Genomic DNA, 55805 nt, shown 5'->3' with positions numbered 1-55805 from the left:
ACCCGACGGCAGACGGGCCCAAGGCCAAGTTCACCGGAAACCCGCTGTGGGGCAAGCTCAAGGGCGTCAAGCACGAGGTCAGCGACCTGACGTGGATGAGCGCCGTGGGGCTCCAGGGCGCCCACAGCATGCTCGACGACCTGGCCGGCCTCTTCAAGGTGGACCCGGCCAAGGCGTGACGGCCTAGCTGGGCAGGAACGCGCGCAGGTCGGCCAGGTGGGGCTCGATGTCGAGGCCCTGGCCGGCCAGCCACGCGGGGTCGCCGTACGTGCCCCGGTAGCGGTCGCCGCTGTCGCAGATCAGCGTGACGACGCTGCCCCGCTCGCCGGCCTCGCGCATCTCCCTGATGAGCTCCACGCAGGCGGCCACGTTGGTCCCGGTGGAGCCGCCCACGTCGCGGCCGGTGACCTCGCGCACCCAGTGCATGGCCGCGATCGAGCGAGCGTCGGGCACGGCGACCATCCGGTCGATGACCGTCGGCTGGAACGACGGCTCGACGCGCGGCCGCCCGATGCCCTCGATGCGCGAGCCGGGCGCGGTGGCCGCGCCGTCGCCCGACACCCAGCTCGGGTAGAAGGCCGAGCCCTCCGGGTCGACGACGGCCAGCCGGGTGGCGTGACATCGGTAGCGGATGTAGCGGCCGATCGTCGAGGAGGTGCCGCCGGTGCCCGCGCCGACCACGATCCAGGCGGGCTCCGGGTACGGCTCCATCGCCATCTGGTTGTAGATCGACTCGGCGATGTTGTTGTTGCCGCGCCAGTCGGTGGCCCGCTCGGCGTAGGTGAACTGGTCCATGAAGTGGCCGCCGGTCTCGGCCGCCAGCCGCCGGGACTCCGCGTAGATCGTGCCGGGGTCGCTGACCAGGTGGCACTTGCCGCCGTGGAACTCGATCAGGTGGATCTTCTCCGGCGACGTGGACGCGGGCATGACCGCGATGAACGGCAGGCCGAGCAGCCGGGCGAAGTACGCCTCGCTCACGGCGGTGGAGCCGCTGGACGCCTCGACGATCGTGGTGCGGGGGCCGATCCAGCCGTTCGCCAGCCCGTACAGGAAAAGTGAGCGAGCCAGCCGGTGTTTCAGTGAACCGGTGGGGTGCACCGACTCGTCTTTCAGATAGAGGTTTACCCCCCAGTGCGAGGGCAGCGGAAAGACGTGCAGGTGAGTATCGCAACTACGGTTGGCGTCGGCCTCCACCTTGCGGATGGCCTCCGCCACCCACGACCGAGTCCCCGAGTCATGCCGGTCCAGGTATTCCATGGCCCATACGCTATCCCATGTGAAGCTGGCCACACTTTGCGGAAAATTGAGGGGATAGTGTTATGATTATGAAATCTGTCCGGCCGTGGACGTGATGACGCACGCCGCGAGCAGATGGACTGTTCACCCCGCTGACCAGTGCGGAAGCCCTAACGCGGCCCTTACGAGGGGCCTGGGAGCATGGAATCGCTGTCAGCCGGCTGGATGCCGACGGGGGATAGCGCAAGGGGGAATGAATTGATCACCATGACCGATGAGCAGCGTCAGGACTGGTTCGAGCGCGACGTCGTGCCCGTCACGTCGCAGCTGTTCGCCTCCGCCATGCGTCTGACCCGCAACACCGCCGACGCCGAGGACCTCGTGCAGGAGACCGTGGCCAAGGCCTACACCTCCTACCACCAGTTCCGTGAGGGCACCAACCTCAAGGCCTGGCTGCACCGGATCCTCACCAACAACTTCATCAACGACTATCGCAAGAAGCAGCGTTCACCGAAGTTGTCGGCGGCCGAGGACATCGAGGACTGGCAGTTGCACGCCGCCGAGTCCCACACCTCGACGGGTCTGCGCTCGGCCGAGAACGAGGCGCTCGACCGGCTGCCCGACAACGTGGTGATGAACGCGCTGCGCTCGCTGCCCGAGGACTTCCGGGTCGCCGTCTACCTCGCCGACGTCGAAGGCTTCCCGTACAAGGAGATCGCCGACCGGATGGGCACGCCCATCGGCACCGTCATGTCCCGGCTGCACCGGGGCCGCCGCCAGCTCCGCGGCATGCTGGAGGACTACGTGCGAGAGGAAGGCGCCGTGCGGCTGCCCGCCCAGCGCGCGGCCTGACCCTCAGGGGCGCAGCCGCATGTGCAGGCGGACGCGGAGCATCCCGTCGTCCGCCCGCAGCTCGACGAGGTCGCAGAGCTGACGACTGATCCAGAGCCCGTATCCCCGCAGGGATCCGGGCTCTGGTGGTATATAGCCGGGCAAGGGGTCCTCCAGCGGGCCGCCGGGGTCGCTGATCTCGCAGACGACGCCCCTGCCGCCCCTCCACATCCTGATCAGGCCGTGACCCGGCCCGTGCTCGACGCTGTTGGCGGCGATCTCCGACACGCTCAGCACCAGCGAGGCGACCAGGTCGCGGTCCATGCCGGCGGCCCCGGCGTAGCCCGCCACCTCGTGCCTGAGCTCCTTGAGCCGGTCGGCGGTGAACCGCACCGAGCGCACCCGGCCGGTCGGCTCCGGGAGGGGGCCGCGGTCGCCGTTGAGCACCAGCTCGTCCGGCCTGACGTAGCGCGGGCTGGGCCGCTCGCCGCCGGGGCCGAGGATCACCGGGTGGGTCGTCTCCGCGTGACGCAGCACGTCCGCGGGCGCCGTACGCACGTCGTAGAAGCACAGCGCGCGCGTGGGGACGCCGGCCAGCGCGGTGTTGAGCACCGACTCGTAGCGGATCCATTCGCGGGTCTCGATCTCGCTCAGGCCCGTCCAGACCGGCTCGCCGACCAGCAGCGTGGGCCTGCCGTGCGCGTAGTCGTAGCAGCTCGCCAGCGTGCGCTGCGGATGGTCGTACCAGGAGCCCGAGTCGCGGCGGTCGACCTCGCGCCAGTCGTCGCCCAGGGCCTCGGCCAGCAGCGACAGCCGCGCCGGGCGGGTGACGACCAGCACCCGCCTGCCGCCGGCCAGCGCCTGCCGGACGCGCGGGACGGCCAGGTCGAGAAAACCCTCATCGGAGCCGTACGGCACGGCCACGTGCTGCGACGGCTCGCCGGAGGAGGGGGCCCGGTCGTGGGGCACGGGCGAAACGTAACAAGGGCGTGGCGGCTACGCAACGGCTATGAGCGCGACCGCACCCAGCGCGCATGCCACGCCGGTGAGCTGGATCGCCCGCAGCCGCTCCCCGAGCACCTGCCTGGCCAGCAGGAGCGTGCTGGCCGGGTAGAGCGAGACGAGCACCGCCACCAGGCTGAGCAGGCCGTGCTGCTTGGCCAGCAGGTAGAGCACGTTGGCGGCCATGTCGAGCACCCCGGCGGCGACGATCACGCCGAGCGAGCCCGAGCTGGGCCGCAGCGTCCGCCGCAGCGCCAGCGCGAGCAGGACCACCACCGCGATCGACGAGGCCCGCGCGCCCACCAGCGGCCACAGCCCGGCCTCGTGCGGGGCCATCGCGAGCAGGATGTAGAAGCCGCCGAACCCGGCGCCGGCCGCCAGCGACGTCAGCACCGCGGCGGAGGAGCCCTTCCCGCCCGCCGTCCGCTCCTGGCTGATGAGCACCACCGAGCCGAGCGCCAGCGCGATGCCCGCCAGCGCCAGGACCTCCGGGCGCTCGCCGGTCGCCAGCCCGAACGTCACGGGCAGGGCCGCCGACGTGACCGCGGTCGTGGGCGCCACCACGGACATCACGCCGGTCGCCAGCGAGCGGTAGAAGAGCACCAGGCCCGCCGCCCCCGACAGCCCCGCCGCCAGCCCCCAGGCGAGCGCGCCGCCGCTGAGCAGGCCGGGCAGCGCCGGGAGCAGCACCAGCACGAGCGCCAGGCCCGCCACCTGGGAGAGCACGACGACGGACAGCACGCGCGAGCGTCGCGTGGCCAGCCCGCCGAAGAAGTCGGCCGTGCCGTACACCACCGCGCAGGCGGTCGCCAGGATCACCGCGGTCACGTCTTGCCTCCCTGCGGAAGTTCAATGGAGTGGACGCCTAGTACAACACACAGAGTGCACCATAGTGCAAATTCTTTCCACTACACTGCACTCGTGCAGGATCCTGAGATGATCAACCAGGCGATCGCCACCAACGTGCGCGCCCAGCGCACCCATCGGGGGCTCACGCTCGACGCGCTGGCCGCCAGGTCAGGCGTCAGCCGCGGCATGCTGGTCCAGGTCGAGCAGGGCCGCACCAACCCGAGCGTGTCCACGCTGACCCGGATCGCCTCCGCGCTCGGCGTGACCGTGGCCAGGCTCGTCGAGGTGGGCGACGTGCCGATGGTGCGGATCGTCGAGCCGGCCGACGCCGTGACCTTCCACCAGGGCGACGTGCGGGCCAAGCTGCTCGTGGGCGCCGACTCGCCGATGATCCTGGAGCTGTGGGACTGGCGGCTGGCCCCCGGCGAGCACCACGACGGCGACGCGCACCCGGCGGGCACTCGCGAGATGCTGACCGTCCTGGAGGGCGAGCTGACGCTGACCGTGCACAGCCGCGACCACGTCATCGTGGCCGACGGCGCGGTGCTCTTCACCGCCGACCGCCCCCACCGCTACTCCAACCAGGGCGATCGGGAGCTCAGGTTCGTCATGGTCGTGGCCGAGCCGCGCGACGTGGGCGACCAGTGACGCCGAAACGTCGCCATCTGGGCACCGATCCGGCTGGATGTGGCATAAGGGTGGCGCGTCGCTACCAGGAACTACGGGCTGATATCCCATCCTGGTGGGACGACCTGGCTGAGGACGTGCGGGGGGATCTGGGCCGGGTGTTTTGGTAACCCTCCGTTCCGGTGGTTTCGGGGGGATATATGCGGGCTTGCGTGGTTTTGCTGGCCTTGGCGGTTCTTCCGGCAGGGGCCGGATGTGACGCCGCCCCCGCCCCCAAACCCCCCGAAGCCGTCCCCGCGCCGCAGCCGCTCGCCGTCGCCCCCGAGTCGCTCGTCAAGCGGCTGGAGGCCATGCAGCCCGCCTGGCCCAGACAGCCCGACTGCGCCCACGACAAGTGCGTCGCCCTCACGTTCGACGACGGGCCTGGCGAACACACCGGCAGGCTCCTCGACATCCTGCGGGAGAAAGGCGCCAAAGCCACGTTCTTCGTCGTCGGCCAGATGGTCGCCGCCGCACACGGAGCCGCCACCGTACGCCGGATCGTCGCCGAAGGCCACGAACTGGGCAACCACTCCTGGAGCCACCCCATGCTCACCGGCCTGTCCGGGCAGCGGCTCGCCCACGAGATCGGCCACACCGGCGACCTCGTCCGGCGCATCACCGGCGTGCGCATGCGCGTCATGCGACCGCCGTACGGGGCGACCGACCGCGCCGTCGCCGAACAGACCCGCCGCCGCGGGCTCGCCCAGATCCTCTGGAACGTCGACACCTTCGACTGGCGCGACCGGGTGCCCGCCCTCGTCGCCAAACGCGGCGCCCACGTACGGCCCGGGTCCATCGTGCTCATGCACGACATCCACCCCACGACCGTCAAGGCCGTGCCCCGGCTGCTCGACACCCTCGACCACCGCGGCTACTCGTTCGTGACCGTGACCGAACTGTACGGCGACCGGCTGCGCCCCGGCCGCAGGTACGAGCAGCTACGCCGCCGCTGAAACCGTCGGGGCCGCATGGGAGGCTGGGCGCATGGGTTTCACCGGCTTCCCCGACGAGGCTTTCCTCTTCTACGAGGGGCTGGAGGCGGACAATTCGAAGACCTACTTCACCCGGCACAAGACGCTCTACGAAGAGGCCGTGCGGGCGCCCATGCTGGCGCTCGTGGAGGAGCTCGGGCCCGAGTTCGGCGAGGCGCACCTGTTCCGGCCCTACCGTGACGTGCGCTTCTCCAAGGACAAGACGCCCTACAAGGTCCACCAGGGCGCCTTCGTCGACCTCCTGCCCGCCATCGGCCTCTACGTCGAGATCAGCGCCGCCGGGCTGTTCGTCGCCGGCGGCCTCTACTCCCAGGCCGCCGACCAGCTCGCCCGCTACCGCGCCGCCGTCGCCGAGCCCCTGACCGGCAAGCCCCTCGACGGCATCGTCGAAACCCTGCGCGCCGGCGGCTACGAGATCGGCGGCGACCGGCTCAAGACCCGGCCGCGCGACTACCCGGCCGACCACCCCCGCATCGACCTCCTGCGCCACCGGACCCTCTACGCCGGCCGGCGCCACGGCCCGGAGCCCTGGGTGCACACGGCCGACGTCCTGGGGCACGTCCAGCGCTCCTGGCGCGCCTTCGGCCCCCTGGTCGACTGGCTCTGCGCCCACGTCCACACCACCACCCTCCCCCGCCGCTGACCGCCGCCGCACGGACACCTCCCGATGCGGCAGCGCCCCCAGCGGTCAGCCCCACCGAGGGCGGCCTCCCGCGCGCCTGGCCTGCGGGGCACGCGGGTCAGGGGAGGCAAGCGCGCCGCACGCCGTCGGGGTCGCCAGGGCACCCTCTGGGGAAGCGCCGCCTCCCACGCGCGCCTGGCCCACGCCTCCGGGGAGGGGGCGGGTCTGGGGAGGCCCGCGCCCTGTACGCCGTCGGGGTCGTAAGGGCCCCGGCCTTCGGGAAGCCGCTGGGGGGCCGTGTGCCCGGCGGGGCCCGTCGCGGCCTCCCGCGCGCCTGGCCCGCGCTTCCGTGGAAGGTCAGGGGCGTTGGGAGGTTTCCTGGTCGCCGCGGAGGATGCGGTCGACGGTCTGGCCGGCTGCCTGGGTGGCGGCCGTGGTGACGGCGGCGATGACGATGGCCAGCAGCGGCGTCGCCAGGCTGCGGAGGCTGCGGATGTTGCGGACGCGCCCCCACGGCTCCCCGGCGAGGTGCATGAGCCGCCACTCCCAGTAGAGCCCGAGCCCGATGCACACCAGCGCGACCTCGCCCACGACGATGGCCACGACCTGGAGTTTGGCGTCGGGCCCGATGTCGGGTTCGACCAGGGCCGACAGGTAGCCGGACAGTTCGGTGACGAGGGCGGCGGCCATGAGGTGGAGGGCCTTGGTCATGGGCTGGGTGCCGCGCACCCGCGAGTAGAAGTAGCCGAACACGAATCCGTAGGCGGGCAGCGCGATCAGCGACCGGGCCTCGAAGACGAAGCTGCTCAGGTCGAGCCCGGTCGGCAGCCCGTACACGAACAGGAACGGCAGGCTGAGCAGGAGGCTGACGACGAAGGCGTGGACGCCGTTGTGCCAGGGGGTGCATCCGGCGGAGGTGGCGAAGGCGGTCTCGGGGTGGCCGCCGTGGCGGTGAAGGGCGGTTTCGAGGGCGCGGCGCTGCTGGTCGAAGTCGTCCATGGACAGGTCGCCGTTGCCGAGTTTGCCGCGGCCGATGCGGTAGAGCTCCTGTTCGGCGACGAGCAGGAGGCGCCGGTGGAGCGCGGTGCGGATGAGGTGGCGGTGCGCGGCCTGGTCGGCGGGTTCGACGATGGAGGGGTGGGGCCGGTCGAGCAGCCAGAGGGCGGTCACCCAGGCGATGAGGGAGGTGATGGCGAGCATGGGCAGCGGCACGTTGATGTCGGCGATGGTGGCGCTGCCGCGGGGCGTCAGGTAGACGACCATGAGGCAGATGATGACGGTGGCCTGCGCGGTGTGGGAGGCGGCGCCCTCGACCGTGGCGCCGAGCCGTTTGAGGCGGAGCACGAGCAGCAGGAAGCCGAGCAGGAGCAGCCCCATGACGCCGCGGACGAGCGGGGTGAGCTGGAGGTCGCCGATGCTGGGGACCCGCTGTCCGGGCACGGCGCGGCTCCATGATCCGGCGTCGAGCCATTCGGTGGGCCAGCCCTGGACGAGGAGGCTGACGACGACGGCGACGACGACGGCGCCGCGGGTCCAGCGTTTGGTGGCGACGGCGACGGCGGCGACGGGGATGAGCGCCCAGCCGAAGGCGAGGACGAGCCTGACGCTGTCGGGCGGGTAGGCGCCGGTGATCATGGCCTTGACCCATAGGGCCAGTGCCAGCAGTCCGATGGCGGCGCCGGCGGCGAGCGCGGCGAGGCGGATGATGACGATGCGTACGCCGAGGTCGACGCTGAACGCCACGGCCGAGCCGGCGGCCGTGACCGCCGCGATGCCGCCGCCGGCCAGGAGGGTGTGGCCGGGGAGCTGGCCGTACAGGTAGGACCAGGAGAGCATGCCGATCGCGACGAGCACGCCGACGCCGGTGGCGCCGAGGACGTCGTGCGACGTCCAGCGGGGGCTGGTGGGCAGGATGCGGCTGGCGTGGCGGACGGCGAGCGCCGGCACGACGCCGAAGAGGATCACGTACGCGGGCACCGTCCAGCCTCCGGCGAGGACGGGCACGATCAGCAGGGGGGCGCAGAGCGCGAGCCCGGCGACGAGCTCGCGGTTGGGCGGGCGCAGCCACCAGCCGGTGCCGAGCGCCCGCAGCAGCATGCCGGCGAGCACGACGGCGGTGAGCAGGCCGAGCGCGGTCTCCCAGGAGAAGTCGTCCTCTTCGGGCACGTCGGGGAAGCCGTAGGAGTCCTGGGCGAGGGTGAGGCTGACGGGGTAGAGGCCGACGGTGAACTCCAGCCGCTTGGCCTCCTCGCGGTCGGGCCTGATCGACACGGCGCGGGCCACGGTCCAGTCGCCGGGCAGCACGGTGACCTTGCGGTAGACGATGAGCAGGGGCCGGGCGGTGGGCGCGTTGAAGTCGACCTGCACCAGTTCGCCGGGTTCGACCTGTCGGAGCAGGGTGACGGTGAAGCGGACGGTGGTGCGGCCGCCGGCGGTGGTGAGGACGGGGGCCAGGCGGCGGGCGGGCGTCAGCGTGGTGCCGCTGACCTTGATCGCGCCGAATCCGTCGTCGGTGAAGCGCTGCATGTCCTGGGGGAAGCCGTCGCCGCGGCGCAGCGTCTCGGCGAGCGTGTCGGACTCGTCCATCTGGAGCCGGTGCGTGATCGTGACCTTGAGCTGCCGGCGGCGTTCGTCGAGCCGGCCTTCGGGGACGGGGCCGAGGTCGTCGGGGCCGGCTCTGGCGAGGATCACCTCGGTGGTGGCCTGCCGGCCGCGTTCGACGGCGGGCGCGGCGGCGGACAGGTCCCACGGGTCGGCGGCCGCCGCGGAGGGCGGCGGGTCAAGCCCGGGTACGGGCCCGGCCACCACCGTGCACCAGGCAACGGCCCCGACCGAAATCGCAGCCAGCCCGAACGCGATGACCGCCCGGATCCTCTCCACAGTTTGGATGATTCACGCGGTTGGCCGGATGTTCCATCTCATACGGTAACGGTGTGATTACAGCTGCTTCGGTCTTGACAAAGGTCCGTATTTGTCCCGCCCAAATGAGAAATCTCTCTAGTCAACCGACGTGGTTAGCTAGAGAGATTTCATGGGGAAATCAATGTTTCCCCATGTCCCGGGCCGGTCAAGCCCGAAGTCAATGCGACTGTCAAGCGCGCTTGGCGCGGGCCGCGGCACGGCCACGGGTCGCGGCGTCGAGCACCACCTTGCGGATTCGGACTGCGTCAGGGGTGATTTCCACGCACTCGTCCTCGCGGATGAACTCCAGCGCCTGCTCCAGCGACAGGACGCGCGGCGGGATCACCTTCTCCGTCTCCTCGCTCGTGGAGGAGCGCATGTTGGTGAGCTTCTTCTCCTTGGTGATGTTCACGTCCATGTCGTCGGAGCGAGAGTTCTCGCCGACGATCATGCCCTCGTAGACCTCGGTGGTCGGCGACACGAACAGCGTGCCCCGCTCCTGGAGGTTGAGCATCGCGAACGCGGTGACGGGGCCGGACCGGTCGGCCACCAGCGAGCCGTTGTTGCGCGTGCGCAGCTCGCCGAACCACGGCTCGTAGGAGTCGAACACGTGGTGCACCAGGCCGGTGCCGCGCGTCTCGGTGAGGAACTCGGTGCGGAACCCGATCAGGCCGCGCGCCGGCACCACGAACTCCATCCGGATCCAGCCGGTGCCGTGGTTGGTCATGTGCTCCATGCGGCCCTTGCGGACGGCCAGGAGCTGGGTGACCGCGCCGAGATAGTCCTCGGGGCAGTCGACGGTCAGGCGCTCGACCGGCTCGTGCACCTTGCCGTCGATGACCTTGGTGACGACCTGCGGCTTGCCGACGGTCAGCTCGTAGCCCTCGCGGCGCATCTGCTCGACCAGGATGGCCAGCGCCAGCTCGCCACGGCCCTGCACCTCCCAGGCGTCGGGCCGCTCGGTGGGCAGCACGCGCAGCGAGACGTTGCCGACGAGCTCCTTCTCCAGGCGGTCCTTGACCATGCGGGCGGTGACCTTCGAGCCCTTGACCTTGCCGACGAGCGGCGAGGTGTTGGTGCCGATGGTCATCGAGATGGCCGGCTCGTCGACGGTGATGAGCGGCAGCGGGCGCGGGTCGTCGGGGTCGGCCAGCGTCTCACCGATCATGATCTCCGGGATGCCCGCGATGGCGATGATGTCGCCGGGCCCGGCCTCCTCGGCGGGCTTGCGCTCCAGCGCCTCGGTCATCAGCAGCTCGGTGATCTTGACCTTCTGGATCGAGCCGTCGGTGCGGCACCAGGCCACCTGCTGACCCTTGCGCATCACGCCCTGGTGGATCCGGCACAGCGCGATGCGGCCCAGGTAGGAGGACGCGTCGAGGTTGGTGACGTGCGCCTGGAGCGGCGCGGCCGGGTCGTAGGTGGGCGCCGGGATCGTCGACTTGATGATGTCGAACAGCGGCTCGAGGTCGGTGGAGTCGGGCATGCCGCCGTCCTCGGGACGCGCCAGCGACGCCCGCCCCGCCTTCGCGGAGGCGTACACGATCGGGAAGTCGATCTGGTCCTCGGTCGCGTCGAGGTCCATGAAGAGCTCGTAGACCTCGTCCACGACCTCCTTGATGCGCGCGTCGGGCCGGTCGACCTTGTTGATGCACAGGATGACCGGCATCTTGGCCGACAGCGCCTTGCGCAGCACGAACCGGGTCTGCGGCAGCGGCCCCTCGGAGGCGTCGACCAGCAGCACCACGCCGTCGACCATCGACAGGCCGCGCTCGACCTCGCCGCCGAAGTCGGCGTGGCCCGGCGTGTCGATGATGTTGATGGTCATCCCGCCGTGCTGGACGGCGGTGTTCTTCGCGAGGATGGTGATGCCCTTCTCGCGTTCGAGGTCGTTGGAGTCCATGACGCGGTCATCGACATCCTGGTTCGCGCGGAATGCCCCGGACTGCCAGAGCATGGCGTCGACGAGCGTGGTCTTGCCATGGTCGACGTGCGCGATGATCGCGATGTTCCGCAGGTCGTCGCGGCTGTTCAAAGGCATGATGAGGTCTCGCTCTGTGTTCGTGGAGGCGGCCGCGCGATGTCGCGACCTTATAAGTCTAGTTGATCCCCTCGAATGGCAAGAGCAGGACCACCTGACGGGCGGGCGTACACATGGTGATGCCGCGACATACATATGGTGTTGCACATTTGTGCGCATGGCGAAGCCCGCCGGGGTCCCTACATTGACCGCATGACCTGGTCTGAACTGGTGATGGGGGCGGCGCCGAGGCGAGGTGACCGGCCGGCCGTGAGCGACGTCCGCAGCGGTGAGGTGCTGTCTTACGCGGTCTTCGCGAGCCGGGTCAAGCAGGTGGCGGCCGGTCTGCATCGCCACGGACTGCGGCGCGGCGAGCGCGTGCTGGTGCGCCTGCCCGTCGGGGCGTCGCTCCCCGTCGCCGTCCACGGCGTCGCCTGGGCGGGCGGCATCGCCTCGCTCGACGCCTCAGCCGACGCCCGCCTCATGATCGGCCAGGGTCCGGCCGGCGCCGCCGCCGCGGCGGGAGTGCAGCGGGTCTTCGCGGTGCGGGCCGAGCCAGGGGCTCCGCCGTTCGGCGAGCTGCGCGGGCACGGCGAGCTGGAGTTCGGGCCGCTGGCGGGGCCGGCGCTGGCGCTGGGCGGGCGGGTGTTCGACCACACCGAGCTGGGCCGCGACCTGCGCGTGCTGCCCGCCCGGCTGAGCGTGAGAAGCAGCGACGTGGTGCTGGCGGCGGTCAGCGACGTGTTCACCGGGCTGCGGCTGCTCGACCTGGCGCTGATGGTGGGCGCGCACGTCGTGGTCGCCCACGAGCCGACGCTGATCGGCTGCCGGGTGCTGGCCCAGGAACGCCGCGCCACGCTCGCCGTCGCCCCCCACGACCTGGCCAAGCGCCTCCTGGGTGACTCGTCGCTGCGAGTGCTGGACGAACGGGCCCTGGTCGACTCCCTCATCCCCTAGCGGACTCCCTCAGCCCCTAGAAGGCTCGGCCATCCCCTGGAAAGCTGGCTCGTCGCGTGGAAAGTGTCACACTGTGGGAGAGTGTGATCCTTCCGCGACGCAGGGTGACCACATGCGAGAAGCCCCCCGGCACAACCTCCCGGCGGAGCCCAACAGCTTCGTCGGCCGTGAGCGCGACATCGGCGAGCTGTGCCGGCTCGTCGGAGACGCCCGCCTGGTGACGCTGTGCGGCATCGGCGGCATCGGCAAGACCCGGCTGGCGCTGCGGGTGGCCGCGCAGTGCGCGCCCGCCTACCCGGAGGGCGTGTGGCTGGCCGAGCTGGCCAGGATCAGCCGGCCCGAGCTGGTCGTGCGCGAGATCGCCCGCGCGCTGGGCGTGCGGGAGGAGCGCGGCAGGCCGCTGCTGGGCACCGTCGCCGCCCGGCTGCGCGACGGGCGCTGCCTGCTCGTGCTCGACAACTGCGAGCACCTGATCGACGAGTGCGCCGAGGTGGCCGCCGCGCTGCTGGCCTCCTGGGACGAGCTGGCGATCCTGGCCACCAGCCGCGAGCCGCTGCGCATCGCGGGCGAGCTCGTCTGGCGGGTGCCGCCGCTCGACCTGCCCGAGGGCGCGGAGGCGCGGGCCGAGTCGGTGCGGCTCTTCCTGGACCGGGCCGCCGCCGCGGGCACCCGGCTGGACGACGGCAGCCTGCCCGACGTCGTACGGCTGTGCCGGGAGCTCGACGGGCTGCCGCTGGCGCTGGAGCTGGCGGCGGCCCGCACCAGCCTGCTCAGCCCCGGCCAGATCGCCGACCGCGTCCACGACCGGTTCTCGCTGCTCACGACCGGCGAGCGCACCGCCCCGGCCCGGCAGCGCACGCTGCTGGCGGCCGTCGAGTGGAGCTACGACCTGCTGTCGGATCGCGAGCAGGTGCTGCTGCGCAGGCTGTCGGTGTTCGCCGGGCCGTTCGACCTGGACCTGGCCGAACAGGTGTGCGGCGGCCCGCCGATCGCCGGGTCCGAGCTGGTCGACCTGCTGGGCGCGCTGGTGGACAAGTCGCTGGTGCTCTGCGACGAGTCCCGCAGCCACTACCGCCTGCTGGCCACCATCCGCCACTACGCGGCCGGGCTGCTGCGGGAGGCCGGCGAGCACGACGCGCTGCGCGAGCGCCACCTGGCCGTGCTGTGCGAGCTGCAGGAGCGCTACTTCGCCACCGAGCTGGTCGAGCCCGGCGTGCCGTGGCCGCGCCGGCTGGAGGCGCTGACGCGCAGCCGCGGCCTGCTCGACGACCAGCGGGCCGCGCTCGACTGGGCCGCCGAGTCCGGCGACGTCGACCGGGCGCTGCGGCTCTGCTCGACCAGCACCGGGCTGCTGCCGGTCAGCGGCAACCCGCTGGAGATCGTCGGCTGGATCGAGCGGCTGCTGGCGCTCGACCTGAGCGGCGTGACGCCCGGCCGCGTCGCCCAGGCCGACGGGTTCCTCGCCTACGGATTGGAGGCCAGGGACGAGCTGGGCCGCTCGCTGGAGTACGCGCTGCGCAGCCTGGAAGACCTGGACGAGGGCTTCCAGCGGTGCGTCATGCACAGCCTGCTCGTCATGGTGCTGCTGCGCATGGGCCGGGCGGGCGAGGCCGCTCACCACGCCGAACTCGGCCTGGCGCTGGCCACGGCGGCCGGCGACACGTGGAACCAGGCGGCCGGGCTGGCGGGCCTGTCGGCGGTCGCGCTGGTCCGCGGCCGGTTGCGCGAGGCGCAGCGGCACGGTGACGAGGCGCTCGCCAGGGCGTGCGAGCACGGCCACCGGTGGATCATGGCCAGGGCCGCCACCCAGCTCGGCGCGGTGGCCGAGGCGCGTGGCGACCTGGCGACCGCCAAGGCCCGCTACGAGCTGGCCGTGCCCTGGCTGGACGAGCTGGGCGGCGGCGTCGACCTGGCGCGCGTGCTGGCCAGGATCGGGCGGGTGGCGGCGCTGCTGGGGGAGTTCGCGACGGCGCGCGAGCGGCTGGCGGCGAGCCTGGAGCTGAGCAGGCGCACCGGCCAGCGCCAGGGGGTGGCCCGCTGCCTGGTGGGGCTGTCGGTGCTGGCCGAGGCCGAGGGCGACCTGGAGAGCGCGGTGCCTGCCGCGGCGGCGGCCGCCGCGCTGCGCGCGTCGATCGGGCAGCGGTCGGGCACGGCCCGGATCGAGGAGCTGCTGGCCCGCGCCCGCGCCAAGCTCGGCGAGGGCCGCACGACCGCGCTGTGGGCGCGGGGCGGGCGGATGAGCCCCGACGACGCCGCGCGGCTCGTCCTGGAGGGCGTCCGGCCCCCCGAGGCGGACCCGGGCCCGCCCACCCCGCCGGGCGCCATGCCGCTGGCCATCACCCCGTCGGCCGGCGGCCCGCTGGTCGGGGCGCTGCCGGTCGGTCACTCGCCGCTGACCGCCCGCGAGCGGGAGATCGCCGGGCTGCTCACCGGCGGCCTGTCCAACCGGGCGATCGCCGAGGAGCTGGTGATCAGCCCGGCGACGGTGGCGCGGCACATCGCCAACATCATGGAGAAACTCGGCTACACCTCCCGCGCGCAGATCGCCGTTTGGGCGGCCGAGCAGCCTTCTGCATAGGGATCTGCATATTCCGCCCCATGTATCCGGGGGAGCGGCCTGCCTAACGTTGGCCCGTATGGAGCGCATCGTCATGGTCGATCCCGGCACCGGCCGGACCATCACCGAACGGCAGCTCGACGAGAGGTCGGCGGCGGCGGCCGTCGTGCTGCGGCGGCGCGGGGTGCGCGCGGGCGACACGGTCCTCGTCTGCCTGCCGGTGGGGCCCGACCTGCTGGTGGCGGCCGACGCGGTGATCGCCGCGGGCGGGATCGCCTGGCCGGTGTCGCCGGACCTGGAGCCCGGCCTGCTGCGTGACCGGATCCGGGCCAGCCGCGCCCGCGTCCTGATCACGGATCTGGTCGCGGTCAGGGAGGCGGCCGACGAGTCGCGCGTACGGGTGGTGCTGGGCGTCGCCGACCTGCGTGACGGCCCGTTCTAAGCTCGGGTGCATGCCTTTCGCGCCCCACTTTCCCGTCATGCTCAGGACCGAGGACGGCGTCCGGATCGACGCCGCGCACACGGCGCCCAGGGGGGCGGCCGATAAGGAGATCGGCATCGTGGTGGCCCACGGGTTCACCGGGTCGTGGCGGGAGCGTACGGCGCGCCGCATCGTGCACGTGCTGAGCGAGACCGGCGGGGTGGTGGCGTTCGACTTCCGCGGCCACGGGCGCTCCGGCGGCCGGAGCACGGTGGGGGACCTGGAGATCCTCGACGTGGACGCCGCCGTGCGGCACGCCCGGGTGATCGGTTACCGGCGGATCGCCGTGATGGGGTTCTCCATGGGCGCGGCGGTGGCCGTGCGGCACGCGGCGCTGCGCGGCGGCGTGGACGCGGTGGTGGCGGTGAGCGGCCCGGCGCGCTGGTACTACCGGGGCACCCGGCCGATGCGGCAGGTGCACTGGGCCATCGAGCGGCCGGTGGGCCGGTGGGCGGCGCGGATGGCGAAGCGGACCAGGATCTCCAGCGGCCGGTGGGACCCGCTGCCGATGCCGCCGCACGAGGCCGCGGCGCTGATCTCGCCGGTGCCGCTGCTGGTCGTGCACGGCGACGCCGACGCGTTCTTCCCGCTGGACCACGCGCACCAGCTCCACGAGGGCGCGCGGGAGCCGAAGGAGCTCTGGATCGAGCCCGGCTTCGGCCACGCGGAGTCCGCGGCGACCCCCGAACTCATCCGTCGCATCGGAAAGTGGATCTCTTCCAACTTTTCCTGAGTAATAAGCGTCTACCTAGGGCGGAAGGTAAGAATCCGCCAGGAGAAAGTCCCTGGGGAAGGAAACCGCCGCCGGTGGTGGACTGGGACATACTTCTTGTAGTCGGTCGGTGGCCCAGCGTTGCGGGGGCTCGCTGGGCCACCACCGGCGTCGTCAGCCGAGCCGCGCGATCGTCTTGTGCTCCAGATAGCCGGCCAGCCCCTCGGGGCCGAGCTCGCGGCCGACGCCGCTCGCCTTGTAGCCGCCGAAGGGCACGTTCGGCTCGATCATGTAGCAGTTGACGCCGTACGTCCCGGTGCGGACCTGGCGGGCCACCTCCATGCCGTGGTCGGCGTCGGCGGTCCAGACCGTCCCGGCCAGGCCGTAGTCGCTGTCGTTGGCGATCCTGATGGCGTCGGCCTCGTCCTCGTACGGGATCACCGCCAGGACCGGGCCGAAGATCTCCTCGCGGGCGATGCGCATGTCGTTGGAGACGCCGGCGAAGACGGTCGGCGCCACGTACCAGCCGCGGTCGTAGGGCCGGTCCAGGCCGCCGACGACGACCTTGGCGCCTTCCTCCATGCCCGCCCTGATGTAGCCCTCGACGCGCTCCTGCTGCCGCCGGGCGACCAGCGGGCCGATGCCGGTGGCCGGGTCGGCGGGGTCGCCGACGGCCTGGGAGGTGACCATGCCGGCCACCGCCTCCACGACCTCGTCGTAGCGGTTGCGCGAGGCCAGGATGCGGGTCTGCGCCACGCACGCCTGGCCGTTGTTCATCAGCGAGGCGATCGCCAGCATGCCCATCGACGAGGGCAGGTCGGCGTCGTCCAGCACGATGGCCGCCGACTTGCCGCCCAGCTCCAGGCTGACGCGCTTGAGCTGCTCGCCGCAGATCGAGGCGATGCGGCGGCCCGCCGCGGTGGACCCGGTGAACGCCACCTTGTCCACGCCCGGGTGGGACACCAGGTGCTCGCTGACCTCGCGGCCGGCGGGCACGATGTTGAGCACGCCTGCCGGGATGCCGGCCTCCTGGACCATCTCGGCCAGCAGGTAGGCGTCCAGCGGCGTCTCGGGGGCGGGCTTGAGCACGATCGCGCACCCGGCCAGCAGCGCGGGCGCGACCTTCGTCATGGTGACGAACTGCGGGACGTTCCACGGCACCACGGCCGCCACCACGCCCACCGGCTCGCGCCGCACGGTCACCGGCCCGAACAGGCCGGGCCGCTGCTCCTCCTGCTCGAACGTGCGGCCGTACTCGGCGTAGTACTGCAGCATGGCGAGCGGCTGCGGCGCCTGGGCGAGGTTGGAGAACGTGATCGGCGAGCCCATCTCCTCGGTGATGAGCGCGGCCAGCTCGCCCTGCCGGGCGGTGTAGATCTCGGCCAGCCTGCCGATCGCCTCGGCCCGTTCGGCGAAGCTCAGGCGGGGCCACGGCCCGTGGTCGAACGCCTCCCGGGCGGCGGCGACGGCCCGGTTCACGTCCTCGGCCGTGCCGTCGGGGACCTGGCCGACGACCTCCTCGGTGTGGGGGGAGATGACGTCGATCGTCCCGGTGCCCGCCGGGGCCACCCATTCGCCCCCGATGAACAGCTTGTCGTGCCGGCGCATGTCGTGTGCCTCCTGCTTGACCGGTGGTGATGCTCTCGACCGAACCATGTTCTGTCCGGGCGCGCAAGAGGGGCGCGGCACCGCGTGCCGTGCCCCTCATCACGGTCAGCGCCGGCTGCCCAGCAGGTGCTGCATCGACCGCTTCACCAGGTCGGCCCGCGCGGCCTGATCGACCACGCTCTCAGCGCCGAACCCCAGGTAGACGGTGTCCTTCGTGACGATGCCCGCGCCCTCCTCGAAGACCTGGTCGGTGCGGAACCAGTTGTTGATCGACGGCGCGCTGCCCTCCGGCGGCCCGGCCACGGTCCAGCCGCCCAGGTCCGACTCGAACGACGTCTCCTCGGCCGTCGCCCCGTCCAGCGTCACCGTGGCGTCGTCGAGGAACACGCCGGCGCCCTGGGTGCCCCAGTCGCTCACGTACGAGATCGACAGCTCGACCGTCTTGCCCGCGTACGGGGTCAGGTCGATCTTCCACTGCTGCCAGCCGCCCGAGTTGCCGGAGGCCGCGTTCCAGGAGCCGGACGTGCCGGTCGACTCGCACTGCGGACCCTGGTAGCGCAGGACGTGCGGGTGGATGTCGCTCCAGCCCGACTGGCAGCTGCTGCCGGTCGCCTGCGTGGTGTGCCCGTTGGCGTCGGGCAGCGTCGTCCAGTCGTCGCCGCCCGCCGTCCTGGCCTCCACCATGAGGTGGTCCCAGGCGGACTCGGTGTCGTAGGAGGTCCAGAACGTCAGCTCGCCGCTGCTCTTGCCGGTCAGGTCGACGGTCCTGGTCAGCCGCTTCCACGACACGTCGGCGATGCCGCTGTAGACGTCCCACGAGCCGGTGTGCGGGTCGAACGGGCCGCCGGGCCGCACCCACTTGACCGGCGCCGAGCTGGCGAACAGCGGGAACTGATCCGGCGGCAGGATCGCCGAGGTGGCCACGAACGAGTTCGTGTGCACGTCCGGCTCCAGCGTGGCGGAGAAGCCCTCGAACCGGCCGCCGGTCCCGCCCAGCGCGAACGGCTGCCCGGCCGCGTCGCTGCCCGCGTTGTCGAAGAACACGTACGCGCCCAGCCAGTACTGCTGGAAGTCGTTGAACACCGGGATGCACGGCGGGTCGCTCGGCTCGCCGCACTCCGGCCGCGCCGGCTGGTCGGGCTGGTAGTAGTAGGACCCGTTGGCGTTGGCCGCGTAGGACGGGTACTTGCCCGCGTGCAGCAGCTTGCCACCCTCGTTCAGATAGTCGCGCACGGCCAGCTCGACGTCCACGCCCGCCTTGGAGGTGGTGCCGGGAGCCTGGCCCACGCTGCGCGGGATGATGTCGTCGCCGGTCTCCCAGACGACCGCGTCGTAGTGGCTCAGCACGCCCAGCGGGTGCGGCGCCTTCCGGTCGTTCCGGTCCATGTCGTACACGTCGGAGCTGTAACCCGCCTCGTCGAGGGCCTTGGCGTACTCGTCGGCGTACTTGGCCTCGGTCACGCCCTGCGCCGGGCTGATCCCCGTCACGTCCTCGGCCGCCAGCACCAGCACCTTGCCGCCGATGTCCGCGGCCACCTCGTACGTGAACGCGTCGCTCTTCTTGCCGAACGCGCTGAACCAGACCTCCACCTTGTCGCCCGGCCGGGTGCCCGTGACCGTGCCGCGCATCCGGTGGTAGTAGCGGTCGTAGCCGTCGCCGTAGCGCTCGCCGCCGCGCCACTCACGCGTCAGGACGGTCTTCGTACGGCCCCCGTTGACCCGGTAGTTGAGGAAGACCGGGCCGAGCTTGCGCTTGGCGTTGACCTGGACGGCCTGGGTGCGGCCGTGGCTGGTGCCGAAGGCGTCCACGACGAAGTCCGGCGTCCTGTTGCCCAGGTGGGTGACCGGCTCCACCGGGTTGACGGCCGAGCGCGCCACGTCGAGCGCGAACGGCAGGTTGCGCTCGAACTCGGCCTGCACCAGCGCCTCGTCGTCGGGGAAGACGAAGCCGCAGCCGTCGCAGCCCTCGTTGAGCTCCGGGGTCCACGACAGCGTGCCGTACTGGCGGTGCGCGTGGTCGTTGGTGTCGCCGTTCGTGGTGTAGAGCTCGGCGCCCAGGTCAGGGTCGAAGCCCGGCACCGCGGGCCGGTCGTCGGTGCCGGTCAGCGCCTCGTAGATCGGGTTGTCGGCCGTCTCCGTGGCGATCTGGAAGCCGCTCGGGTAGAGCAGCAGCGGCCCGAAGGAGTGGTAGTTGAGCTGCGTCTCGAACCGGACGCGCCGCATCAGCCCGTCCATGGCCCTGGTCTCCGGCTCGCTGGCCGGGCCGGCGCCCCGGTAGGTCTCGCTGCTCGGGATGGAGGAGGAGCCCTCCTCGTCGTAGTGGAAGTTCGTGGGGAAGTTGCGGTTGGGGTCCACGCCGTCGCCCAGCGTGATCTGCCCGTCCCCGTTCACGTCACGCAGGTTCTTGCGCCACAGCCGGTTGCCCTCGGTGAAGGTGAAGTCGTACCCGTCGGGGTTGGCCACCGGCACGAACCACAGCTCTGTCCTGTTCAGCAGGTCGCGCAGCTCGCCCTTGTGCGCCACCACGTGCTTGAGCAGCCGCATGTCCACCTCGGTGGCGATCCACTCGCGGGCGTGCTGGGTGGCGGAGAACAGCGAGGCGGGCTTGATCCCGTCGGGCAGCAGCCGGGCCATCGTGCTGACCTTGGCGGCGAGGATGTCCTGGCCCCGGACGGTCTTGCCGATCGACTGGAGCTTCACGACGTCCTTGTTGGCGTCGGCGATGGCCCTGAGCTGGTCGGCGATGCCGCCGGGCTCGGAGTACGACCTGAAGACGGTGTAGCCGCCGGCCGCCTGGGTCCTGGCGGCCTCCAACTGGGTCTGACCCTGGGGGTTGCGCACCGGCTCGGGCTTGAGGCCGAGCTTCTTCAGCCCGGCCAGGTCGGCCTGGGCGGCGGTCAGTTCGACGTGCTCCCGACCGTCCTTGATCTCCTGCTGGACGACGTCGAAGCCCTGCTCCCGGAGGGTCTGGGCGGTGCCCGGCGGGCTGTCGAGCTGGTAGAGCTCGATCCTGTCGCCGGGCGGCAGCGGGTCCACGGCCGCCTGGGCTTCCAGGGCGACCATGGACGTGGCTAAGCCGATGATGACGGCTGAGACGATGGTGAGTGATCGAGACACGGGTCTGCCCCTTCGCAGAGACGAGTTCGACCGCCATCTCAATTCGGGTTCACGCTCTGGGCAAGGCCCAACTTTATATAACGCTTATATCGGACAAATGGGCACTTGGAGGGTCAATGAGGCACGAGTTCCACTGTTCAGGTGACAGGCTTGAAGATCATCTTCTATAGTCTCGACCGTCTACGAGGGGAGGTCGTGGCGTGAAGACCGGGCGCTTTGCCGTGTTCGCCGTGGTCCTTGCCGCCCTGCTCACCCCGCAGTCGGTTTCCGCCGATCCGACCCCTGCCCAGCTGCGCAAGCTGACCAAGGAAGCCGCCGCGCTCAACAACCGCTACCGCGGCTCCATCCAGAGCCTCGAAGAGATCAAGGTTCAGGCCAAGAAGGCCCTCGACACCTCCGGCCACCTGCAGAAGCGGCTCGTCGACGCCCAGGGCAAGCTCGCCGCCATCGCCCAGACGAGCTACATGCTCGGCCCCATCGACGGCACCCAGCTCTTCGCCACCCAGGTCGACCCGTACAAGACGCTCGGCCACGCCGCCAACATGAACTTCATGGCCCAGGTCCGCGCCGGCCAGGTCGCCCACGTGCAGAAGCTCATCGCCGACTCCCAGAAGGCGAAGCTGGCGGCCAACGACAAGATCAAGAAGATGCAGAAGGAGATCAAGGCCATCAAGAGCCGGCGCGCCGAGCTCGACCGCCTCCTCGCCAAGTACGGCTTCCAGCAGCCCGGCGGCGGCGAGGGCCTGACTCCCCGCATGATCTCCGTACGGGCCGACGTGATGCAGAACTTCCCCATGCCGTACGGCGTCGGCTGCCTGAGGCCCGGCGACCCGGGCGAGCACGGCAAGGGGCGGGCCTGCGACTTCATGATCTCGCGCGGAATGGCCTCCGGGCTGGAGTCCGATCGGGGTGACGCGCTGGCCAACTACCTGATCAAGAACGGTTCGCGGCTCGGCGTCATGTACATCATCTGGAAGCAGCGCTACTACGACATCCGCTCAGGCGGCGGGTGGGACATGATGTCCGACCGTGGCGGCGTCACCGCCAACCACTACGACCACGTCCACGTCTCGGTCTTCTAGAGCGTCGCCAGGCGGGCCCTGAGCCAGTGGTAGGAGGCCTTGGGGGTGCGGCGGCCGGTGGCGAAGTCGACGTGGACCAGGCCGAAGCGCTGGTGGTAGCCCTCGGCCCACTCGAAGTTGTCCAGCAGCGACCAGACGAAGTAGCCGCGCACGTCGACGCCCTCGCGCCGGGCCGCGTGGACGGCGGCGATGTGCTGGTCGAGGTAGGCGATGCGGTCCTGGTCGTCCACGGTGCCGTCGGGGCCGGGGACGTCGGGCTGGGAGCAGCCGTTCTCGGTGACGTAGACGGGCGGCAGGGCGTCGCCGTAGCGGGCGAGCAGGCCGGTGAGGAGCTCGCGCAGGCCGTCGGGGACGACGGGCCAGCCGAAGGCCGTGGTGGGGTGACCGGTGACGCCGACGTCGGTGAAGGGCAGGCCGGGCCCGGCGGGCGCGGCGATGCGGGTGGGGTTGTAGTAGTTGACGCCGAGCCCGTCGAGCGGCGCGGCGATCACGGCGAGGTCCCCGTCGCGGACGAAGCCGAGCTCCTTCGCCCCGTACGCGGACAGGTCGGGGTAGGCGCCCGTGAGGACGGGGTCGTTGAACAGGCGGTTGTGCAGGATGTCGTACGCCTCGGCGGCGGCCACGTCCTCGGCCGCGTCGGAGGCGGCCCACACGGGCGTGCAGTTGTTGGTGAGCAGGACCTGCCCGGCGCCCGCCGCGCGCAGCGCCGCCGTGGCCAGACCGTGGGCGAGGAGCTGGTGGTGGGCCACGGGCAGCGCGTCGAGGAGCAGGGCCTGGCCGGGCGCGTGGAGGCCGAGGGCGTGGCCGTACGCCATGTGCACGAACGGCTCGTTGAGCGTGATCCACATCGGCACGCGGTCGGCGAGGCGGTCGGCGACGAGGGCGGCGTAGTCGGCGAAGCGGTGCGCGGTGTCGCGGTTCAGCCAGCCGCCGCGGTCCTGGGCGGCCTGCGGCAGGTCCCAGTGGAACAGCGTCGGCACCGGCGTGATCCCGGCCGCGAGCAGGGCGTCGACCAGGCGTTCGTAGAAGTCGAGACCCTTGGGGTTGGCCGGGCCGGCGCCGGAGGGCTGGACGCGCGGCCAGGCGATGGAGAACCGGTAGGCGCCGACTCCGAGCTCCGACATCAGCGCGACGTCCTCGGGCCAGCGGTGGTAGTGGTCGCAGGCCACGTCGCCGGTGTGCCCGTCGCGGGTGCGGCCGGGCTCGTGGGAGAAGGTGTCCCAGATGGACGGGCCCCGGCCGTCCTCGTCCGCCGCGCCCTCGATCTGGTACGCCGCCGTCGCCGTGCCCCACAGGAACATGCCGTGCTCCTCAAGTTTCGCGAGTCGGGCTCATGTTAACCTCTACTTGTTGGTAATGGGCCAAGATGAGGGCATGACGAGTACCTTGCGCCGCCGCCCCGCCCAGCGTCGCAGCGCGGAGCGGGTGGAGCGGATGCTCGACGAGTGTGCGCTCCTGCTCGACGAGGTCGGCTACGACGCCGTCACCACCAAGGAGGTCGCCCGCCGCGCCGAGGTGCCGATCGGCACGTTCTACCAGTTCTTCCCCGACAAGCAGGGGCTCGTGCGGGCGCTGGCCCTGCGCAACCTGGAGGCGTTCCTGGGCCGGGTGACCGAGCGGATCGCCGAGGCCGAGCTCGGCCACTGGACCGACCTGGTCGAGCTGGCCATCGACGAGTTCGTGGCGATGAAGCGCACGACGCCCGGGTTCGGCGTGGTCGACTTCGGCGAGGCGCTGGCCGCGCCCGGCGGCCACGCCTCCGACGGCGCCAACCACACGCTCGACGCCGCGCTGGAGAACAACGCGATCGTCGCCGATCGCCTGCGCGCCCTCACCGTCGACCTGCTCGGCGCCCCCCGGGGGCCGGGCCTCGACCGGGCGCTGCTCGTCGCGGTCGAGGCCTGCGACGCGGTCCTCAAGCTGGCCTTCCGGGCGCACCCCGACGGCGACCCCGACCTGATCGCCGAGTGCAAGCAGCTCGTCCGCCGCTACCTGGCCGACCATCTGCCGTGATCAGGCGGCCTCGTCCAGGCGGCGGCGCAGCTCGTCGTCGAGCTTGACGTCGGCCGCGCCGATCGCCTCCTCCAGCTGCGCCATCGTGCTCACGCCGACGATCGGGACGTGCCCGCCGGCCATCAGCCAGGCCAGCACGACCTGGTTCGGCGTCGCGCCGAGCTCGCCCGCCACCTCGCGCAGCGCGGCCAGCCGCCGCGTGGTGCCCGGGTGGTCGTAGATCTCCGGGATCGGCCGGTCCGCGCGGGTGTAGGCGCCGAACATCAGCGTGTTGTACGCCCACAGCGTCACCCCGGCCTCGCGCGCGTACTCCAGGTGCTCGTCGCCCGTCACGCGGTGACCGGTCTCGGCCGGGCGCGTGTACGGGCGCGGGCGCAGGTAGGTGTGGCGCAGTTGCAGGTGCGTGTAAGGGAGCCAGCCGTGCGCGGCCGAGACGTTCCTGGCCCGCTCCAGCCGCCAGGCCGGCAGGTTGCTCGCGCCCACCTTGCCGATCTTGCCCTGCCGGTGCAGCTCGTCGAACGCGCCCAGGGTCTCCTCCAGCGGCACCGACCGGTCCTCGATGTGCGCCCAGTAGAGGTCCACGTGGTCGGTGCCGAGTCGGCGCAGGCTGCCCTCGACGCCCGCCCGCACGGCCGGCGCCGACAGGCCCTCCGCCGAGTCCAGCGTGACGTCACCGGGCACCGTCGGCCGGGCGCCGACCTTCGTGCTCAGGAACACCTGGTCGCGGTTGCCCCGGGCGGCGAGCCAGGCCCCGATGGTCTGCTCGCTCTCGTCCCCGGTGCGGCCCTCGACCCAGAACGGGTAGTTGTTGGCCGTGTCGAGCATGCTGCCGCCCGCCTCGACGAAGCGGTCCAGGATGGCGAAGGTGTCCTCACGGCTGACGCTGGTGCCGAACGGAATCGTGCCGAGTGCGATGTTCATGGACCGAACTGTGCGACCTGGAGTGGACTCCATGTCAAATGGTTGACCTGGAGCCCACTCCAGGTGCCATGCTTGGCTCCCGTGAGCGTCTACACCCCCGCCGAAGTGGTCGAGGAGACCGGTTTCTCCCTCGACACCCTGCGCTACTACGAGAAGATCGGGCTGCTCGAACCGGTCGAGCGCAACGCGGCCGGGCAGCGCAGGTTCAGCCAGGAGGACGTCGGCTGGCTCGGCACCATCCGCTGCCTGCGCGACACCGGCATGCCGATCGCCGAGATGCTGCGCTTCGCCGAGCTGGTCCGCGCCGGCGACCACACGATCGCCGACCGCATCGCGCTCCTCGAAGAGCACGATCGCCGCGTCGAGGCGCAGATCGGCAACCTGATCGAGCGCAAGCGCTACGTCAGCGACAAGATTTCCTACTACCGCAGCGTCCTCTAGCCGGGGCTTGGATCTCCGGTTGCTAAAACCGGAATCCATGACCAGGGCGAGAAGGATCAACGGCACGCTGCGCCGCGTGGCACGGATCTGCGCGGGGATGCTGTTCGCGTTGCTGGCGCACCTGACCTTCGTCCAGGCGTTCTCGTCCAGGTCGCTCAACGCCGACCCGCGCAACGAGCGGGCCCGCATCGCCCGGTTCGACGAGCCGCGCGGCGCGATCCTCAGCTTCGACGGCACCGTGGTGGCCACCAGCCGGGAGACGGACGGCGGGCCGTACCGCTATCGCCGCTTCTACCCGCACGGGGAGATGTTCGCGCCCGTCACCGGGCATCTCACGGCGGGGCCGGCGACCGGCGTCGAGCGGGCCCTGGAGGCGGCGCTGTCGGGCGCCGACGCCAAGGTCAAGATGCAGTCGCTGGTCAGGATCGGCACCGAGCAGGCCGCCGACGTCCGCCTGACGATCAGCGACCGGGCCCAGTGGGCCGCCTACCAGAGCCTGCGGGCCGCCGGCACGCCCGGCGCCGCCGTCGCGATCAACCCGGCGACCGGCGCCGTCCTCGCCCTGGCCAGCTACCCGTCCTACGACCCGAACGCCTTCGCCACGTTCGACGCCGCCGCGCTGGCGCGCGTCGAGCGGCGGCTGAGCCGCGCGCCCGGCAGCCCGCTGCTGAACCGGGCGACCGCCGAGACCTACCCGGCCGGCTCGGCGTTCAAGCTCGTCACGACCGCCGCCGCGCTGGCCACCGGCGAGTACGGGCCCGCCACCGAGCTGCCCGGCCCCGCCAAGCTGCGCCTGCCTGGAACGACCCGGTACGTGCACAACGTCGACGGCAGGCCGTGCGGCCGCGACGCCCGGCCGACGCTGGCCCGCGCCTTCCAGGGCTCCTGCGACACGGCCTTCGCCGGGATCGGCCTGCAACTCGGCCAGGACACGCTGCGGGACCAGGCGGACGCGTTCGGCTTCAACGCCCCGGAGCTGACGATCCCGCTGCCCGTGACGCCCAGCTCGTTCGACGGCGCCGCGGACCGGTCCCACACCGCCCTGGCGGCCATCGGCGGGCCGGGCGGGCGCGTCACGCCGCTCATGGTCGCCATGCTGTCTGCGGCCGTGGCCAACGACGGCACGCTGATGCGCCCGTACCTGGTGGAGGAGGTGCGGCTGCGGGACGGCTCGGTCATCCGGCGGGCCGCGCCGGCGCCGTACCGCACGACGCTGGCCCCCGAGCTGGCCGGGCAGCTCACGGCCATGATGACCACGATCACCCGGCCGGGCGGGCCGGGCACGGCGGCGGCCATCCCGGGCATTTCGGTGGCGGCCAAGTCGGCGGGCCCGGGGGCTCCCGCGCTGTTCACCGCGTTCGCCCCGGCGGGGGCGCCGGAGGTGGCGGTGGGGGTGGTGCTGGAACGTCCCGGCCCGGCGGCGCCCATCGCCCGCACGATCATGCAGGCGGTGCTGTCCTAGCCAATGCCGTCACCGTAAATCTGGATAAACTCCGACATTGTGCTAGTTATTGGACCAAAACCCCCATTGTGTGATCAATGACCACAGCCCGCAAGCTCCTCTTCGCCACCCTCGCCGTCATCGTGGGCACCGTCGCCGGACTGGCGGTCATCCTCGCCACCCGAGCCCCCGCGCCCGACCGCCGCCCCGCGACCGAGATCGTCGCCGCGACGACCACCACCTCCCCTGCGCCGGCCCCCACCCCCACCCCGACCCCGACGCCCACCCCCACGAAGAGCAAGCCGGTCACCCCGAAGCCGACCCCGAAGCCCACCCGCACGACCAGCAGCCCCAAGCCCAAGCCCAAGCCGACCCCCACCCGCACCCGGACCCCGGCCCGCGCCGAGCAGCGCGCCACCGTGGGCACCGGGGGCGCCGTGGGCACGGCCGCCGAGAACGGGGTGGTCAAGCTCACCAACGCCGCCCGGGCCAAGGCCGGATGCAAGCCGCTCAAGCACGACCCCGAACTCCGGGCGGCGGCGCTGGCCCACTCCAAGGACATGGCCGCCCGCGGCTTCTTCGACCACGAGGCCCCGGACGGCGACGGGCCCGAGGACCGCATCCGCGACGCCGGCTTCGCGCCGATCGGCTCCTGGGGCGAGAACATCGCGGCCGGTCAGCGCACGGCGGCCGAGGTCATGTCCGGGTGGATGGACAGCCCCGGCCACAAGGCCAACATCCTCACCTGCGCCTACACCCACATCGGCGTCGGCTTCGCCGGCGGACACTGGACGCAGGCGTTCGCCAGCCACTGATCACCGGTAGGCGGACGCCTGGAGGGTGTAGAGCTCGGCGTAGAGCCCGTCGAGCGCCATCAGCGTGGCGTGGTCGCCCTCCTCGGTGACCCGGCCGTGGTCGAGCACGTAGATGCGGTCGGCGTAGCGGACGCTGGCCAGGCGGTGGGTGATGAGCAGGACCGTGCGGCCGTCGGAGTGGCCCCGGATGCGCTCGAACAGGGCGTGCTCGGCGCGGGCGTCGAGGGCCGCCGTCGGCTCGTCGCAGATCAGCAGGCAGGCGTCGCGATGAAAGCCGCGTGCCACGGCGATGCGCTGCCACTGCCCGCCGGACAGCTCGTGGCCGTCCTTGAAGCGCCGGTCGAGCAGGGTGCGATAGCCGTGGGGGAGGCCGGCGACGACCTCGTCGGCCCCGGCGACCGCCGCCGCCGCGTCGAGGGCGTCCTGGCCCTTGTCGGTGCCCATCGTGATGTTGTAGCGGGCGGCGAGCGGCCAGCGGGTGTGGTCCTGGGCGATCACCGCGGTGCGCAGCCGCAGGTCCTCCGGGCTGACCGTGCGCAGGTCGACGTCGTCCCACAGCACGCTGCCCGTGTCGGGCTCGTACAGGCCGGACAGGATCTTGGCGAGGGTGGTCTTGCCGGAGCCGTTCTCGCCGACGAAGGCGATCACCTCGCCGCGCTTGACCTCGACCGACACGCCGCGCAGGGCGGGCTCGTCGGAGCCCGGGTAGGTGAACGTGACGTCCACGGCGCTGATGCGCTCGAAGCGCTCGGGGGCCGTCGTGCGGGCGGCGCCGGGCAGCCAGCGCTCGGCCGAGTCGCAGAACTCCAGGAAGTCGGTGAAGTAGAGGCCCTCCTCGTAGAGCCGGTTGGTGGCGTACATCAGGTGGGCCAGCGAGCTCTGGCCGGACCTGATGGCCAGCACGGCGGTGCCGGCGACGGCGAGGGGGATCGCGGCGATCGCGAGCAGCACGCCGAGCGCCACGTAGACGAGGGCGCTGCCGAGGCCGCCCAGCGCCTCGCCGACGAGCCTGGCGACGGTCTGCCGCCTGGCCAGGCCGAGCAGCACGTCCTGCTCGGCCTTGGCGACCGCGTCGTACATGCGCAGCAGGAAGCCGCGCATGGTGAACGAGCGGACCTCGGCGGCGGGGTCGCGGTTGGCCAGCAGCTCGGCGATGATCCACTTGCGGCGGATGGCGGGGATGAGCGAGAACATCGTCGTGTAGCGCATCCGGGCGCTGCGCACGGCGGCCCAGGCGTCGGGCAGCACGGCGAGCAGGAGCAGGGGCAGCAGCACCGGGTGGAGCACGCCGAGCACGCCCGCGACGGCGGCGATGCCGACGGCGGCCGTGACCACGTCGATGGCGGAGGTCACCACCATGTCGGCCATCTGGACGCCCCGGCTGCGGGCCCGCTGGAGCGCGTCGTGGAAGTCGGGGTCGTCGTAGGCGACGAGCTCGACGCGGCTGGTCAGGCCGTAGAGCCGTTCCTCGGTCAGCCGGGTCACCTGCGGGTCGAGGCGTGACTGCGCCCAGCCCGCGCCGGCCTGGACGGAGGTGCGCAGCGTCGCCATCGCGGCGACCAGGGCCAGGCTGGGCAGCGCGGCGATCACCCGGTCGGGGGTGGGCCCCTCGCTGAACAGCGCGTTGAGCACCCCGGTGGTGGCCAGCAGGCCGAAGGCGGTGAAGACGCCGCCGAGCAGGCTGAGCCCGACCGTGGCGACGGTGTCGCGGGGGCTGGCGCGCCAGGCCATGCTCATGGCCTGGCGGACGAGTGAGGGAAGCCGCCTCGCGATGACGAGGAACCCCACGTCGGCCATCGTGTCGTTGTGAGCGTGCCAGTCGGAGAGGGAGATCTCGCCCAGTTCGAGGGGCTCGTCGGCCATACCTGGAGTGTGCCCGCGGGCACTGACAGTTCTCGTGGTATGCGGACCTGTTATCCGTCCACTCCTTGACGCAGAAGTGGGCAAAGTGCGTTGATGGCCCTACTGACAACGTTGTCAAGTCACCAGCTCGGGGGTTTTCTCGAAGGGATGGTGTGCGATGAGACGACGGTGGACGGCGACCGTCGCGATCACTTTGGCGGGCCTGCTCGGGCTGTCGGCGTGCGGCGGTGGCGGCTCCCCGGCCGAGCCGGCCGCGAGCGGCGACGGCGGTGGCGGCAAGCAGCAGGTCGAGGTGTTCTCCTGGTGGACCGGGCCGGGTGAGGCCGACGGCCTGAAGGCGATGCGAGAGATCTTCGAACAGCAGAATCCGAACCTGACGTTCTTCGACGCCGCGGTCGCGGGCGGCTCCGGCGACAAGGCCAAGGCGCTGCTCGCCTCGAAGCTGCAGGCCGACACGCCGCCCGACACGTTCCAGGGACACGCGGGCGCCGAGCTGCAGGGCTACATCAAGGCCGGTGACCTGGAGGAGCTCAACTTCCTCTACGACGAGCTCAAGCTCGCCGACGCCTTCCCGGCGCAGCTCGTCGAGCAGATCAGCGTCGACGGCAAGATCTACTCGGTGCCGGTGAACATCCACCGGTCCAACGTGCTGTGGTTCAACCCGTCGGTGCTGAAGGAGGCGGGCGTCGCGGGCGCGCCCAAGACGATCGAGGAGTTCGTCGCCGCACTGGAGAAGGTCAAGGCCACGGGCAAGATCCCGCTGTCGATCGGCTCGGAGTGGACGGTCACCCACCTGCTGGAGAGCGTGCTGCTCGGCTCGCTCGGCACCGACGCCTACAACGCGCTGTTCAAGCCGGGCGCCGACTGGAACAGCCCCCAGGTCGCCAAGGCGCTGGAGAACTTCAAGACGATCATGTCGTACGCGGGCAGCCCCCAGGACGACTGGCAGCCCGCGGCCAAGCAGGTGGCCGACGGCGAGGCCGCGTTCAACATCATGGGCGACTGGGCGTACGGCTACTTCCACAACCCGCCGGACGGCGGCCTCGGCAAGACGTCGAAGACGGACTTCGACTGGGCGCCCGCGCCCGGCACCGAGGGCACCTACCTGTGGCTGTCGGACAGCTTCACCCTGCCCAAGGGCGCCAAGAACCGTGACGGGGCCGTCGCCTGGCTGAAGGTCGCGGCCAGCAAGGAGGGGCAGGACGCCTTCAACCCGAAGAAGGGCTCCATCCCCGCCCGCAAGGACGCCGACCAGTCCCTCTACACCGACTACCTGGCCGACGCGCTGAAGGACTGGTCGGGCAACAAGCTGGCCGGCTCCATCCAGCACGGCGTCGCGGTGAACCAGCCGTGGCTGGCCGCCATCAACGAGGCGGTCGGGCTGTTCATCGGCACCCAGGACGTGGCCGAGCTGCAGAAGGGCCTGGCCGCCGCCGCGACGGCGAACGCCCAGTGATCGGCGGGTACGGCGGGCCCGCCCGCCGTACCCCCTTCGGAGAGGGAGGCAATCGTTGAGACGGGTGCGCGCCTGGCTCCCGGGGCTGCTCCTGGTCACGCCGTCGATCGTGGCGATCGGCGTGTTCGTGTACGGCCTGCTGGGCTGGAACTTCCGGCTGGCCATGACGGACCAGCACGACGAGGTGTCCGAGGGCGGTTTCGTCGGGCTGCGGAACTTCATCGACATCTGGGACCAGGCCAGGTGGCATCTGTCGGTGAACCACGCGATCGTGTTCACGGTCGTGTTCGTGGCCGGGGCGCTGGTGCTGGGCTGGTTCCTGGCGTTCCTGATGGAGAAGGGCATCTGGGGCGAAGGGACGTTCCGGGCGATCTACCTGTTCCCGATGGCCGTGTCGTTCGTCGCCACCGGCATCGTGTGGCGGTGGCTGATGAACTCGGGCATGGACGAGCGGGCGGTCGGGCTGAACCGGCTGTTCGACGCGGTGGGACTGCCGCAGTGGGAGTGGTTCCGGAACCAGGAGTGGGGCATGGCGGCGATGGCGCTGCCGGCCGTCTGGCAGATGTCCGGATATGTCATGGCACTGTTTCTCGCCGGGTTCCGCGGCGTCCCCGAGGAGCTGCGGGAGGCCGCGCGGGTCGACGGCGCCACCGAGTGGGGCGTCTACCGGCACGTCGTGCTGCCCCTGCTGCGCCCGGTGACGCTGTCCGCGCTGATCATCCTCGGCCACATCTCGCTCAAGGTGTTCGACCTGATCGTCGCGGTCTCCGGCAAGCAGATCGTCACCGACGTGCCCGCCGTGTTCATGTGGGTGGCGGTGTTCGACTCCCACGACCCGGCCAAGGGCGCCACCATCGCCGCGTACATCGTGCTCAGCGTCGCCGTGTTCGTGATCCCGTACCTGATCTGGTCCGTCCGCAAGGAGAGGCGCTCATGAGGCACGCGGGCTCCTGGGTGCGGCTCGTCCTGCTGATCGCGTTCGTGGTGGTCTTCCTGATCCCCATCTACGTGCTGCTGGTCACCAGCTTCAAGCCGCTGACCGAGGCGGACCCCGGCCAGGCGTGGAACCTGCCGGAGACCTGGACGTTCGAGGCGTGGGGCGTGGCGTGGGAGAAGCTCGCCCCCGGGCTGTGGAACAGCGTGCTGCTCGCGGTGCCCGGCTCGATCCTGTCGTGCGCGCTCGGCTCCATGAACGGCTACGTGCTGTCCAAGTGGCGCTTCCCCGGCGCGGACGTGCTGTTCACGCTGTTCCTGTTCGGCATGTTCATCCCGTACCAGGGGGTGATGATCCCGCTGGTGCAGCTCCTGGTCGGGCTGAACGAGCTGACCGGGCTCCAGGGCGTCTTCTACGGCGGCATCCCCGGCCTGGTGCTCGCGCACGTGGTGTACGGCATCCCGATCTGCACGCTGATCTTCCGCAACTACTACGTGACGATCCCGGACGAGCTGATCGAGGCGTCGCGGGTCGACGGGGCCGGGATGCTGCGCGCGTACTGGTCGGTGGTGCTGCCGGTGTCCGGCCCGGCGATCGCCGTGGTGATCATCTGGCAGTTCACCTCGCTGTGGAACGACTTCCTGTTCGCCGTGTTCCTCACCGGGCCGACGAGCTGGCCGACCACGGTGATGCTGAACAACATCGCCGGCGCCCAGGCCACCCCCTACAGCCAGCAGATGGCCGCGGCGATCCTGGCCTCGATCCCGACCATGCTCATCTACGTGCTGCTGGGCCGTTTCTTCATGCGCGGCCTGATGGCTGGCGCGCTGAAAGGGTGACGGCCGGGTTGGCGCAGTGCAGCAGGGGCTCGCCGCGCACGTAGCGGGCCACGTCGGCGGCGACGATGGAGGCGGCCTTCGCGGCCGTCTCCTTGCTCGCCCCGGCCAGGTGCGGCGTCATCACCAGGTTCGGCGCGGTCAGCAGCCGGGACCCGGCGGGGATGGGCTCCTCGGGGAAGACGTCCATCGCCGCGCCGAACAGGTGACCCGACTCCAGCGCGTCACACAGCGCGTCGTAGTCGAGCAGCGCCCCGCGCGCGCAGTTGACCAGCACCGACCCGGCCGGCATGCGGGCGATCTCGGCGGCGCCGATCATGCCGGCCGTCTCCGGGGTGGCACGGGCGTGCAGCGACACGAACCGCGACCGCGACAGCAGCTCGTCCAGCTCCACCCGGCCGGGCACGTCCACGTACGGGTCGAAGACCAGCACCTCGGCGCCGAACCCCGCCAGCATCCGGGCCACCCGGCGGCCGATCGCGCCGTAGCCGACCAGGCCGACCGTGCTGCCCTCCAGCTCCGGGCCGACGTTGTCGTAGACGTAGTAGTCGCCGCGCCACACGCCCCCGGCCAGGTCGGCGTGCGTCTGCGGGACGCGCCGGGTGGCGGCCAGCAGCATGGCCAGCGTGTGCTCGGCGGTGGCGACCGCGTTGCGGCCCGGCGCGAACGTCACGGCCACGCCCGCCTCGGTGGCGGCCGCCAGGTTCGCGTTCACCGGGCCGCCCCGGCTCACCGCGAACAGCCGCAGGTCGGGGCAGGCGTCGAGGACGCGCCGGGTGAGCGGCGCCATCTGGGTGACGCACGCCTCGACGCCCTGCAGCGCCTCGATCAGCTCGTCCTCCACGTCCGACGCCTCGTCGACCTCGCCCACCCGGCCGAAGGGCACCACGGGCCACGGCAGCGTGAGCTCGCCGGTCAGCACCTCGCCGGGGACCTCGCGGCGCAACGCGTCGATGAGCAGGTCGTTGCGGACGAAATGGTCACCGGCGGCCAGGACTCGGATGGTCAACGCAGAGCTCCAATCGGGGAGTTGTACTTCAGGATGGCGACCTGCTCGCCGCGCAGCCGCAGCTCGGTGAGCGCGCAGTTGTCCAGGCGCGGGAACAGCCGCCGGTACTCGCCGAGCGGCACGCCGATCAGCCGGCACAGCGCGATCCTGATCGCGGTCGTGTGCGCGACCACCAGCACCCGGCCGCCGGGCCGGTCGGCGGCGATGTCGCGGAGCGCGGCGGTGAACCGGTCGGCGGCGTCGCCGGGCCGCTCCCCGCCGGGCAGCGGGTTCGCGCCCGGGTCGGCCTCGAAGGCGGCGCGGGCCCCGGGGAAGCGCTCGCGCATCTCCTCGGCGGTCAGCCCTTCGCCCTTGCCGAAGTCGAGCTCGCGCAGGCGCTCGTCCACCCGCAGCTCCACGGCCGCCGCCTCGGCGCTCCCGGCGGCGGTGATGCGGGCGCGGCTCAGGTTCGAGGCCCAGACCGCGTCCAGCCCGGCGGTGCGCGCCCAGCGGGCCAGCCGCTCGGCCTGCTCGTGGCCGCGCGGGGTCAGCTCGACGTCGCTGACGCCGGCGTAGCGGTTCTCGGCGTGCCACACGGTCTCGCCGTGGCGCACCAGCACCAGGTCCGTCATCGGGCGCTCCTCTCACGCGCGTGGGCGGCGGCCTGCGACGGCAGCCAGCCCCGGTTCTCCAGCTCGGCGACGAACCGCAGGTACGGCTCGCGGTGATCGGCCCCGGACGGCTCGATCACCGCGCGGGTGCGGACCATCCCGCCCGCCCGCGCGCCCGCCGCCAGCACGGCCATGCCGAGGGCGGGCTCGGCGTTCTCGCGCAGCGTCACGGGCCGGCCCAGCACGTCCGCGCGCAGCCGGTTCCAGTACGCGCTCCGCGTCGCGCCGCCGGTCAGGATGATCTCGCCGTCCACCGGGGCGCCGAGCAGGTCCAGGTAGTCGAAGCAGAGCCGCTCCACGAACGCCGCGCCGAGCAGGATCGCGGCGTAGCGGTCGACGTCGTCGGCGGGTTCGCCCAGCGTGAAGCCCTCGGCCCCGGCCGCCGCGAACGGGAACCGCTCGCCCCGCGACACCAGCGGATACGTGATCGGCGGGCCGCCCCGCCCGTCGTAGCGGGCCTGGGCCTGCTCGCCGAGCGCGTCGAGGTCGCGGCCGGGCAGGTCGCGGGCCAGCACCCCGGCGCCGGTGCTCGACGCGCCGCCCGGCAGCCAGGAGCCGTCGGGCGCGCGGTGCGAGTAGACGACGCCGAGCGGGTCGTGGATGAGGTCACGGGTCACGCCCTTGAGCACCAGGGTGGTGCCGAGCACCGAGTTCCAGCTCCCCGGCGTCAGGGCGCCGGCGCCGAGCTGGGCGGCGCAGCCGTCGGTGGTCCCGGCGATCACCGGCGTGCCCTCGGGGATGCCCGTGACGCGGGCGGCCTCGGCGCACACCGTGCCGATGCGGGTGCCGGGCCGCACCACCTCGGGCAGCATCCCGGCGGGCACGCCCAGCTCGTCGAGCACCTCGTACGGCCAGCGCTCCTCGATCAGGTCGACGCCGGTCTTGAGCGCGTTGCTCAGGTCGGTGGCGACGGGGCCGCCGGTCAGGCGGCGGTTGACGAAGTCGCTCTGGTGGGCCAGGAAGCCGCCCGCCGGCTGCGACTCCAGCAGCCACAGGAGCTTGGGCAGCGCCCAGTTCGGCTGCATGCGCCGGTAGCCGAGGCGTTCCCAGACGGCCGAGCCCGCCTCGTTGACCCGGTCGGCGAAGGAGGCGGCGCGGCGGTCGTCGTACATGAGCGCCGGGGTCACAGGCGCGCCGGCGCCGTCCGTCAGCAGGAGCGTTCCAGACGTGGCGTCCACGGCGAGGCCCGCCACCGGCCCGGTCACGCCGTCCAGGGCCTCGCGGGTGGCCCCGGCGAGCGCGTGCCACCACTCCTCGGGGTCCTGCTCGTGGCGGGGGCCGTCGCGGCGGCTGGTCAGGGGGCGGCTCGCCGCGCCGAGCACCCGCCCGGTCCCGTCGACCGCCATCGCGCGCACGCTCTGCGTGCCGAGGTCGATGCCCAGGTGGACGCTCATGGACGGCCTCGCATCCCGGCCAGCAGCGGCCACGTTCCGGCGGTGGTCTCGCGCAGCGCGAGGAAGTCGCGGTAGGCGTGCTCGTACGGGCCCGGCCGCGGCTCGACGGCCGGGCGCAGGCGTACGTGCTGGTCGGCGGCCGTCTTCAGGTCGGCGCCTGTGGCGGCGAGGCCGACCAGGAAGGCGCCCCTGGCGCCGACCTCGGTGTCGGCCGGGCGCAGCACCGGCAGGCCGGTCACGTCGGCGATGAGCCGCAGCCACAGCGCGCTGCCCGAGCCGCCGCCGCACACCCGCAGCTCGCGCGGCGGCGGGCCGGAGGCGGCCAGGCAGTCCTGGACGACCAGCGTGAGCCCTTCCAGGACGGCCCGCGCCACGTCCTCGCGGCCGTGCTCGACGGACAGCCCCAGGAACGCGCCCCTGGCCAGCGGGTCGGAGAACGGGGCCCGTTCGCCGGCGGGGGAGAAGTACGGCTGGAGCGCCAGCCCGCGCGCGCCCGGCTCGCTCCGCTCGGCCAGCTCGCTCAGCTCGGCCGGGTGGCCCAGGCCGAGCAGGCGGCAGGCCCACTGGACGACCTCGGTCCCGGCGAACGTGGGGAAGGCCCGCAGGTAGCCGCCGGGCAGCGCGATCGTGATGCCGACCGGATCGCCGTCGAGGGCGGGCCGCTCGACGACGCTCTCCACGCACAGGGTGGTGCCGAGGATGGCGCACGCCTGCCCGGCGCTCACCGCCCCGGCGCCGATCGCGGTGGCGGCGATGTCGTACGGGGCCATGACGACCGGGGTCCCGGCGGGCACGCCGAGCGCCGACGCCGCGCCTGCGGTGAGCGGGGCCGTGCGGCGGGAGTCGTCACGCAGCTCCGGCAGCAGCCGCTCGGCCCAGCCGAGCCCGAACAGCTCCAGCAGCTCGGGGGAGTAGCGGCGGGTCCGCAGGTCCATGAACGGGGCCGAGCCGTCGGACTCGTCGGCGGCGTGCACCCCGGTCATCCGGGAGAAGATCCAGCCGCCGCACGTCAGCATCGCGGCCGAGCGAGCCAGCCGGTCCGGGTCGTGCTCCTTCAGCCAGGTCAGGATCGCGTGCGGCAGCCCGGAGGCGGCCGACGAGCCGTTGACCCGGAAGGCGGCCTCGGCCAGGCCGGCGCGGTTCCAGCCGTCGACCACGGCGGCGGCGCGGCCGTCGTTCCACAGGATGGCCGGGCCGGTCGGCACCCCCGAGGAGTCGACCAGCCAGCAGCCGTCACCCTGCGCGGTCACGGCGACGAACCGGACCGGACCGGCCAGCTGGGCGGCGACCTCGCGCACCGCGCGGGCGACCGCGTCCCAGACCGCGTCCATGTCCTGCTCGGCGTGGCCGGGCGCGGGCCGGGACACCGTGGTGTCGTGCCGGACCACGACCGCCTCGGCGCCGGCCTCGTCGTAGCCGACCGCCTTGATGACCGTGGTGCCGGCGTCGACGCAGATGGCGGCCATCACGCCCTGCCGTGCGAGGTCCTCGACCTGCGCGAGACGGAGTCGACGACCACCGCCAGCAGCAGGACGGCCCCGGTGACCATGAACCTGATGGACGAGTCGAGGTTCAGCAGCGTCAGGCCGCTGGAGATCGACTGGATGACGACGACGCCGAGCAGCGCGCCGAAGGCCGAGCCCCGGCCGCCGAACAGGCTGGTGCCGCCGATGACCGCCGCGGCGATCGCGTTGAGGTTGACGTCGCCGCCGCCGCTGCTCGGGTTGACCGCGGCCAGCCGTGCGGCGGCCATGATGCCGCCCACGGCCGCGAACGTCGAGCACAGCACGAACACCGTGGTGAACACGGTCTTGACGTTGATGCCGGCGCGGCGCGCGGCCTCCACGTTGCCGCCGACCGCGTAGACCGACCTGCCCCACTTCGTCCGCGACAGCAGGTAGTGCATGACCAGCACGAGCGCCACGAAGAAGACGAACATCCAGCCGACGCCGCGCGTCTGGCCCAGGTACCAGACCACGAACCCCAGCGCGACCAGCAGCGCCGCACTCCTGACGGCGAGGGTCGTGACGCTCCTGGCCGACAGCCCGGCCTTGCGCCGCTCCCTGGCGTGCAGGTAGCCGCTGACGAACAGGGCGGCCGAGGCGACCACCGCGAGCGTGTAGGACAGCCAGTCGGGCACGAACGAGAACTGGGCGAAGCTCACCAGCCCCGAGTCGAACGGCAGGTTGATCGACCCGTTGGTGCCGAGCACGTACAGCTGGAGCCCGAGAAAGCCCAGCAGACCGGCCAGCGTGATGACGAAGCTCGGCACCCCGAACCGGTTGAAGAGCTGCGCGTACAGCCAGCCGACCACCGCGCCGAGCACGACGGCGGCGAGGATCGCCAGCCAGACCGGCAGTCCCTTGACGACGAACAGCACCGCCAGGACCGCGCCCGACAGCCCGCTGACCGAGCCGACCGACAGGTCGATCTGGCCGACGAGCAGCACGCACACGATGCCGAGTGCGATCACGCCGACGGCGGCCGACTCCAGCGTGAGGTTGACCAGGTTGGCGCTGGACAGGAAGACCGGGTTGAGGATCTGCAGGACGGTCCAGATGACGATCAGGCCGACGACCACGGGGATCATGCCCAGGTCGCCGCCGCGGGCGCGCTCGACCACGTCGGTGAGCGCGCCGCGCAGGCCGTCGCGGCTCTGCAACCGCTCGTCCTGGCGGTCGGTGGTCGTCGTCACGGCTGCTGTCCTTCCTGCCCGCGCGCGGCCCGCTGGGCCACGACGTTGTCGGTGGCGCCGGTGATCGCGGCGATGATGTCCTCGGCGGAGACGTCCTTCACGGGGAAGACGCCGTTGTTGCGGCCGAGCCGGAGCACCGCCACCGTGTCGGCCACGGCCTTCACGTCCGCCATGTTGTGGCTGATCATGATGACGCCGAGGCCGTTCTCGCGCAGCCGCTCGACCAGGTTGAGCACCTCGGCCGTCTGGGCCACGCCCAGCGCGGCCGTCGGCTCGTCCAGGATGATGATCTTCGGGTCGCCGAGCAGCGACCTGGCGATCGCCACCGTCTGCCGCTGCCCGCCGGACAGCGCCGCGACCGGCACCCGCACGCTGGGGATCTTCGCCGAGAGCTGCCGGAGCAGCTCCCACGAGCGGGTCTCCATCGCCACGTCGTTCAGCCGCAGCGGGCGGATCTCCTGGCCCAGGAACAGGTTCTGGATCACGTTGAGGTTCTCGCACAGGGCGAGATCCTGGAAGACGGTGGCGATGCCCAGCTTGTGGGCCGCCGCCGGGGTGGGGATCTCGACCTGCCGCCCGGCGAACGTGATCGTCCCCGAGTCCGGCGGGTGCACCCCGGAAAGGATCTTGACCAGCGTGGACTTGCCGGCCCCGTTGTCGCCGACCACCGCCACGACCTCGCCGGCGGCGACGTCGAGCGCGATGTCGGTGAGCGCGGCGACCGCGCCGAAGGTCTTGCTGATCCCGCGCAGGGACAGGACGCTCACGAGACTCCCCTACTTGATGCCGAGCTCGGTGCAGCCCTCGGCGTACTCGGCCGTGCACACGTCGGCGGCCTTCATGATGCCGCTGTCGAACAGCACTTCCTTGATGTTCTCCCGCGTCACCACGGTCGGCGTGAACAGCTGCGACGGCGTGTTGAACAGCGTCGCCTCACCGGCCGGCTTCTCGCCCTTCATGAACTTGAACGCGACGTCCGCCGCGGCCTCCGCCACGATCTTGATCGGCTTGGAGATCGTGTTGTACTGGTCGCCCTTGATGATGCGCTGGGCGGCGGCCACCTCGGCGTCGTTGCCCGTCACCGGCGGCACGTCCTTGCCCGCGGCCTTGAACGCGGCGATCGTGCCGCCGCCGGTGCCGTCGTTGGCCGCCACCACGCCGGCGATGTCGTCGCCGAACTGGGTGATCTGGCCGCTGACCCAGGTCTGCGCCTTCTCCGGCTGCCAGTCGGGGGTGTCGTACTCGGCCAGCAGCTTGAAGCCGCTGTTGTCGATGGCCGAGTGGATGCCCTTCTTGATCAGGCCGGCGGCGGCGTCCGTGGGCGAGCCGTTGACCTGCAGCAGGCCGCCCTCGGCCTTCTCCGCCTTGAGGTGGTCGACCAGCGACTGGCCGATCATGGCGCCGATCTTCTCGTTGTCGAAGGAGATGTAGTAGTCGGCGGGGGTGGCCGGGATCGGCCGGTCGTAGGCGATGATCGGCACGCCCTGCGACTGCGCGGACTTCACGATGGTGGCCGCGGCGGCGGAGTCGACCGGGTCGATCACGATCGCCTTGACGCCCTGGGCGAGCGCGGAGTTGGCCTGCTGCTGCTGCTTGGCCGCGTCGGAGTCGGCGTTCTGGTAGATGACGCTGCACGTCGGGCAGAGGGCCTTCACCTTGGCCTCGAACAGCGGCCGGTCCTGCAGCTCGTACCGGGTGGAGGCGAGGTCCGGCATGAGGAAGGCCACCTTGGCGTTCTCGACGCCGCCGCCGGTGCCGCCGCTGCCCGCGTCGCCGCCGGTGGAGCCGGAGCCGCACGCGGCGAGCGCGGAAGTCGCGAGGACCGCCACGGCCGCGATCCGGATCTTGGTTGTGTTCACGGGATCATTCCTCACTCGCTACGTCCTCACGGACGGTTTCGTTGCGTCGCGTCCCCCGAGTGCGACCAGGGACGCCCCCTCACGCAGGGTCACGTCCTGTGGTGCGCCTCACGCTAGCCCGGCTCAGAATATTTGTCCAGCAATTCTGTTCACGGAATTGGCATGGCTGTGACCTGGGGTTCACCCGGGAGAAGGGTCAGCGAGTGGCGGCGAGCAGGCTCTCGGCCGTGAGCGCGTCGGTGACGAGCTGGTTGAAGTAGCCGCCCCTGGCCCCGGCGACGATCGACAGCACCTTCTCCGCGCCCACCGCGACCGCGATCGAGTGAGGGATGCGCCGCAGCTCCTCCAGACCGGCCGCGACCAGGCGCTCGCTGCCCGGATAGCCCACCGGCTCGCCGTCACGGTCGTAGAAGCGCGAGCACACGTCGCCGACCGCCTCACGCAGGCTCGGCGCGTCACGCGGCACGAACGCGGGCACCACCTGCCGCATCAGCGGCGGCGACCCCACGCCCACGATCGCGCACTTCGCGTGCGCCCACTGGTCCATCACCCGGCGCACCGACGGCTCGTGCCGCAGCGAGTAGAACAGCTCGGGACCCGGCAAAGCGGGCGCGTACAGGTAGCTCGGCACGCCGCCCACCCGCTCGGCCAGCAGCCTGGTCGTCTCGTTGGTCTGGAACCACGGCTGGGGGTCCTGCTGGCCGCCCACCGCCGGTGCGATCGTCACGCCCGGATAGCGGCCCAGCGACTCGCGGGCGCACTCGTACACCGTGCTGCCCGACGACACCAGCACCACGTCGCCCGACTTCAGCTCCGCCCCCGCCAGCGCCCTGGCCAGGCCCGGAGCCAGCCACGGGCCCAGCGCCGGGCCGCTCACCCGGGGCACCAGGTAGACGCGCCGCAGCCGCAGCGCGTCGGCCACCTCACCGGCCAGCGGGCCCTCGGCCAGCGTGGCCGGCCGGTGCACGCGGATCTCCACGATGCCCTGCTTGCGCGCCTCCGTGAGCAGTCGGCTCACCGTCGCCCGGCTCACCCCGAGCCGCTTGGCGATGTCGGCCTGCGTGGCGTCCTGGAGGTAGTACTGCGACGCCGCCGCGTACATCAGCTCGTGCGGGAAGCGGGCTTCCTGTACGGCGTCGTCGTTCATGGCGCGCGCCCCCTGGATCGTGAACGTTGTTGCTGAACGGATGCGCTTTGACTATACCTTCGTGCTCTCCAGAGGAAAGGTTAGAGGGAACCCGCGATCAAGGCGTCCCCCAGCGCGGTCCGCGCATACAGGACACTGCGCCCCGTCCGGGTGCCGGTGATCAGGCCGCTGCCGCGCAACGCCGCCACGTGCCCGCCCGTCCCGCCCACGCTCTGCCCGAGCAGCGCGGCCAGGTGCGTCGTCGTCGCCGGCGTGGCCAGCTCCGCCAGGATCCGCGCCCGCGTCCGGCCGATCAGCGCCACCAGCCCCGCGCCGTCCGCCGCCGGCGGCACCACGCCCGTGCCGCGCGCCGGATAGACCAGCGCGTACGGCCACGCCTCCGCCAGATACGCGCCCACCCCCGTGGTGAACACCGACGGCACGAACAGCAGCCCCCGGCCGCCCAGCCGATGCCGCTCCCGCCCCGACACGCGCACCGTGATGTGCCCGTCGTCGTGCCAGCGCACCTGCGCGCTCAGGTCCTCCAGCGCCGCCGCCCAGCCGTACGTCGCCAGCCGCCCGGCCCGCTGCACCACGTCGCGCTCCAGGATCGCGTGGAAGAACGGCCAGCTGTGACGGACGATCCTGCTCCACAACTCCTCGAACGCGTCCGCCACCAGCCGCACCACGTCGCCGCCCAGCAGCAGCTCCCGCGCCGGCGCGGGCACCGGCGCCCGCGCCGCCAGCACCCGGGCGATCTCCGCGTGCGCCTGCTCCACCGGCGTCACCCGCACCGCCGCCAGCTCCGCCTCGAACGGCACCTTCAACCCGGCCGGCGGCGGCGCCACGAAGTCCACGTTCGCCTGCCCCTTGTTCGCCGCCACGTACAGGATCGCCTCCAGCACCGGATGCCGGCGTTCCAACTCCTCGTACGCCCCCCGCCACCGCTCCAGCCAGCGCCGATGCGGCCCCGGACCGATCCGGCCGCTCAGCACCCACTGCGCGTGCATCGTCTCGATCAGCGGCGAGATCGCGAACCTGCTCGCCGCCACGTCCTGCGGGGTCACCTCAATGCTCACACCCACCTTTCGGTTATATCCGAAAGCATCGCCTCCGTACGCCGGCGCCCGCCACCATCGAACCCGGCGGCCCCACCCTCCCTCGGGGCCGCCCCCAGCCTGTGAAGGAGCCGTACGTGTCCACCGAGTCCACCGAACGCGGTGCCACCTTCCGAGAGGTGTTCGCGGTAGGCGAGTTCCGGGTCCTGTTCGGCAGCTTCGCGCTGCTCGTGGCCGGCGACTCCATCAAGATGCTCGCCCTGTCCGTGCTCGTCTTCGCCCAGACCGGGTCACCCGGGCTGTCCGCCGCCGCCTACATGGCCGGCTGGCTGCCCTACATCTTCGGCGGGCTCTTCCTGCTCTCCCTCGCCGACCGGCTCCCCGCCCGCGGCCTCATGATCGCCGGCGAGCTCGTCCGCGTCGTCGTCTGCCTGCTGCTCGCCTACGCCGGACTGCCCGTCTGGGCGATGCTCGCGCTCGTCCTCGTCACCGGGCTGTTCTCGCCCGTCTTCGGCGCCGCGCGCAGCGCCCTGCTGCCCGAGGTGCTGCCCGGCGACGCCTTCGTCCTCGGGCGCTCCCTCCTCGGCGTCACCTCCGCCTCGGCCCAGATCGCCGGCCTCGCCGTCGGCGGCGCCTTCCTCGCCGCCGCCGGGCCCCACACGGCCCTCGCCGCCACGGCCGGCCTCTCCGCCGTCGCCGCCCTCATCCTCCGCCTCGGCCTCCCCCACCACACCCCCCGCCGCACCCCCCTCCCGAAGCCCGCCACCCTCTCCGAGGCCGCGCCGGCCGACCACACCGCTTCCCCCGCCCATCCCGAGCCCGAGGGGCCGGCCGCCGTCCCCGGGGAGCGGGTCGTCGCCGGTGGGCGGGGCGCCTCCGCAAGGCGGGTCGGCTTCGGTGGGGGTTCGGCGGGGGCGGTGCGGGAGACGTTGCGGGTGAATCGGATGCTCGTGGCCGATCCCCGGGTGCGGGGGTTGTTGCTGGCGTCGTGGGCGCCGACGTTGTGGCTGGCCGGGGCGGAGGCGATGATCGTGCCGTATCTGGGCGGCCAGGGGGAGGCGGGCGTGGTGCTGGCGGCGGCGGCCGGTGGCATGGCGGTGGGGGAGTTCGCCGTGGGCAGGTTCGCGGCGCCGTTGCTGCGGGAGCGGTTGTCGTTGCCGCTCGCGGTGCTGCTCGGGGTGCCGTGGCTGGGGTTCGTGGCGGGTCCGGGTGCCGGCTGGGCGGCGGTGCTGGCGGCGGTGGCGGCGGCGGGCCTGTCGTACCAGCTGGGCCTGCAGCGCCGCTTCCTGGAGGCGGTCCCGGAGGAGGTGCGCGGTCAGGCGTTCGGCCTGCTGTCGGCGGGTCTGATGACGGGCCAGGCGGCGGGCGCGGCCCTGGTGGGGGTGCTGGGCGAGGTGTTCTCGCCGCAGGTGGCGATCGTGGCCGCGGGCGCCGCGGGTGTGGCCGTGGCGTTCGCCCTGGCGGGTTCGCTGCGCCCGCCGCGCCGGGTGGCGACGCCGGTCGGGTGAGCGACCTGGTTCTGGTTCCCCAGCTGAGCGAACGGGAGGCCGTCATCGCTCTGGAGGAGGCGGGGCACCACGTGGAGGTGGGGGACGGCCAGGCGCGTGAACCCTTCTGGTCACAGCACCAGCTCGCCGGAGCCGCGGGGGATGAGGCGGACGGGCAGCAGCGGGTGCTCGGAGGGCCCGGTGTCGCCGGCCATGCGGCGGAACAGCAGGTCGGCCGCGGTGCGGCCCATGCCGGCGGGGTCCTGGGCGACGACGGTCACGCCGGGGACGAGCAGGTCGGCCAGTTCGAAGTCGTCGAACCCGACGAGCGCCATCGGCTGCCCGGCGAGGGCGCGCAGGACGGTGACGGTGAGGCGGCCGTTGCCGGTGAACACCGCCGTGGGGGGCTGGTCGAGGGCCAGCATGCGGCGCAGGTCGGCCCGTACGGAATCGAGGTCGGGGGCGCGCATGGCGACGAGCCGTTCGTCGTAGCGGTCGCCGAGGGCGGCGCGGTAGCCGTGCAGCCGCCGGTTGGCGGTGAAGATGGCGGGGTCGTCGCCGAGGAAGGCGATCCGGGTGTGGCCGTGGGCCAGCAGGTGGCGGGTGGCGAGGGCGGCGCCGCCGCTGTTGTCGCTGAGCACGGTGTCGGCGTCCACGCCGGGCCCGGGGGGCCGGTCGGCGAAGACGGCGGGGGTGCCGGCGTCGAGTTCGGGCCGCAGGTAGGTGTGGTCGGCGCCGGCGGGGACGATGATGAGCCCGTCGACGCGGCGGGCGCAGAAGGTGCGCACGAGCTCGCGTTCTCTGGCGGGTTCCTCGCTGGAGGAGCCGCTGAGCAGGAGGCAGCCGTGTGAGGCGGAGACGTCTTCGACGGCGCGGCCGAGTGAGGAGTAGAACGGGTCGGCGACGTCCTCGATGACGAGCCCGATCGTGGCGGTGCGGCCCCGGCGCAGGACGCGGGCGCTCTCGTTGCGGCTGTAGCCGAGCGTGTCGATGGCGGCGCGCACGCGGTCGGCGGTGGCGGGGTGGACGCCGGGTTCGCCGTTGACCACGCGGGACACGGTCTTGAGGGCCACGCCGGCCGCCGAGGCGACGTCCTTCATCGTCGGTCTCACGACTGGATACTGCCGCACCGATCCGGCGCAGACAACGTTGTCAACGGATATGGGAAGGTAGATCCGCTATGAGAGCTGCTCTCCTCGTGGCCGGGCTCGTGCTGGCCGCGTTGAACCTGCGCCCGGCCATCGCCGGCATCTCCCCCCTCCTCGACGAGATCATGACCGACACCGGCCTGACGCCCGCGGGCGGCGGGGGCATCACGACGGTCATGGTGGTGTGCCTGGGCGTGTTCGGGCCGGTGGCGCCGATGCTGGCCGGGCGGATCGGGCTGGACCGCACGCTGCTGGCGGGCCTGCTGGTGCTGGCGGGCGGCGTGGCGGTGCGCGGCCTCGACGGCCCGCTCGTGCTGTACGCGGGCGCCGCCGTCGCGGCCACGGCCATCGCGGTGATGAACGTCGCCATGCCGGGCCTCGTCAAGCAGCACTTCCCGGGCCGGGTCAACCTGCTGACGGGCGTCTACAGCGCCGGCATCGTGGGCGGGGCCGCAGCGTCGTCGGCGCTGGTGGTGCCGCTGGAGCAGGTCACCGGCTACGGCTGGCGCGGCGTGTCGGCGCTGGTGGCGGTGCCCGCGCTGGTGGCGGCGCTGCTGTGGCTGCCGCAGGCGTTCGGCGGGCGGGCGGCGCCGAGGCAGGGCCCGCGCCCGTTCCGCGCCGTGGTGCGCAGCCGGGTGACCTGGTACGTGACCGCCTGGATGGGCCTGCAGTCGCTCACCTTCTACGTGATGCTGGCCTGGCTGCCGAAGATCTTCCTGGACGCCGGGCTGCCCGCGGACCAGGCGGGCTATCTGCTCAGCCTGACGACGCTGGTGCAGGTGGGCGCGACGCTGGCGGTGCCGGTGCTGGCGGGGCGGCGGCCGTCGCAGGTGCCGTACGTGATGGCGGCGACGCTGCTGACGGCGGCGGGTTACGTGGCGGTGCTGGTGGCGCCGGCGACGTTGCCGTGGCTGTCGATGATCGTGCTGGGGGTGGGGCAGGGCGCGTCGTTCGCGCTGGCGCTGCTGATCATCGCGATGCGGCCGGCCGATCCGGCCGAGGTGACGGCGCTGTCGGCCGTGGCCCAGTCGGCGGGCTACCTGCTGGCGGCGGTGGGGCCGCTGGTGTTCGGGCTGCTGCGGCAGGAATCGGGCGGGTGGACGGCGCCGCTGGTGTTCGGGCTGGCGATGGTGGGGCTGCAACTGGTCGCTGGCTGGTTCGCCGGACGCCCTGCTACCTTAGGCAAGGCTTACCTATAGGCGAAGGGATCGAACGTGCTGACCGAGGTGCTCACCCGGATGGCCGACGCGCGCGGCGGCGTGATCGGTGTCGAGCCGGGCCTGGTCATCGATCCCGACGAGAGCTGGACCCCCGCCGCCGAGCTGGCCCGCGAGCCCCACACGCTGCTGGGTGAGCTGGTCGACCAGACGGCGGCCCGCTGGAACGCGCCACGGCACGTCGGCGCGGCGCTGTTCTGGAAGACCTACGGCTACTGGCACACGCTGCCTATGGCGCTCGGCTGGGCGCTGGACGGGCGGGTGCCGATCATGCGCCTGGCCGACACGTACTTCAAGGTGTCCGACGCCGGGGTGACGATCGCCGCCACCGGCGTGACCTGGGCCTCGGGCGACTCCGCGCCCGCCGCGATCGGCGGCGCGCTCGCCGAGTCGCAGCGCCCGCTCGTCCGGGCGCTCAGCGCGATGGCCAAGGTGGGCGAGCGGACGCTGTGGGGCTCGACCGCCGAGGCGATCGCGCACCCGCTGACGCAGATCGAGCGGGCCGACTACATGGGGCTGCTCAAGGAGATCGGCAAGCCGGTCGACGGGCTCGTCGAGCCCGCCGGTGACGGCTACTTCCGCCGGACGTGCTGCCTGTGGATCACGCTGCCGGACGTGGAGGCCTGCGGAAGCTGCTGCGTGCTCAGGCCACAGCGCTGACGCCGTCGAGGGGCCGCAGCTCGTCGGCGTAGCTGACCGAGACGCGCCGCATGACGCCGCTGTCGTCGATCGAGTACTGGCCCAGCCGCCACAGCGGCGGCGAGTAGGCGTGGATCGAGACGCTGCGCTCGGTCGCGCCGGTGAGCCGGTGGATGTGGTCGGGGCCGAAGGAGAACGAGCGCCCCTCGGGCACCACGGTCTCCAGGTGCTCGCCGCCGATGCGCGGGTTGCACTCCAGCAGCGCGCCCTCCACCACGTGCACCGCGCCGGAGGACACGTCGTGGTCGTGCCAGCCCGTGTCGTCCTCCGGCCGCCAGCACAGCAGCCACACGTCCACGTACGCGTCCCGGTAGAGCGAGGCGTAGTGCCTGCGGCCGTCGGCCGGGAAGTCGACCTGGTCCTGCCAGCCGGCGGGGTCGGCGGCCAGCCGGTCGACCAGGTCGCGCAGCTCCCGCCGGTCCAGGGTGCGTTCGGGGATCGGGGTGCCGAGGTGCTCGCTCACGTTGATGACTCCTTTCCGCCGAGCAGGCGGCGCGGGTTGGTGACATGGACGGCATGTGCGGCCGCCGCGCCCAGCCCGAGGTCGGGCGCGGTGCCGTAGGGGGCGTCTGAGCCGTTGACGACGACGTCGACGCCGAGTTCGCGGACCACGGCGTCGATGGCGCGCGGCCCGTAGGAGGAGGTCTCCACGTAGCTGTCGGGGTCGACCACGCCCCGGCCGCCGCCGCCCCGGGCGATGAGCCGTTCGGTGTGCAGCGGGGCGAGTCCGGCGAGCAGCGCGAAGCACACCCGCAGGCGCGGGTGCCGGGGCCGTACCTCGGCGTGGAAGCGGTGCCAGGCGGCGTGCATCTGCTGCACGTACGGGACGACCGCGGGCCACCAGCCGGGCCCGTCCGCCGGGCCGCGGGCGGGGCCCGGGTGCACGAACAGCGGCAGGTCGCGGTCGGTGAGGACTTCCAGCAGGGCGTCGTCGAACCCGGCGGTGGCCGGGATCTGCAGGCCGGCGAAGCCGCGGTCGAGGTCGGCGGCCAGCCGGTCGGGGTCGGGGGCGCTGTGGCAGGTGGCGGCCCAGGCGCCGAACGGCGGCGGCAGCGCCAGCGCGCCCGCGTGGTAGGCGTCGAGCAGCGGCCACGCCTCGCCGGGCGGCAGCGACTCGATGCCGAGCGGGCTCGACAGCGAGACCAGCGCCAGCTCCAGGCCGGTGGTGTCGCGGTGCTCGTGGGCCGCCGGGTCCACCTCGTAGGGCGGCTCGCCGTCCAGGAGCAGCGTCCAGCCGTCGAGGCGCGGCGGGGTCGCGCGGGCGCGCAGCGCGCGGACGAACGCGGGCGTCCAGACATGCTGGTGCACGTCGATGCTCACCGGAACGGCTCCTTCCTGTATTTCCGACTGACAATACATGAAACTAGGGAGCTTCTGTCACCGGCACCGTTTAGGGTGTCAGGATGCCCCGCAAGCGAGCGACGCTCCGGGAAGTGGCCCAGGCGACCGGTCTGTCGCCCGCCGCGGTCTCCTACGCACTGCGCGGCCTCCAGGTCTCCGAGGAGACCATGCAGCGCGTGCGCGCCGCCGCCGACCGGCTCGGCTACGAGGCCGACCCCATCGCCAGGGCCCTGGCCAGCGGCCGCACCGGCATGATCGGGCTGCTCTGCGCCTCGCTGGAGGACCTGTGGCAGCAGTCGCTGGCCGTCGGCATCAGCCGCGGCCTGCGCGAGAAGGACCGCTACGCGCTCATCCTCGACGCCGTCGGCGACCCGGGCCGCGAGCGCGCCCTCGCCCAGCAGCTCCGCGACCAGCGCGTCGACGGCATGATCGTGCAGCCGCTCGACCCGGCGGCGGAGTTCTGGCCCGAGCTGTGCGAGTCGCTGCCCGTCGTGGCGATCGGCGACTCGCTGGCGGGCACGGCCGGCGAGGTCGTCTTCGACAACCGGCGCGGCGTCACGCTCGCCCTGGAGCACCTGCGCGCCCTCGGCCACCGCCGCGTCGGCGTGCTCACCCCGACCCGGCCCAGCACCCCCGACCGCCCCGCCGACGTGCACGTCACCGCCGAGGGCGACCGGCTGGGCCTCGACATCGAGGTCGCCACCGCCCCGCACGACCTGGCCGCCGCCACCGCCGCCGCCCGCGCCCTGCTCTCCGGCGCCCGCCCGAGCGCCGTCTTCTGCTTCGCCGACTCGATCGCGTACGGGGTCTACGCGGCGGCGGCGGAGCTGGGCCTGTCCATCCCCGGCGACGTGTCGGTCCTGGGTTACGACGACCATCCGATGTCCGGGCTGCTCACGCCGGGGCTGACGACCGTCGACTGGAACATCGACGGGATCGTCTCGGCCGCGGTCCGCCTGATGGCGGAGGCGGCCGACGGCGGGGCCCGGCGCCGCCGCGTCGTCCAGCAGCCCACCCTCCGCGAGCGCGGCTCCGTCGCCGCCCGCTGAATCCTTTGACCGCCTCCCTGCCTCTTATGACCGAGAAGCCATCGACCAGGGAGGTCGTCATGATCGTCGCCGCCGCCGTCATCGCCGGGGCCGTGCTCGTCTGCACGTGCGTGCTCGTCCTGCGCCGCAGGAGCAGGTCGCGTGGCTGAGCAGTCCTGGCCCGGCGCCAGGCTGATCGCGGGCGCGCAGGAGGGCGACGCCGAGTCGATCGCGGCGCTGGTGTCGGGCTCGCACCCGCACGTGCGGCGCTTCGCCCGCTCGCTGTGCGCGACCCCGGAGGACGCCGAGGACGCCGCGCAGGAAGCGCTCATCATCCTCTACCGGAAGATCGGGACGTTGCGGGCGTCCGGGGCGCTGGCGTCGTGGATGTTCCGCATCGTCCGCAACGAGTGCCTGCGCCGTGCCCGCATGCTGGGGCGGCCGCCCGCGCCGCCCCCGGAGACCGCCGCGAGGTCGGCGGAGGAGGAGGTGCTGGACCGCCTGGAGGCCGGGCGGGTGGCGGCGGCGATCGCCGCGCTGCCCGCCGACCAGCGGCGCGTGCTGATCATGCGGGACGTGCAGGGGATCAGCGGCCGGATGGTCGCCGACGCGCTCGGCCTCAGCGTCCCGGCGATGAAGTCACGGCTGCACCGGGCACGGGCGGCCGTCCACCACACACTGGAGAGGGGAACCGGAGATGTCTGACGGCAGGAGTTTCGCGAGCGCGTCGCTGCCCCGCCACCTGTTGCGCGGGGCGGCCGGGTTCGGGGCGCTGGCCGGGGCGGTGGCGCTGCTGCCGCTGCTCGGGCCGGTCAGCCTGCTGCTGGCCCCCGTCGGGCTGCTGGCGCTGCGCGGCTGCCCGGCGTGCTGGGCGATCGGGCTGGCCCAGACGGTCTCGATGGGCCGGCTGCGGCGCTCGTGCGCCGACGGGAAGTGCGAGCTGACCTACGCCGGCCCACGCGGCCCGGTCAGCTCTCCGCGTGGACCCGCGACAGGCTAGTCGTCGCCGGGGATGATCAGGCCGAGGATCCAGCTCACGACGCTGATGATGAGCGCGCCCACGATCGCCGACGGCCAGAAGTCGTCCACGTGGAAGGGGATGTCGAGCTGGCCGGAGATCCAGCTCGTCAGCATCAGCATGGCGCCGTTGATGACCAGCAGGAACAGGCCCAGCGTGAGCACGATGAGCGCGCACCCCAAGGCCTTGACGATGGGCTTGACGATGGCGTTGATCAGGCCGAAGATCAGCGCCACGATCAGCAGCGTGCCCCAGTAGGAGAGCGAGTTCTCAGGGGCGGTGATCCGGATGCCGTCGAGGAGCTGGAGGGCCACCCAGAGGGCGGCCGCTGCCGCCAGGGTTCGGATGATGAATCTCACGCTGATTGATCCTCCCACGTTATCGGCCCCCGGACGAGGGAAAGGTGCGTCCCATGGGGGAGGGAGTGAGATGGAAGCCACTGATCTGGAATCGCTGCCGGCCGCCGAGCTGCACGACCGCGCGGTGCGCTACGCCGTGCGCCACGGGGATCTGGGATTCCTGTGGAACCTGCTGAAGGTGATCCCCGCCGCCGAGGCGGCGTCCGGCCACGAGAAGGAGACCACGGCCGACCTGAGCCGCGTTTCGGCGCTGCTCAGCGACGCCCTCGCGGCGGGTGAGGGCGAGCTGGGCGAGGCGCTGCGTCCTGTCTACCTGGCCTACCTGCGCGAGCACCCCGACGCCTAGCCGGCCAGGCGGGTCTCCGTCCCGCCGTAGCCGGCCAGGCCGGGCGTGCCGAACTCCTGTCCGTCCCGGCTGACGATCAATGTCTCGTACGGTCCCTCCGCCGCCTGTTCCAGCGCGAAGCGCCGGGCCAGGACGGGTCCCATCGCGTACATGGCGGTGGCGTAGCCGTCGGCGACGCCCAAGTCGGGGCCGAGCACGGTGACCGAGCCGAGCGTGGTCTCCGGCTCCCCGGTGCGCGGGTTGACGATCCCGGAGCCGCCCGAGGTGGCGATGCCGAGGTCGTTGGCGAACAGCACCCGGCGCACCAGCCCCGTGTGCGGGTCGCGGACGCCGACCCGCCAGCGCTTGCCCGGCGCGGCCGAGCCGCGCACCCGGATGTCGCCGCCGGCGTTGATGCGGTGGTCGACGGCGCCGGCGTTGGCCAGCGCGCGGGAGAGGCGTTCCAGTGCCCACCCCTTGATGTAGCCGGACGGGTCGACGACGCCGTCCCTGCGGGCCTCGAACCAGCCGCCGGTCGCCTCGCTCAGCTCGTCGCAGCGGTGCAGCACCTCGATGAGCTCGGGGATCTGCCTGATGGTCTGGCCGCGGTTCAGCCGGGTGATCTGGCTGTCCGGGCTGGTGGCGCCGAACGTCTCCTGCACCCAGCGCAGCCAGGCGAAGGCATCGTCCAGCAGAGGGGTGAGCTCGCGTTGCGGCAGGGCGGTGCGGATGTCGACGCTGACCTGCGTGCCCATGACCGTCTCGACCCGAGCGCTTCCGGGGAAAGTCGTCACCTTTGCCTCCTTGTCCCCAGCTACAGTCCCATATGGCGCGTAATGTCGTGTTAAGCCTATTGCCGGGACTTGACGGTCGTGCTTCTGACCTGGGTCTCCGGCACGGCCAGCCGCGCCAGGGCGCCGCGCACGTACCGCTGGAAGTGGCGCGGCCCGGCCAGCACCACCTCGCGCTCGGCGATGTCGGGCACCTGCCGGCTCAGGCCGGAGGCGCTGACCCGTTCCTTGGCCCGGGGGTCGTGTTCCTGGCCGACGACCAGCACCAGGCCGTACCTGTCCTGGAGGTCGCGCAGCTCTTCGGTCACCCGGTCGGTGCGGTAGACGGCCACGGTGGCGTCGTCCCGGCTCGCCAGCAGGGAGCGCAGCGCGCCGGGCTCCAGGCCGGTGGCGATGAGCACGGTGCCCCGGGTGCGGGCGGGCCCCCGGTGCCCGCGCAGGGTCATCAGCGCCGCGACGCCGTACACGAGCAGGGCCAGGGGCCGCGACGTGCCGAGCAGGACGGCCGCGACGCCGGAGCAGAGCAGCAGAGGAGCCATGTCCACGACTGTGGGTGCCGAACATGAGAACCATCTGAGTAAGGTCTAAAACATGGCTAACGTGCGTGTTGAGCGGACTGATGATGGTGGGTTCAGGGCGACGAACGCCCGCGGCGCCGAGGTGCGCATGGGCGGCGGCACCGACGAGGGCGTGTTCACCCCGGTCGAGCTGCTGCTCGCGGCCGTCGGCGGGTGCAACATCGTGACCGTCGAGCCGCTCACCGCCAAGCGCGGGCACCGGCTGGTGCGGCTGGCGATGACCGTCGCCGCGGACAAGGTCGAGCCCAACCGCCTGGGCCCGGTCACCATCACCTACGACGTCGAACTGCCCTCGGAGGAGGCCGACGAGGTCTTCAGGGCGGTCGCGGCGCGGGTGCACGAGAAGTACTGCACGGTCGGCACCTCGCTCTCGGAGGGTACCGAGGTCCGTTTGGACATCCCGTAGCCCTGATTAGGCGGATATTAAACTGCGTTATGACGCGTCCGTTGCATAGGGCTCGGTAGTGTCGAAGCAGGTCGGAAGCAGTGCGACCGGCCTGAGAGGACCTACACCGGAGCGGACGCGGAGGGGGACCGCGGTCTGCCAGTGCGGGACCGCCGGCGCCTTTGGGGGAAGGCGCCGGCCTGGACCGCCTTCGGATCGGGGCCGGGCAGTCTTTGGGGGAAGCTGCCCGGCCCCGATTCTTGCGTATCGTACGGTTTCGTGACCAAAGTCCTCATTGACTGTGATCCCGGCATCGACGACGCCATGGCGCTCGCCCTCGCCGCCGGCGCCCCCGGCCTGGAGATCGTCGCCATCACCACCGTCGGCGGCAACGTCGACCTCTCCCTCACCACCGCCAACGCCCTCGCACTGCGCGAGTTCCTCGGCCTCGGCGACGTGCCCGTCACCGCCGGCAGCTCCGGCGCGCTGCTGCGCCGCACCGTACGGGCCGCCGCCGTGCACGGCGAGAGCGGCCTCGGCGGCGTCGTCCTGCCCGCCCCCAGCCTCACCGTCGCCGACGGGCACGCGGCCGACCGCATCATCGACACCCTGCGCGCCGCCCCCGGCGAGATCACCCTGGTCGCCATCGGCCCGCTCACCAACATCGCGCTCGCCGTGCTGCGCGAGCCCCGGGTGGTCGAATGGGCGCGTGACCTGGTCATCATGGGCGGCTCGTTCACCCGCGGCAACCACAACCCGGCGGCCGAGTTCAACATCCTCGCCGACCCCGAGGCCGCCCAGATCGTGTTCGGGGCCGGCTGGACGGTCAAGATGCTCGGCCTGGACGTGACGCTCACCGCCACCGTCACCTCCGACGTGCTGGAACGCATGCGGCCGCTGGGCAGGCTCGCCGAACTCCTGGTCCCCGCCGCCCAGTTCTACGGTGAGGTGACCGCCGACGGCGGCCCGGCCATCCACGACGCCTGCGCGGTCGCGTACGTGATGGACCCGTCCCTGGTCACGCAGACCCCGGCAATGGTGAACGTGGAGACCATCGGCGAGTTCACCCGGGGGATGACGGTCGTCGACTTCCGCCTGCGCGACCGGCAGCCGAACGCGCTGGTGGCGACCGGGCTGGACGTGACGCGGTTCTGGGAGCTGGTGCTGGGGACCTACCGGGAGCTGGCTGACCGGCTCGGATGATCTGATGTGCGGGCAGCCTGCGGCGGCTGGTACAGTTACACCTGTCGCAAGCGCCGCTAGCTCAGTTGGTCAGAGCAGCTGACTCTTAATCAGCGGGTCCGGGGTTCGAGTCCCTGGCGGCGCACCCCGACAGAGCCCCAGTTCAGTTCGCTGAGCTGGGGCTTCTTGCTGTCCGAAGCCCGCCCTGTCACACCGGTACATTGCCGGACATTCACTCTCATGTGACATTCCTGAACCAGAAGGAAGCCGTGGCGCCCCGGCAGCGCTTCGAAGAGCTCTACACGGAGCACTACGCGGCCGTCTCCGGTTACGTCCGCCGTCGCACCGACCATCCGGACGACTGCGCCGACGTGATCGCCGAGACGTTCACCACGGCCTGGCGACGGCTGGCGGACGTGCCGGCCGGTGACGAGGCCAGGCTGTGGCTGTACGGCACCGCGCGGCGCGTCCTGGCCAACCATCGGCGCGGCGCCCTGCGCCACACGGCCCTGACAGTGCGCCTTCGCGAAGAGCTCGCCGCCGGCGCCGCCGCGGCCGACCGGATCCCGGCAGGAGCCGGGGCGGCGTTCGCCCGCCTGTCGGAGGACGACAGGGAGCTGCTGTCGCTGGTGGGCTGGGAAGGGCTGGACACCGGCGAGATCGCCAAGGTGCTGAGCTGCTCGCGCGTGGCCGTCCGCCAGCGCCTGCACCGCGCGCGCAAGCGCCTGGCCGCCGAGCTGGCCGCCCACGACATCGACCTGAGCGCGTACGGCACGCGCGCCGTACGCCTTGCCAAGGAGAGCGCATGACCCCCGACGAGGTCGTCAAAAGCCTGGCCCCCGACCCCGGTCCCGGGCTCACCCCGGCGGCCGTGGAGATGCTGACCCGGATCATGGACACCGCCGAACCCGCACCGCGCACCCGGCGCCCGCTGTGGCGGCGGCCGATCCTGGCGCTGCCGCTCGCGGCGGCGGTCGCCGCGGGCTGGTCGCTCACGGCCGTGCTGGGCGCCGCCCCCGCCTCCGCGCTGAACATCAAGGACGCCGGCGACCACTACCTGATCGAGGTCAAGGACCTGTACGCCCGGCCCGAGGTCTACACCGCCCAGCTCAAGGAGGCGGGCCTGAACGTCTCGCTCAAGGTCGTGCCCGTCCCCCCTTCCTACGTGGGCGAGATCCACCTCGACACCCCGGGGTGGAGCAAGGGCCCGTTCCCGCACGCGGACAAGATCAGGACGATCGACCGCCCGGAGGGATGCGCCCCCACGCTGAGCTGCCCGATCGGGCTCACCATCGCCAAGGACTTCACCGGCGCCGCCGAGCTCAAGCTGGGCCGCGAAGGCCGTCCCGGGGAGGAGTACCAGGTCGTCACCTCGCTGGGCAGCCGGGGCGAGCTCCTGCACTGCAAGCCGTTCGTCAACCTCCGCGTGGGCGAGGTGCGCAGGACCCTGGCCTCGCTCGGCGTGACGATCACCGAGTTCGCGATCACGAAGCCCGGCTCGGACGGCGAGGACGCGGAGGTCACGACGACGGCGCCCGACTCCCTGTACGTGACCGGCGGCGGGCTGTCCGAGTACGGCAAGGCGTTCCTCGTCGTCGGCGAGGAGCCGATGGACGAGGAGCTCAAGCGGACGATCGACCGCAAGCACGGCTGCTCCGACGGCGACGGAAGCGGCTCGTGAAGGCGCCGGCGGTTACGCTGCTGCTGCTGCTGCTGCTGGTGGCGGCCACGGTCGTGACGCCGTCGCCGCCCGCGCGGGCGAGCGCCGAGCCCCCGGCTCCCGCCGCGGACGAGGTCACGCTCATCACCGGCGACCGCGTCACGGTGACAGGCCGGGGATACCGGGTGACGCCCGCGGACGACCGCGAGGTCAGCTTCTCCGGGCAGGTGCGTGGGGGCCACCTGCACGTGATCCCGTCCGACGCCCGCCCGCTGATCGCCAAGGGCGTGCTCGACCGGCGGCTGTTCGACGTCACCCAGTTACTCCAGTGGGGCTACGGCGACGCCACCAGGAAGGACATCCCGCTCATCGTCCAGTCGGCGAGCGAGGCGGCAGGCCGGCTGCGGGACGCCGGGCCGGCCCGGCGCCTCGCGGCCGCC

The 55805-nt window shown here is 72.2% G+C and carries 54 protein-coding genes, 1 tRNA gene and 1 pseudogene (1 of these 56 running past the window's edge); 31 read left to right on the top strand and 25 right to left on the bottom strand.

Going from position 1 to position 55805, the window contains the following annotated elements; genetic code table 11:
* On the top strand, nt 1-179 hold the end of the coding sequence (locus KME80_RS18945) for an ABC transporter substrate-binding protein (RefSeq protein WP_219506999.1). Its footprint begins 787 nt before the window's first position; only the last 179 of its 966 coding nucleotides appear in the window; its start codon lies beyond the left edge, outside the window; the stop codon is at nt 177-179.
* 4 nt (nt 180-183) lie between these two features.
* Here the strand turns inward: KME80_RS18945 and KME80_RS18940 are convergent, their stop codons facing one another.
* Nucleotides 184-1257: a PLP-dependent cysteine synthase family protein gene (locus KME80_RS18940; RefSeq protein ID WP_219506998.1), complete on the bottom strand. Its 1074-nt coding sequence runs from the start codon at nt 1255-1257 to the stop codon at nt 184-186.
* Between the two features lie 246 nt (nt 1258-1503).
* On the opposite strand from KME80_RS18940, the gene KME80_RS18935 reads away from it, so the two are divergent.
* Complete coding sequence (locus tag KME80_RS18935) at nt 1504-2088, top strand: sigma-70 family RNA polymerase sigma factor (RefSeq protein WP_246645188.1); 585 nt, start codon at nt 1504-1506, stop codon at nt 2086-2088.
* A gap of 3 nt (nt 2089-2091) precedes the next feature.
* Here the strand turns inward: KME80_RS18935 and KME80_RS18930 are convergent, their stop codons facing one another.
* Together KME80_RS18930 and KME80_RS18925 are read right to left on the bottom strand one after the other, a co-directional pair.
* Complete coding sequence (locus KME80_RS18930; protein WP_219506996.1) at nt 2092-3036, bottom strand: anti-sigma factor RsbA family regulatory protein; 945 nt, start codon at nt 3034-3036, stop codon at nt 2092-2094.
* 27 nt (nt 3037-3063) lie between these two features.
* Complete coding sequence (locus KME80_RS18925) at nt 3064-3897, bottom strand: EamA family transporter (protein WP_219506995.1); 834 nt, start codon at nt 3895-3897, stop codon at nt 3064-3066.
* A gap of 93 nt (nt 3898-3990) precedes the next feature.
* On the opposite strand from KME80_RS18925, the gene KME80_RS18920 reads away from it, so the two are divergent.
* The 3 genes from KME80_RS18920 to KME80_RS18910 all read left to right on the top strand — a co-directional run bounded on the left by KME80_RS18920 (nt 3991) and on the right by KME80_RS18910 (nt 6222).
* Complete coding sequence (locus KME80_RS18920) at nt 3991-4566, top strand: helix-turn-helix domain-containing protein (RefSeq protein WP_219506993.1); 576 nt, start codon at nt 3991-3993, stop codon at nt 4564-4566.
* A gap of 206 nt (nt 4567-4772) precedes the next feature.
* A complete protein-coding gene (locus KME80_RS18915; protein ID WP_246645187.1) occupies nt 4773-5540 on the top strand; it encodes a polysaccharide deacetylase family protein in 768 nt (255 codons plus the stop codon).
* A 31-nt stretch (nt 5541-5571) separates the two neighbouring features.
* Complete coding sequence (locus tag KME80_RS18910; protein ID WP_219506991.1) at nt 5572-6222, top strand: DUF2461 domain-containing protein; 651 nt, start codon at nt 5572-5574, stop codon at nt 6220-6222.
* A 336-nt stretch (nt 6223-6558) separates the two neighbouring features.
* Here the strand turns inward: KME80_RS18910 and KME80_RS18905 are convergent, their stop codons facing one another.
* Together KME80_RS18905 and typA are read right to left on the bottom strand one after the other, a co-directional pair.
* Entirely contained in the window at nt 6559-9081 is a 2523-nt protein-coding gene (locus tag KME80_RS18905; RefSeq protein ID WP_219506990.1) for a hypothetical protein, read from the bottom strand.
* Nucleotides 9082-9292: 211 nt separating this feature from the next.
* Nucleotides 9293-11143, bottom strand: a complete 1851-nt coding sequence (typA, locus tag KME80_RS18900) for a translational GTPase TypA (RefSeq protein ID WP_219506987.1) — start codon at nt 11141-11143, stop codon at nt 9293-9295.
* Between the two features lie 192 nt (nt 11144-11335).
* Between typA and KME80_RS18895 the strand changes: the two genes are divergently transcribed.
* The 4 genes from KME80_RS18895 to KME80_RS18880 all read left to right on the top strand — a co-directional run bounded on the left by KME80_RS18895 (nt 11336) and on the right by KME80_RS18880 (nt 15850).
* Nucleotides 11336-12079 carry an AMP-binding protein gene (locus KME80_RS18895; RefSeq protein ID WP_219506979.1) on the top strand — a complete coding sequence of 248 codons (744 nt, stop codon included), beginning with the start codon at nt 11336-11338 and terminating at the stop codon, nt 12077-12079.
* 112 nt (nt 12080-12191) lie between these two features.
* Nucleotides 12192-14657, top strand: a complete 2466-nt coding sequence (locus KME80_RS18890) for an ATP-binding protein (protein ID WP_219506977.1) — start codon at nt 12192-12194, stop codon at nt 14655-14657.
* 58 nt (nt 14658-14715) lie between these two features.
* Nucleotides 14716-15078 carry an AMP-binding protein gene (locus KME80_RS18885; RefSeq protein WP_219506974.1) on the top strand — a complete coding sequence of 121 codons (363 nt, stop codon included), beginning with the start codon at nt 14716-14718 and terminating at the stop codon, nt 15076-15078.
* 10 nt (nt 15079-15088) lie between these two features.
* Entirely contained in the window at nt 15089-15850 is a 762-nt protein-coding gene (locus KME80_RS18880; RefSeq protein WP_246645186.1) for an alpha/beta hydrolase, read from the top strand.
* Nucleotides 15851-16003: 153 nt separating this feature from the next.
* On the opposite strand, the gene KME80_RS18875 is transcribed toward KME80_RS18880, so the two are convergent.
* Both KME80_RS18875 and KME80_RS18870 read right to left on the bottom strand, forming a co-directional pair.
* Nucleotides 16004-17437: an aldehyde dehydrogenase gene (locus tag KME80_RS18875; protein WP_219506973.1), complete on the bottom strand. Its 1434-nt coding sequence runs from the start codon at nt 17435-17437 to the stop codon at nt 16004-16006.
* Nucleotides 17438-17542: 105 nt separating this feature from the next.
* Nucleotides 17543-20554 (bottom strand): M14 family metallopeptidase, encoded by a 3012-nt coding sequence (locus KME80_RS18870; RefSeq protein ID WP_308125827.1) that lies wholly within the window; start codon nt 20552-20554, stop codon nt 17543-17545.
* Nucleotides 20555-20754: 200 nt separating this feature from the next.
* Between KME80_RS18870 and KME80_RS18865 the strand changes: the two genes are divergently transcribed.
* On the top strand, nt 20755-21636 hold the full coding sequence (locus KME80_RS18865) for a VldE C-terminal domain-containing protein (protein WP_219506971.1): 882 nt from the start codon (nt 20755-20757) through the stop codon (nt 21634-21636).
* On the opposite strand, the gene KME80_RS18860 is transcribed toward KME80_RS18865, so the two are convergent.
* Nucleotides 21633-22937: a GH1 family beta-glucosidase gene (locus tag KME80_RS18860; RefSeq protein WP_219506970.1), complete on the bottom strand. Its 1305-nt coding sequence runs from the start codon at nt 22935-22937 to the stop codon at nt 21633-21635. The two genes, KME80_RS18865 and KME80_RS18860, sit on opposite strands and share 4 nt — an antisense overlap.
* Nucleotides 22938-23010: 73 nt before the next feature.
* Here KME80_RS18860 and KME80_RS18855 point away from each other — a divergent pair, with 73 nt between their 5' ends.
* Complete coding sequence (locus tag KME80_RS18855; RefSeq protein ID WP_219506969.1) at nt 23011-23649, top strand: TetR/AcrR family transcriptional regulator; 639 nt, start codon at nt 23011-23013, stop codon at nt 23647-23649.
* Here the strand turns inward: KME80_RS18855 and KME80_RS18850 are convergent, their stop codons facing one another.
* Nucleotides 23650-24570, bottom strand: coding sequence for an aldo/keto reductase (locus KME80_RS18850; RefSeq protein ID WP_219506968.1), 921 nt, complete (start codon nt 24568-24570; stop codon nt 23650-23652). It lies immediately after the preceding gene.
* Nucleotides 24571-24651: 81 nt separating this feature from the next.
* Here KME80_RS18850 and KME80_RS18845 point away from each other — a divergent pair, with 81 nt between their 5' ends.
* The 3 genes from KME80_RS18845 to KME80_RS18835 all read left to right on the top strand — a co-directional run bounded on the left by KME80_RS18845 (nt 24652) and on the right by KME80_RS18835 (nt 27267).
* Entirely contained in the window at nt 24652-25011 is a 360-nt protein-coding gene (locus KME80_RS18845) for a MerR family transcriptional regulator (RefSeq protein ID WP_219506967.1), read from the top strand.
* A gap of 37 nt (nt 25012-25048) precedes the next feature.
* Nucleotides 25049-26473, top strand: coding sequence for a penicillin-binding transpeptidase domain-containing protein (locus tag KME80_RS18840; RefSeq protein WP_246645184.1), 1425 nt, complete (start codon nt 25049-25051; stop codon nt 26471-26473).
* 77 nt (nt 26474-26550) lie between these two features.
* On the top strand, nt 26551-27267 hold the full coding sequence (locus KME80_RS18835) for a CAP domain-containing protein (RefSeq protein WP_219506966.1): 717 nt from the start codon (nt 26551-26553) through the stop codon (nt 27265-27267).
* On the opposite strand, the gene KME80_RS18830 is transcribed toward KME80_RS18835, so the two are convergent.
* A complete protein-coding gene (locus KME80_RS18830) occupies nt 27268-29130 on the bottom strand; it encodes an ABC transporter ATP-binding protein (protein ID WP_219506965.1) in 1863 nt (620 codons plus the stop codon).
* 157 nt (nt 29131-29287) lie between these two features.
* Here KME80_RS18830 and KME80_RS18825 point away from each other — a divergent pair, with 157 nt between their 5' ends.
* From KME80_RS18825 to KME80_RS18815, 3 genes are read left to right on the top strand one after another with little or no spacing between them, the layout of a single operon-like run.
* Complete coding sequence (locus KME80_RS18825; protein WP_219506962.1) at nt 29288-30586, top strand: ABC transporter substrate-binding protein; 1299 nt, start codon at nt 29288-29290, stop codon at nt 30584-30586.
* 55 nt (nt 30587-30641) lie between these two features.
* A complete protein-coding gene (locus tag KME80_RS18820; RefSeq protein ID WP_219506960.1) occupies nt 30642-31523 on the top strand; it encodes a carbohydrate ABC transporter permease in 882 nt (293 codons plus the stop codon).
* A complete protein-coding gene (locus tag KME80_RS18815; protein ID WP_219506958.1) occupies nt 31520-32359 on the top strand; it encodes a carbohydrate ABC transporter permease in 840 nt (279 codons plus the stop codon). Before KME80_RS18820 ends, KME80_RS18815 begins: the two co-directional genes overlap by 4 nt.
* On the opposite strand, the gene KME80_RS18810 is transcribed toward KME80_RS18815, so the two are convergent.
* The 9 genes from KME80_RS18810 to KME80_RS51880 form a co-directional block, all read right to left on the bottom strand.
* Nucleotides 32322-33365, bottom strand: coding sequence for a 2-hydroxyacid dehydrogenase (locus KME80_RS18810; protein ID WP_219506954.1), 1044 nt, complete (start codon nt 33363-33365; stop codon nt 32322-32324). The two genes, KME80_RS18815 and KME80_RS18810, sit on opposite strands and share 38 nt — an antisense overlap.
* Complete coding sequence (locus tag KME80_RS18805; protein ID WP_219506953.1) at nt 33362-33976, bottom strand: histidine phosphatase family protein; 615 nt, start codon at nt 33974-33976, stop codon at nt 33362-33364. The genes KME80_RS18810 and KME80_RS18805 overlap by 4 nt, the downstream gene beginning before the upstream one ends.
* On the bottom strand, nt 33973-35409 hold the full coding sequence (locus tag KME80_RS18800) for an FGGY-family carbohydrate kinase (protein ID WP_219506952.1): 1437 nt from the start codon (nt 35407-35409) through the stop codon (nt 33973-33975). The genes KME80_RS18805 and KME80_RS18800 overlap by 4 nt, the downstream gene beginning before the upstream one ends.
* Entirely contained in the window at nt 35406-36875 is a 1470-nt protein-coding gene (locus tag KME80_RS18795) for an FGGY-family carbohydrate kinase (protein WP_219506951.1), read from the bottom strand. The genes KME80_RS18800 and KME80_RS18795 overlap by 4 nt, the downstream gene beginning before the upstream one ends.
* The gene (locus KME80_RS18790; RefSeq protein ID WP_219506949.1) at nt 36875-38104 is read right to left on the bottom strand and encodes a sugar ABC transporter permease; all 1230 of its coding nucleotides are present in this window, start codon (nt 38102-38104) and stop codon (nt 36875-36877) included. The genes KME80_RS18795 and KME80_RS18790 overlap by 1 nt, the downstream gene beginning before the upstream one ends.
* Nucleotides 38101-38871, bottom strand: coding sequence for an ATP-binding cassette domain-containing protein (locus KME80_RS18785; RefSeq protein WP_219506947.1), 771 nt, complete (start codon nt 38869-38871; stop codon nt 38101-38103). Before KME80_RS18785 ends, KME80_RS18790 begins: the two co-directional genes overlap by 4 nt.
* 9 nt (nt 38872-38880) lie before the next feature.
* Nucleotides 38881-39963 carry an ABC transporter substrate-binding protein gene (locus tag KME80_RS18780; RefSeq protein ID WP_219506945.1) on the bottom strand — a complete coding sequence of 361 codons (1083 nt, stop codon included), beginning with the start codon at nt 39961-39963 and terminating at the stop codon, nt 38881-38883.
* A 196-nt stretch (nt 39964-40159) separates the two neighbouring features.
* Nucleotides 40160-41110, bottom strand: a complete 951-nt coding sequence (locus KME80_RS18775; protein WP_219506943.1) for a sugar-binding transcriptional regulator — start codon at nt 41108-41110, stop codon at nt 40160-40162.
* 80 nt (nt 41111-41190) lie between these two features.
* Nucleotides 41191-42168, bottom strand: coding sequence for an ArsR/SmtB family transcription factor (locus KME80_RS51880; RefSeq protein WP_219506936.1), 978 nt, complete (start codon nt 42166-42168; stop codon nt 41191-41193).
* 116 nt (nt 42169-42284) lie between these two features.
* Between KME80_RS51880 and KME80_RS18765 the strand changes: the two genes are divergently transcribed.
* On the top strand, nt 42285-43655 hold the full coding sequence (locus tag KME80_RS18765) for an MFS transporter (RefSeq protein ID WP_219506934.1): 1371 nt from the start codon (nt 42285-42287) through the stop codon (nt 43653-43655).
* A gap of 110 nt (nt 43656-43765) precedes the next feature.
* On the opposite strand, the gene KME80_RS18760 is transcribed toward KME80_RS18765, so the two are convergent.
* Nucleotides 43766-44746: a LacI family DNA-binding transcriptional regulator gene (locus tag KME80_RS18760; protein WP_372455365.1), complete on the bottom strand. Its 981-nt coding sequence runs from the start codon at nt 44744-44746 to the stop codon at nt 43766-43768.
* Nucleotides 44747-44814: 68 nt separating this feature from the next.
* Here KME80_RS18760 and KME80_RS18755 point away from each other — a divergent pair, with 68 nt between their 5' ends.
* Nucleotides 44815-45981, top strand: a complete 1167-nt coding sequence (locus tag KME80_RS18755) for a CynX/NimT family MFS transporter (protein ID WP_219506933.1) — start codon at nt 44815-44817, stop codon at nt 45979-45981.
* A 15-nt stretch (nt 45982-45996) separates the two neighbouring features.
* Nucleotides 45997-46659, top strand: a complete 663-nt coding sequence (locus KME80_RS18750; RefSeq protein WP_219506928.1) for a (2Fe-2S)-binding protein — start codon at nt 45997-45999, stop codon at nt 46657-46659.
* On the opposite strand, the gene KME80_RS18745 is transcribed toward KME80_RS18750, so the two are convergent.
* Nucleotides 46643-47161: a cysteine dioxygenase gene (locus tag KME80_RS18745; RefSeq protein ID WP_308125826.1), complete on the bottom strand. Its 519-nt coding sequence runs from the start codon at nt 47159-47161 to the stop codon at nt 46643-46645. The two genes, KME80_RS18750 and KME80_RS18745, sit on opposite strands and share 17 nt — an antisense overlap.
* A complete protein-coding gene (locus KME80_RS18740; protein ID WP_308125825.1) occupies nt 47158-48018 on the bottom strand; it encodes an amidohydrolase family protein in 861 nt (286 codons plus the stop codon). Before KME80_RS18740 ends, KME80_RS18745 begins: the two co-directional genes overlap by 4 nt.
* Before the next feature lie 83 nt (nt 48019-48101).
* Between KME80_RS18740 and KME80_RS18735 the strand changes: the two genes are divergently transcribed.
* From KME80_RS18735 to KME80_RS18725, 4 genes are read left to right on the top strand one after another with little or no spacing between them, the layout of a single operon-like run.
* Nucleotides 48102-49088 carry a LacI family DNA-binding transcriptional regulator gene (locus KME80_RS18735; protein ID WP_219506926.1) on the top strand — a complete coding sequence of 329 codons (987 nt, stop codon included), beginning with the start codon at nt 48102-48104 and terminating at the stop codon, nt 49086-49088.
* Nucleotides 49089-49114: 26 nt separating this feature from the next.
* Nucleotides 49115-49237 carry a hypothetical protein gene (locus KME80_RS51875; RefSeq protein WP_281427050.1) on the top strand — a complete coding sequence of 41 codons (123 nt, stop codon included), beginning with the start codon at nt 49115-49117 and terminating at the stop codon, nt 49235-49237.
* Nucleotides 49230-49772 (top strand): RNA polymerase sigma factor, encoded by a 543-nt coding sequence (locus KME80_RS18730; RefSeq protein ID WP_219506924.1) that lies wholly within the window; start codon nt 49230-49232, stop codon nt 49770-49772. The genes KME80_RS51875 and KME80_RS18730 overlap by 8 nt, the downstream gene beginning before the upstream one ends.
* A complete protein-coding gene (locus KME80_RS18725) occupies nt 49765-50067 on the top strand; it encodes a hypothetical protein (protein ID WP_219506923.1) in 303 nt (100 codons plus the stop codon). The genes KME80_RS18730 and KME80_RS18725 overlap by 8 nt, the downstream gene beginning before the upstream one ends.
* Here the strand turns inward: KME80_RS18725 and KME80_RS18720 are convergent.
* Nucleotides 50064-50444, bottom strand: a complete 381-nt coding sequence (locus KME80_RS18720; protein WP_219506921.1) for a phage holin family protein — start codon at nt 50442-50444, stop codon at nt 50064-50066. The genes KME80_RS18725 and KME80_RS18720 overlap by 4 nt on opposite strands.
* A gap of 70 nt (nt 50445-50514) precedes the next feature.
* Here KME80_RS18720 and KME80_RS18715 point away from each other — a divergent pair, with 70 nt between their 5' ends.
* Nucleotides 50515-50790, top strand: a complete 276-nt coding sequence (locus tag KME80_RS18715) for a hypothetical protein (RefSeq protein ID WP_219506919.1) — start codon at nt 50515-50517, stop codon at nt 50788-50790.
* On the opposite strand, the gene KME80_RS18710 is transcribed toward KME80_RS18715, so the two are convergent.
* Nucleotides 50787-51563, bottom strand: a complete 777-nt coding sequence (locus KME80_RS18710; RefSeq protein ID WP_219506917.1) for an FAD:protein FMN transferase — start codon at nt 51561-51563, stop codon at nt 50787-50789. The genes KME80_RS18715 and KME80_RS18710 overlap by 4 nt on opposite strands.
* A 56-nt stretch (nt 51564-51619) precedes the next feature.
* On the bottom strand, nt 51620-52099 hold the full coding sequence (locus KME80_RS18705) for a ferredoxin reductase domain-containing protein (RefSeq protein WP_219506915.1): 480 nt from the start codon (nt 52097-52099) through the stop codon (nt 51620-51622).
* Nucleotides 52100-52151: 52 nt separating this feature from the next.
* On the opposite strand from KME80_RS18705, the gene KME80_RS18700 reads away from it, so the two are divergent.
* The 6 genes and pseudogenes from KME80_RS18700 to KME80_RS18675 all read left to right on the top strand — a co-directional run.
* Complete coding sequence (locus tag KME80_RS18700) at nt 52152-52544, top strand: OsmC family protein (RefSeq protein ID WP_219506913.1); 393 nt, start codon at nt 52152-52154, stop codon at nt 52542-52544.
* Between the two features lie 258 nt (nt 52545-52802).
* The gene (locus tag KME80_RS18695; protein WP_219506907.1) at nt 52803-53726 is read left to right on the top strand and encodes a nucleoside hydrolase; all 924 of its coding nucleotides are present in this window, start codon (nt 52803-52805) and stop codon (nt 53724-53726) included.
* A gap of 50 nt (nt 53727-53776) precedes the next feature.
* Nucleotides 53777-53850 (top strand) — tRNA-Lys (locus tag KME80_RS18690).
* 97 nt (nt 53851-53947) lie between these two features.
* A complete protein-coding gene (locus KME80_RS18685) occupies nt 53948-54514 on the top strand; it encodes an RNA polymerase sigma factor (protein WP_308125824.1) in 567 nt (188 codons plus the stop codon).
* Nucleotides 54511-55386, top strand: a complete 876-nt coding sequence (locus KME80_RS18680; protein WP_219506904.1) for a hypothetical protein — start codon at nt 54511-54513, stop codon at nt 55384-55386. The genes KME80_RS18685 and KME80_RS18680 overlap by 4 nt, the downstream gene beginning before the upstream one ends.
* Nucleotides 55383-55805, top strand: a pseudogene (locus KME80_RS18675) (hypothetical protein); the annotation flags it as partial. The gene KME80_RS18680 and the pseudogene KME80_RS18675, both read left to right, overlap by 4 nt.

Source organism: Nonomuraea ceibae (assembly GCF_019396325.1).
Taxonomy (GTDB): domain Bacteria; phylum Actinomycetota; class Actinomycetes; order Streptosporangiales; family Streptosporangiaceae; genus Nonomuraea; species Nonomuraea ceibae.
This window is presented reverse-complemented; position numbering and strand designations above follow the sequence as displayed.

Excerpts from the sequence above, each read along its gene's own strand:
- KME80_RS18940 (WP_219506998.1), bottom strand. The coding sequence starts at position 1,257 with ATGGAATACCTGGACCGGCATGACTCGGGGACTCGGTCGTGGGTGGCG.
- KME80_RS18935 (WP_246645188.1), top strand. The coding sequence starts at position 1,504 with ATGACCGATGAGCAGCGTCAGGACTGGTTCGAGCGCGACGTCGTGCCC.
- KME80_RS18910 (WP_219506991.1), top strand. The coding sequence starts at position 5,572 with ATGGGTTTCACCGGCTTCCCCGACGAGGCTTTCCTCTTCTACGAGGGG.
- typA (WP_219506987.1), bottom strand. The coding sequence starts at position 11,143 with ATGCCTTTGAACAGCCGCGACGACCTGCGGAACATCGCGATCATCGCG.
- KME80_RS18895 (WP_219506979.1), top strand. The coding sequence starts at position 11,336 with ATGACCTGGTCTGAACTGGTGATGGGGGCGGCGCCGAGGCGAGGTGAC.
- KME80_RS18890 (WP_219506977.1), top strand. The coding sequence starts at position 12,192 with ATGCGAGAAGCCCCCCGGCACAACCTCCCGGCGGAGCCCAACAGCTTC.
- KME80_RS18885 (WP_219506974.1), top strand. The coding sequence starts at position 14,716 with ATGGAGCGCATCGTCATGGTCGATCCCGGCACCGGCCGGACCATCACC.
- KME80_RS18880 (WP_246645186.1), top strand. The coding sequence starts at position 15,089 with ATGCCTTTCGCGCCCCACTTTCCCGTCATGCTCAGGACCGAGGACGGC.
- KME80_RS18875 (WP_219506973.1), bottom strand. The coding sequence starts at position 17,437 with ATGCGCCGGCACGACAAGCTGTTCATCGGGGGCGAATGGGTGGCCCCG.
- KME80_RS18860 (WP_219506970.1), bottom strand. The coding sequence starts at position 22,937 with ATGTTCCTGTGGGGCACGGCGACGGCGGCGTACCAGATCGAGGGCGCG.
- KME80_RS18855 (WP_219506969.1), top strand. The coding sequence starts at position 23,011 with ATGACGAGTACCTTGCGCCGCCGCCCCGCCCAGCGTCGCAGCGCGGAG.
- KME80_RS18850 (WP_219506968.1), bottom strand. The coding sequence starts at position 24,570 with ATGAACATCGCACTCGGCACGATTCCGTTCGGCACCAGCGTCAGCCGT.
- KME80_RS18840 (WP_246645184.1), top strand. The coding sequence starts at position 25,049 with ATGACCAGGGCGAGAAGGATCAACGGCACGCTGCGCCGCGTGGCACGG.
- KME80_RS18835 (WP_219506966.1), top strand. The coding sequence starts at position 26,551 with ATGACCACAGCCCGCAAGCTCCTCTTCGCCACCCTCGCCGTCATCGTG.
- KME80_RS18830 (WP_219506965.1), bottom strand. The coding sequence starts at position 29,130 with ATGGCCGACGAGCCCCTCGAACTGGGCGAGATCTCCCTCTCCGACTGG.
- KME80_RS18825 (WP_219506962.1), top strand. The coding sequence starts at position 29,288 with ATGAGACGACGGTGGACGGCGACCGTCGCGATCACTTTGGCGGGCCTG.
- KME80_RS18815 (WP_219506958.1), top strand. The coding sequence starts at position 31,520 with ATGAGGCACGCGGGCTCCTGGGTGCGGCTCGTCCTGCTGATCGCGTTC.
- KME80_RS18805 (WP_219506953.1), bottom strand. The coding sequence starts at position 33,976 with ATGACGGACCTGGTGCTGGTGCGCCACGGCGAGACCGTGTGGCACGCC.
- KME80_RS18800 (WP_219506952.1), bottom strand. The coding sequence starts at position 35,409 with ATGAGCGTCCACCTGGGCATCGACCTCGGCACGCAGAGCGTGCGCGCG.
- KME80_RS18795 (WP_219506951.1), bottom strand. The coding sequence starts at position 36,875 with ATGGCCGCCATCTGCGTCGACGCCGGCACCACGGTCATCAAGGCGGTC.
- KME80_RS18775 (WP_219506943.1), bottom strand. The coding sequence starts at position 41,110 with ATGAACGACGACGCCGTACAGGAAGCCCGCTTCCCGCACGAGCTGATG.
- KME80_RS18755 (WP_219506933.1), top strand. The coding sequence starts at position 44,815 with ATGAGAGCTGCTCTCCTCGTGGCCGGGCTCGTGCTGGCCGCGTTGAAC.
- KME80_RS18735 (WP_219506926.1), top strand. The coding sequence starts at position 48,102 with ATGCCCCGCAAGCGAGCGACGCTCCGGGAAGTGGCCCAGGCGACCGGT.
- KME80_RS51875 (WP_281427050.1), top strand. The coding sequence starts at position 49,115 with ATGACCGAGAAGCCATCGACCAGGGAGGTCGTCATGATCGTCGCCGCC.
- KME80_RS18725 (WP_219506923.1), top strand. The coding sequence starts at position 49,765 with ATGTCTGACGGCAGGAGTTTCGCGAGCGCGTCGCTGCCCCGCCACCTG.
- KME80_RS18715 (WP_219506919.1), top strand. The coding sequence starts at position 50,515 with ATGGAAGCCACTGATCTGGAATCGCTGCCGGCCGCCGAGCTGCACGAC.
- KME80_RS18705 (WP_219506915.1), bottom strand. The coding sequence starts at position 52,099 with ATGGCTCCTCTGCTGCTCTGCTCCGGCGTCGCGGCCGTCCTGCTCGGC.
- KME80_RS18700 (WP_219506913.1), top strand. The coding sequence starts at position 52,152 with ATGGCTAACGTGCGTGTTGAGCGGACTGATGATGGTGGGTTCAGGGCG.
- KME80_RS18680 (WP_219506904.1), top strand. The coding sequence starts at position 54,511 with ATGACCCCCGACGAGGTCGTCAAAAGCCTGGCCCCCGACCCCGGTCCC.